At 36.8% G+C, this 50,697-nt stretch carries 54 protein-coding genes; 28 read left to right on the forward strand and 26 right to left on the reverse strand.

The genetic code is table 11. From position 1 onward, the window contains the following. Nucleotides 1-945 precede the first annotated feature (945 nt). From H1P_RS04925 to H1P_RS04940, 4 genes are all read left to right on the forward strand, one after another. Entirely contained in the window at nucleotides 946-1,473 is a 528-nt protein-coding gene (locus tag H1P_RS04925; RefSeq protein ID WP_144864733.1) for a peroxiredoxin, read from the forward strand. Between the two features lie 174 nt (nucleotides 1,474-1,647). After that, nucleotides 1,648-2,412, forward strand: coding sequence for a ZIP family metal transporter (locus H1P_RS04930; protein WP_144864734.1), 765 nt, complete (start codon nucleotides 1,648-1,650; stop codon nucleotides 2,410-2,412). 102 nt (nucleotides 2,413-2,514) lie between these two features. Beyond that, a complete protein-coding gene (dps, locus tag H1P_RS04935) occupies nucleotides 2,515-3,018 on the forward strand; it encodes a DNA starvation/stationary phase protection protein Dps (RefSeq protein ID WP_144864736.1) in 504 nt (167 codons plus the stop codon). Between the two features lie 72 nt (nucleotides 3,019-3,090). Then, the gene (locus tag H1P_RS04940; RefSeq protein WP_186375843.1) at nucleotides 3,091-3,372 is read left to right on the forward strand and encodes a small RNA NsiR4-regulated ssr1528 family protein; all 282 of its coding nucleotides are present in this window, start codon (nucleotides 3,091-3,093) and stop codon (nucleotides 3,370-3,372) included. 61 nt (nucleotides 3,373-3,433) lie between these two features. On the opposite strand, the gene H1P_RS04945 is transcribed toward H1P_RS04940, so the two are convergent. Beyond that, nucleotides 3,434-4,183 carry a PFE-CTERM domain-containing protein gene (locus H1P_RS04945; RefSeq protein WP_144864737.1) on the reverse strand — a complete coding sequence of 250 codons (750 nt, stop codon included), beginning with the start codon at nucleotides 4,181-4,183 and terminating at the stop codon, nucleotides 3,434-3,436. Continuing rightward, complete coding sequence (locus H1P_RS04950) at nucleotides 4,173-4,493, reverse strand: hypothetical protein (RefSeq protein ID WP_144864740.1); 321 nt, start codon at nucleotides 4,491-4,493, stop codon at nucleotides 4,173-4,175. The genes H1P_RS04945 and H1P_RS04950 overlap by 11 nt, the downstream gene beginning before the upstream one ends. Nucleotides 4,494-4,649: 156 nt before the next feature. On the opposite strand from H1P_RS04950, the gene gorA reads away from it, so the two are divergent. Further along, entirely contained in the window at nucleotides 4,650-6,005 is a 1,356-nt protein-coding gene (gorA, locus tag H1P_RS04955) for a glutathione-disulfide reductase (protein WP_144864742.1), read from the forward strand. An 822-nt stretch (nucleotides 6,006-6,827) separates the two neighbouring features. After that, nucleotides 6,828-7,451, forward strand: coding sequence for a Crp/Fnr family transcriptional regulator (locus H1P_RS04960; RefSeq protein WP_144864744.1), 624 nt, complete (start codon nucleotides 6,828-6,830; stop codon nucleotides 7,449-7,451). A gap of 51 nt (nucleotides 7,452-7,502) precedes the next feature. On the opposite strand, the gene H1P_RS04965 is transcribed toward H1P_RS04960, so the two are convergent. From H1P_RS04965 to H1P_RS04975, 3 genes are all read right to left on the reverse strand, one after another. Continuing rightward, nucleotides 7,503-7,742 (reverse strand): ketohydroxyglutarate aldolase, encoded by a 240-nt coding sequence (locus tag H1P_RS04965; protein ID WP_144864746.1) that lies wholly within the window; start codon nucleotides 7,740-7,742, stop codon nucleotides 7,503-7,505. A 198-nt stretch (nucleotides 7,743-7,940) separates the two neighbouring features. Further along, nucleotides 7,941-9,239, reverse strand: coding sequence for a S8 family peptidase (locus H1P_RS04970; RefSeq protein WP_144864748.1), 1,299 nt, complete (start codon nucleotides 9,237-9,239; stop codon nucleotides 7,941-7,943). A 968-nt stretch (nucleotides 9,240-10,207) separates the two neighbouring features. Beyond that, complete coding sequence (locus H1P_RS04975; protein WP_144864750.1) at nucleotides 10,208-10,456, reverse strand: hypothetical protein; 249 nt, start codon at nucleotides 10,454-10,456, stop codon at nucleotides 10,208-10,210. A 518-nt stretch (nucleotides 10,457-10,974) separates the two neighbouring features. Here H1P_RS04975 and H1P_RS04980 point away from each other — a divergent pair. The 4 genes from H1P_RS04980 to lhgO all read left to right on the forward strand — a co-directional run bounded on the left by H1P_RS04980 (nucleotide 10,975) and on the right by lhgO (nucleotide 14,895). Next, the gene (locus tag H1P_RS04980; protein WP_144864752.1) at nucleotides 10,975-11,961 is read left to right on the forward strand and encodes an ABC transporter ATP-binding protein; all 987 of its coding nucleotides are present in this window, start codon (nucleotides 10,975-10,977) and stop codon (nucleotides 11,959-11,961) included. 319 nt (nucleotides 11,962-12,280) lie between these two features. Next, entirely contained in the window at nucleotides 12,281-12,940 is a 660-nt protein-coding gene (locus H1P_RS04985; protein WP_144864754.1) for an HAD family hydrolase, read from the forward strand. Nucleotides 12,941-12,968: 28 nt separating this feature from the next. After that, complete coding sequence (locus tag H1P_RS04990; protein WP_144864756.1) at nucleotides 12,969-13,364, forward strand: DUF3592 domain-containing protein; 396 nt, start codon at nucleotides 12,969-12,971, stop codon at nucleotides 13,362-13,364. Between the two features lie 343 nt (nucleotides 13,365-13,707). Further along, a complete protein-coding gene (gene lhgO / locus H1P_RS04995; protein WP_144864759.1) occupies nucleotides 13,708-14,895 on the forward strand; it encodes an L-2-hydroxyglutarate oxidase in 1,188 nt (395 codons plus the stop codon). A 19-nt stretch (nucleotides 14,896-14,914) separates the two neighbouring features. Here lhgO and H1P_RS05000 read toward each other — a convergent pair whose 3' ends face one another. Beyond that, nucleotides 14,915-15,505, reverse strand: coding sequence for a YqhA family protein (locus H1P_RS05000; protein WP_144864760.1), 591 nt, complete (start codon nucleotides 15,503-15,505; stop codon nucleotides 14,915-14,917). A gap of 440 nt (nucleotides 15,506-15,945) precedes the next feature. Between H1P_RS05000 and H1P_RS05005 the strand changes: the two genes are divergently transcribed. The 4 genes from H1P_RS05005 (at nucleotide 15,946) to H1P_RS05020 (ending at nucleotide 20,871) form a co-directional block, all read left to right on the forward strand. Then, nucleotides 15,946-17,835, forward strand: coding sequence for an ArnT family glycosyltransferase (locus H1P_RS05005; protein WP_222426936.1), 1,890 nt, complete (start codon nucleotides 15,946-15,948; stop codon nucleotides 17,833-17,835). Between the two features lie 240 nt (nucleotides 17,836-18,075). After that, entirely contained in the window at nucleotides 18,076-19,035 is a 960-nt protein-coding gene (locus tag H1P_RS05010) for a glycosyltransferase family 2 protein (protein ID WP_144864765.1), read from the forward strand. Nucleotides 19,036-19,145: 110 nt separating this feature from the next. Beyond that, nucleotides 19,146-19,826, forward strand: a complete 681-nt coding sequence (locus H1P_RS05015) for a TVP38/TMEM64 family protein (protein WP_144864766.1) — start codon at nucleotides 19,146-19,148, stop codon at nucleotides 19,824-19,826. A gap of 145 nt (nucleotides 19,827-19,971) precedes the next feature. After that, a complete protein-coding gene (locus H1P_RS05020; protein WP_144864767.1) occupies nucleotides 19,972-20,871 on the forward strand; it encodes a sugar phosphate nucleotidyltransferase in 900 nt (299 codons plus the stop codon). A gap of 141 nt (nucleotides 20,872-21,012) precedes the next feature. On the opposite strand, the gene H1P_RS05025 is transcribed toward H1P_RS05020, so the two are convergent. Beyond that, nucleotides 21,013-21,423 carry a DUF5367 domain-containing protein gene (locus H1P_RS05025; protein ID WP_144864768.1) on the reverse strand — a complete coding sequence of 137 codons (411 nt, stop codon included), beginning with the start codon at nucleotides 21,421-21,423 and terminating at the stop codon, nucleotides 21,013-21,015. Nucleotides 21,424-21,507: 84 nt separating this feature from the next. Here H1P_RS05025 and H1P_RS05030 point away from each other — a divergent pair, with 84 nt between their 5' ends. Continuing rightward, a complete protein-coding gene (locus tag H1P_RS05030) occupies nucleotides 21,508-22,071 on the forward strand; it encodes a TetR/AcrR family transcriptional regulator (protein ID WP_144864769.1) in 564 nt (187 codons plus the stop codon). A gap of 358 nt (nucleotides 22,072-22,429) precedes the next feature. Here H1P_RS05030 and H1P_RS05035 read toward each other — a convergent pair whose 3' ends face one another. The 5 genes from H1P_RS05035 to H1P_RS05055 all read right to left on the reverse strand — a co-directional run bounded on the left by H1P_RS05035 (nucleotide 22,430) and on the right by H1P_RS05055 (nucleotide 27,740). Further along, the gene (locus H1P_RS05035; RefSeq protein WP_144864770.1) at nucleotides 22,430-22,810 is read right to left on the reverse strand and encodes a hypothetical protein; all 381 of its coding nucleotides are present in this window, start codon (nucleotides 22,808-22,810) and stop codon (nucleotides 22,430-22,432) included. 63 nt (nucleotides 22,811-22,873) lie between these two features. Then, nucleotides 22,874-24,187, reverse strand: coding sequence for a glycosyltransferase (locus H1P_RS05040; protein ID WP_144864771.1), 1,314 nt, complete (start codon nucleotides 24,185-24,187; stop codon nucleotides 22,874-22,876). Nucleotides 24,188-24,355: 168 nt separating this feature from the next. Next, a complete protein-coding gene (locus H1P_RS05045) occupies nucleotides 24,356-25,897 on the reverse strand; it encodes a DUF6798 domain-containing protein (protein WP_144864772.1) in 1,542 nt (513 codons plus the stop codon). An 84-nt stretch (nucleotides 25,898-25,981) separates the two neighbouring features. After that, entirely contained in the window at nucleotides 25,982-26,590 is a 609-nt protein-coding gene (locus H1P_RS05050; RefSeq protein ID WP_144864773.1) for a DUF3352 domain-containing protein, read from the reverse strand. Between the two features lie 469 nt (nucleotides 26,591-27,059). Further along, complete coding sequence (locus tag H1P_RS05055; protein ID WP_144864775.1) at nucleotides 27,060-27,740, reverse strand: hypothetical protein; 681 nt, start codon at nucleotides 27,738-27,740, stop codon at nucleotides 27,060-27,062. 164 nt (nucleotides 27,741-27,904) lie between these two features. Here H1P_RS05055 and H1P_RS05060 point away from each other — a divergent pair, with 164 nt between their 5' ends. Then, nucleotides 27,905-29,068 carry a sensor histidine kinase gene (locus H1P_RS05060; protein WP_222426937.1) on the forward strand — a complete coding sequence of 388 codons (1,164 nt, stop codon included), beginning with the start codon at nucleotides 27,905-27,907 and terminating at the stop codon, nucleotides 29,066-29,068. After that, nucleotides 29,065-29,697 (forward strand): response regulator, encoded by a 633-nt coding sequence (locus tag H1P_RS05065; protein ID WP_144864777.1) that lies wholly within the window; start codon nucleotides 29,065-29,067, stop codon nucleotides 29,695-29,697. The genes H1P_RS05060 and H1P_RS05065 overlap by 4 nt, the downstream gene beginning before the upstream one ends. A 115-nt stretch (nucleotides 29,698-29,812) precedes the next feature. On the opposite strand, the gene H1P_RS05070 is transcribed toward H1P_RS05065, so the two are convergent. The 3 genes from H1P_RS05070 to H1P_RS05080 form a co-directional block, all read right to left on the reverse strand. After that, a complete protein-coding gene (locus H1P_RS05070; protein ID WP_144864779.1) occupies nucleotides 29,813-30,103 on the reverse strand; it encodes an FmdB family zinc ribbon protein in 291 nt (96 codons plus the stop codon). Nucleotides 30,104-30,200: 97 nt separating this feature from the next. After that, nucleotides 30,201-31,388 carry a formamidase gene (gene fmdA, locus H1P_RS05075; protein WP_144864781.1) on the reverse strand — a complete coding sequence of 396 codons (1,188 nt, stop codon included), beginning with the start codon at nucleotides 31,386-31,388 and terminating at the stop codon, nucleotides 30,201-30,203. Nucleotides 31,389-31,736: 348 nt separating this feature from the next. Further along, a complete protein-coding gene (locus tag H1P_RS05080; RefSeq protein WP_144864783.1) occupies nucleotides 31,737-32,186 on the reverse strand; it encodes a recombinase family protein in 450 nt (149 codons plus the stop codon). Nucleotides 32,187-32,647: 461 nt separating this feature from the next. On the opposite strand from H1P_RS05080, the gene H1P_RS05085 reads away from it, so the two are divergent. The 6 genes from H1P_RS05085 (at nucleotide 32,648) to urtE (ending at nucleotide 38,752) form a co-directional block, all read left to right on the forward strand. Next, nucleotides 32,648-33,634, forward strand: coding sequence for an aliphatic amidase (locus H1P_RS05085; RefSeq protein ID WP_144864785.1), 987 nt, complete (start codon nucleotides 32,648-32,650; stop codon nucleotides 33,632-33,634). Between the two features lie 51 nt (nucleotides 33,635-33,685). Next, nucleotides 33,686-35,053, forward strand: coding sequence for an ABC transporter substrate-binding protein (locus H1P_RS05090; RefSeq protein WP_144864787.1), 1,368 nt, complete (start codon nucleotides 33,686-33,688; stop codon nucleotides 35,051-35,053). 68 nt (nucleotides 35,054-35,121) lie between these two features. Further along, nucleotides 35,122-36,087, forward strand: a complete 966-nt coding sequence (gene urtB, locus H1P_RS05095; protein WP_144864789.1) for an urea ABC transporter permease subunit UrtB — start codon at nucleotides 35,122-35,124, stop codon at nucleotides 36,085-36,087. 113 nt (nucleotides 36,088-36,200) lie between these two features. Next, complete coding sequence (gene urtC, locus H1P_RS05100; protein WP_144864791.1) at nucleotides 36,201-37,271, forward strand: urea ABC transporter permease subunit UrtC; 1,071 nt, start codon at nucleotides 36,201-36,203, stop codon at nucleotides 37,269-37,271. Between the two features lie 31 nt (nucleotides 37,272-37,302). Then, nucleotides 37,303-38,070 carry an urea ABC transporter ATP-binding protein UrtD gene (urtD, locus tag H1P_RS05105; protein WP_144864793.1) on the forward strand — a complete coding sequence of 256 codons (768 nt, stop codon included), beginning with the start codon at nucleotides 37,303-37,305 and terminating at the stop codon, nucleotides 38,068-38,070. Further along, the gene (gene urtE / locus H1P_RS05110) at nucleotides 38,051-38,752 is read left to right on the forward strand and encodes an urea ABC transporter ATP-binding subunit UrtE (protein WP_144864826.1); all 702 of its coding nucleotides are present in this window, start codon (nucleotides 38,051-38,053) and stop codon (nucleotides 38,750-38,752) included. Before urtD ends, urtE begins: the two co-directional genes overlap by 20 nt. Before the next feature lie 2 nt (nucleotides 38,753-38,754). Here urtE and H1P_RS05115 read toward each other — a convergent pair whose 3' ends face one another. From H1P_RS05115 to H1P_RS05135, 5 genes are all read right to left on the reverse strand, one after another. Continuing rightward, nucleotides 38,755-38,967: a type II toxin-antitoxin system HicA family toxin gene (locus H1P_RS05115; RefSeq protein WP_144864795.1), complete on the reverse strand. Its 213-nt coding sequence runs from the start codon at nucleotides 38,965-38,967 to the stop codon at nucleotides 38,755-38,757. Further along, nucleotides 38,957-39,178 (reverse strand): type II toxin-antitoxin system HicB family antitoxin, encoded by a 222-nt coding sequence (locus H1P_RS05120; RefSeq protein WP_144864798.1) that lies wholly within the window; start codon nucleotides 39,176-39,178, stop codon nucleotides 38,957-38,959. Before H1P_RS05120 ends, H1P_RS05115 begins: the two co-directional genes overlap by 11 nt. Nucleotides 39,179-39,294: 116 nt before the next feature. Then, nucleotides 39,295-39,804 carry a hypothetical protein gene (locus H1P_RS05125; protein WP_144864800.1) on the reverse strand — a complete coding sequence of 170 codons (510 nt, stop codon included), beginning with the start codon at nucleotides 39,802-39,804 and terminating at the stop codon, nucleotides 39,295-39,297. Between the two features lie 44 nt (nucleotides 39,805-39,848). Further along, a complete protein-coding gene (locus H1P_RS05130; protein WP_144864802.1) occupies nucleotides 39,849-40,907 on the reverse strand; it encodes a restriction endonuclease subunit S domain-containing protein in 1,059 nt (352 codons plus the stop codon). Then, a complete protein-coding gene (locus tag H1P_RS05135; protein ID WP_144864804.1) occupies nucleotides 40,907-42,970 on the reverse strand; it encodes an N-6 DNA methylase in 2,064 nt (687 codons plus the stop codon). The genes H1P_RS05130 and H1P_RS05135 overlap by 1 nt, the downstream gene beginning before the upstream one ends. A 257-nt stretch (nucleotides 42,971-43,227) precedes the next feature. Here H1P_RS05135 and H1P_RS05140 point away from each other — a divergent pair, with 257 nt between their 5' ends. Then, entirely contained in the window at nucleotides 43,228-43,482 is a 255-nt protein-coding gene (locus H1P_RS05140; protein ID WP_144864806.1) for a type II toxin-antitoxin system Phd/YefM family antitoxin, read from the forward strand. Beyond that, nucleotides 43,475-43,744, forward strand: a complete 270-nt coding sequence (locus H1P_RS05145; RefSeq protein WP_222426938.1) for a type II toxin-antitoxin system RelE family toxin — start codon at nucleotides 43,475-43,477, stop codon at nucleotides 43,742-43,744. The genes H1P_RS05140 and H1P_RS05145 overlap by 8 nt, the downstream gene beginning before the upstream one ends. Before the next feature lie 109 nt (nucleotides 43,745-43,853). Here the strand turns inward: H1P_RS05145 and H1P_RS05150 are convergent, their stop codons facing one another. Next, nucleotides 43,854-44,105 (reverse strand): Txe/YoeB family addiction module toxin, encoded by a 252-nt coding sequence (locus tag H1P_RS05150; RefSeq protein ID WP_144864809.1) that lies wholly within the window; start codon nucleotides 44,103-44,105, stop codon nucleotides 43,854-43,856. A gap of 387 nt (nucleotides 44,106-44,492) precedes the next feature. On the opposite strand from H1P_RS05150, the gene H1P_RS05160 reads away from it, so the two are divergent. After that, nucleotides 44,493-44,654 carry a YqaE/Pmp3 family membrane protein gene (locus H1P_RS05160; RefSeq protein ID WP_144864811.1) on the forward strand — a complete coding sequence of 54 codons (162 nt, stop codon included), beginning with the start codon at nucleotides 44,493-44,495 and terminating at the stop codon, nucleotides 44,652-44,654. Between the two features lie 74 nt (nucleotides 44,655-44,728). Here H1P_RS05160 and H1P_RS37230 read toward each other — a convergent pair whose 3' ends face one another. From H1P_RS37230 to H1P_RS05190, 5 genes are all read right to left on the reverse strand, one after another. After that, on the reverse strand, nucleotides 44,729-45,655 hold the full coding sequence (locus tag H1P_RS37230) for an inositol monophosphatase family protein (RefSeq protein WP_222426939.1): 927 nt from the start codon (nucleotides 45,653-45,655) through the stop codon (nucleotides 44,729-44,731). A 330-nt stretch (nucleotides 45,656-45,985) separates the two neighbouring features. Continuing rightward, nucleotides 45,986-46,495 (reverse strand): GNAT family N-acetyltransferase, encoded by a 510-nt coding sequence (locus H1P_RS05175; RefSeq protein ID WP_425461523.1) that lies wholly within the window; start codon nucleotides 46,493-46,495, stop codon nucleotides 45,986-45,988. A 224-nt stretch (nucleotides 46,496-46,719) separates the two neighbouring features. Next, nucleotides 46,720-46,926 carry a hypothetical protein gene (locus H1P_RS05180; protein WP_144864815.1) on the reverse strand — a complete coding sequence of 69 codons (207 nt, stop codon included), beginning with the start codon at nucleotides 46,924-46,926 and terminating at the stop codon, nucleotides 46,720-46,722. Nucleotides 46,927-46,962: 36 nt separating this feature from the next. Further along, nucleotides 46,963-47,355 carry a nuclear transport factor 2 family protein gene (locus H1P_RS05185; protein WP_144864817.1) on the reverse strand — a complete coding sequence of 131 codons (393 nt, stop codon included), beginning with the start codon at nucleotides 47,353-47,355 and terminating at the stop codon, nucleotides 46,963-46,965. Between the two features lie 67 nt (nucleotides 47,356-47,422). After that, nucleotides 47,423-47,647 carry a hypothetical protein gene (locus H1P_RS05190; RefSeq protein WP_186375844.1) on the reverse strand — a complete coding sequence of 75 codons (225 nt, stop codon included), beginning with the start codon at nucleotides 47,645-47,647 and terminating at the stop codon, nucleotides 47,423-47,425. Between the two features lie 409 nt (nucleotides 47,648-48,056). On the opposite strand from H1P_RS05190, the gene sir reads away from it, so the two are divergent. After that, on the forward strand, nucleotides 48,057-49,832 hold the full coding sequence (gene sir / locus H1P_RS05195) for a sulfite reductase, ferredoxin dependent (protein ID WP_144864819.1): 1,776 nt from the start codon (nucleotides 48,057-48,059) through the stop codon (nucleotides 49,830-49,832). Continuing rightward, nucleotides 49,829-50,155, forward strand: coding sequence for a DsrE family protein (locus tag H1P_RS05200; RefSeq protein WP_144864821.1), 327 nt, complete (start codon nucleotides 49,829-49,831; stop codon nucleotides 50,153-50,155). Before sir ends, H1P_RS05200 begins: the two co-directional genes overlap by 4 nt. Nucleotides 50,156-50,697 lie beyond the last annotated feature (542 nt).

Below are 50,697 nucleotides of genomic sequence, written 5' to 3' on the forward strand. Positions count from 1 at the left end.
CCATCGACATCCAGTAATCAAAATGTACAGCAATGTATTTCAAACATACCTAAAGGGTGTGGTCGGCATTCCTCGCGATCAGGCGGAGCCTGGCACTGCGTGATCGCTTTTCGGAATTTTTCTTTTTAGGAAAAATATCTTGAAATAGCTTCCACTCTAGGTCATTTAATCCCTCAAATTTGCCTGGCATCTTCAGTCGTTTAGTTACAACCTTCTTATTTTATCTATTATTAGTGGGATAGGTTCATACTCCTCTTGCTGAAGCAACACTACGCTAGAGAATTCTAGGATACTGGCGCAGCTTGCGAGTCGAAACCCGTCTTACGGCTGCTCTCCTACTGGAAAATGCCCTCACCAGTTGAGAAAAAACTCAAACAACCAGGATTGGTTTTCTTTCTTCAAGTCTTCTAGAGCTTAGTTGAATCCTGCATTTTACCGCTAGCGATTCGCATTTATTCCAATCAAACTAGAAAGAAGATATCTTTGCGGTACGTTTGCGGTTTTACCGATTCAACTTCTGAATCAAACCCTCTACCTCAAGTATGTTGAAAGACTTCTGGTAATATACAACAACCAAAACTCTCGCTATATAAAGATTTCATGTCCAATTTGTATCAAAAATATATTAGGGGCTGTCTCTTCGGGAAACCCAAACGGGGCTTTCAAGGTTCTGAATTTATTTCAGAACACAGCCCCTTGAGTTTAATAGGCTCTTCGCGTTTCTACACTGGAATTTATTGGGAGTTTTAACCAACATATTTGCTATAAGTGGTCAAGGTTTGAAACTTATTCGGCAAGCCTTACTACCTTAAACAAGCAATCAAAAGGCTTATCCAAGAAAGTACTATTTTTTTGCTTGACAAGTCGTAGTCGTTATGAGTATGATTTATTTAGGCAAACTCGAAATGAGTACAACTTACACGGAGCAACAAGTAGTAGATAGTTATGAAAGATAAAGTACCTAGCGTAGTTTTTAAAACCAGAGTCCGCGATGAATCCGTAGGAGATCCTAATCCCTTTCGTTGGCAAGATCTCACTACAGAAGAAATTTTTGGAGGTAAAAAAATAGTTGTATTTGCTCTTCCTGGTGCATTTACTCCCACTTGTTCTTCTACCCACTTACCTCGTTACGAAGAACTATACAACGAAATTAAAGCTCAAGGAGTGGATGAGGTTATTTGTCTTTCGGTTAATGATGCTTTTGTGATGTTCCAATGGGGTAAGGCGCAAGGTGCAAAAAATGTCTTTTTACTTCCCGACGGTAGTGGTGAATTTACGCGCAAAATGGGAATGTTGGTTAACAAGGATAATTTAGGCTTTGGAATGCGCTCCTGGCGTTATTCTATGGTGGTAGATGACATGAAAATCGAGAAAATGTTTATCGAGCCTGATTTTGGTGATAACTGTCCTACTGACCCCTTTGAAGTTTCTGATGCCGATACAATGTTGGCTTATTTAAAAGGATCGAAATAACTTTAGGGGCTGGTGGCTGGTAATTAGGATATTCTGGGACTTACGCACGACGAATATTTTTATACTTTGTATAGCACACCCTACCCTAACTATGGTGTTTCTGCGTAAGTCCTGTATCCAGAATTGTGTCTATTTTCCCCATCATTAATTCCTAATTACCGAATAAAAACAATTATGGGAACGATTTACTTAGGATTTGTAGCTAGTTTGATTGCTGGTTTAGGCACTTCTGTTGGTGCATTACCGATTTTGTTTGCACAAAAACTCGATCGCAATTGGCAAGGATTACTTTTAGGAATTGGTGGCGGAATCATGCTAGCAGCTACAACCTTTTCTCTAATCATACCTGGTCAACAATCAGCGATTGCTTTAGGTTATTCTGACCAATCAGCAGCCTTAATTATCAGTCTAGGAATTATATTAGGTGCAGCTTTGCTATGGCTAATACACAATAACTTTCCCCATGAACACTTTAATCAAGGGCCAGAAGGTAAAATAACAGAAAACTTTCAGCGTATTTGGTTATTTGTCCTAGCGATTACTCTGCATAACTTTCCCGAAGGATTAGCTGTTGGTGTGGGTTTTGGCAATGGAGAAGGTTTACCTCTAGCTCTTGGTATTGGTTTACAAAATATGCCAGAGGGATTAGTAGTAGCCTTGGCTTTGAGAGAATTAAATTACTCTGTTGCTTATGCTTTCGGTATCTCTTCACTTACAGGTTTAGTTGAACCCATTGGTGGAATTGCAGGAGCAAGTATAGTTAGTGTAGGTCAAATAGTGCTTCCTTGGGCAATGGCAGCAGCAGCAGGGGCAATGTTATTTGTAATTGTAGATGAAATCATTCCTGAGATAGACCGAGAAAGTATAACTCAAGAAGGAACATTAGGCATTATGACAGGATTTGTCACTATGATGTTTTTAGATATGGCTTATGGCTAATTGTTCAATGATTAATTACGGGTTAAGTAATTAGCCATGAATGAAGCAAACGTTAAATAGTTAAAAAAGAAACAACCCTAAAATATCAAGAGGAACAAAATTATGGTTTCTACGATTTCTAAACAAAAAATGTATGCTACTCGTATTGATATTGCTCAAAATGTACGAGAAAAAGTAATTGACCTTTTAAATCAATCTCTCGCTGCAACTTTAGACCTCAAAACCCAAACCAAACAAGCACATTGGAACGTTAAGGGTACTGATTTCTATCAGCTACATCAGTTGTTTGATGAAATGGCTGGTGAATTAGAAGAATATGTGGATATGGTTGCCGAAAGAGTGACTGCTTTAGGTGGTACAGCTTTAGGCACAGCCCGCCTTGCAGCAGCAGAGTCTATCTTACCTGAATACGATTTAGATGCAGTAGGGGGTATGGAACACGTTACAGCTTTAGCCGATCGCTATGCTGCTTATGGTAAACACCTCAGAGAAGCGATTGATAGTACTGATGAGTTAGGAGATGCCGATACAGCAGATTTATATACTGAAATTTCCCGTACTATTGATAAACGTCTCTGGTTCTTAGAAGCTCATTTGGTTAAATAAAGATTTAATTGTAAGGTGGGCATTGCACTAAAGTACTTCCTTTGGTCGCTCACCCTTACATCAATAACGAACATGACAGATACTAAAGGCGCAGATTCAGTAGATAAAGCGATCGCTAAAGGACTGGATTTAGATGGTTCACCCATTCCCACTAATAAACTGGATTTATATAACAAGGTAATGGGTTTTGAAGCAGGTAGACAAAGAAGCGGTGTCACCAATACAATGCGTTCTCGTATAGTGCGGATCGGTGCTAAACACATTGCTCAAGATGAACTCAACCAAATGTTAATCGATGCAGAGTTTCCACCATTGAAAGATAAGGAAATTGCTTTTTATTACGGCGGAAAATAAGACAAATGAGGGATGATTTACAAATTGTCCCTCAGAAAATAGGAAAACTCGAGAACTATATTTATTTTGGTAGTTTTCTGCTTTTTAAATGCTTAATCCCTAGTAATCCTCCACCAGATAGTAACAAGCCCAAGCCAGGGGAAAACTCAAAAGGTACAGATGTTGTTGCTGGTTGAACATCAAAAGAGCCACCAAAGACAACTGCGTGTCCACTTGTATCATTGGTAGCACTGCTGGTAGGAAGTCCATTGAAAAAATATAAAGCTATCGATTGTACTTCTTCTGTCGCACCAAAATCATAATAGGCTCTGTTTTCTGCTATGTTTGCATTATTCCGATTAGTGTCTATTTGATCGTAAACATAGTTAATAGTTTGACCGTTACCAGTACCATCATCAAACTCAATTGTATCTCTTGCCAAATTAGTACTAGTTTCAAAAGAAAAATTAGGATCGATTCCTGTGCCAGGAGTTCCTACAGTAGAAGAACTGAAGGCTTCGATAGTTACAGAATCTATGTATGTTTCTGATGCACCCGTTGCTTCGTCGTCATCGATGTCATCAATAAAAAATCTAGTAGTCGAGTCAATTATGATGGGAGTAGAGAAACTAAAAGTTAATACTTGATAATTAGCTAGCGTTCCACCACTCAGCACCCGTTTGCCATCGATGACAGCTAAAGTGTCAATATTCCCATCATCACTGAGGTTAGTATCCTCAATTTTCAATCTTTTGGTAGTGATAGGACCGCGATCATCAAAATTAAAGTTTTGAGTATTGGTTTCAGCACTACCTACAAGATTATGTTGCACTACTTGAACTTTGTGGCGCGCCAGTAAAAGTAATCTGTAACCCTGTGGTACTATCGGTAGCCGTCCCTGTAGTACTTCCAGCTTGCCAGCCATCTTGTATACCACTGCCATGATCCCAATCGTTCATAATTCCACTGGGATTAATGCCATCATTGGTAAGTTCACTATCAGAAGAAAAGCTAAAAGTGATTTGAGCAGCTTGAGCAGCTTGAGTAATTAGTGAACTTAAAATAGTTGCGTTTACAATAACAGGTAAGCCCACTGAAGCAAAAATAAGATTTTTAATATCCTGAAAAGATGGATGTTTCATAGTTTGGGAATAGATTGACAATTATACGTAATTTATCCACACCATGCTAACTGTCGCCAAATGAAAAAAAAATCAGGGATTTCAAGGATTTTAGAGTTTACTTCAAAGCAGTTTATTGATTAGTCTAGTTATTTTTATTTACGGAGATACACGAACATGAGTTACGATTTTGATTTATTTGTCATTGGTGCGGGTTCTGGTGGTATTGCTACTGCTAGAAGAGCAGCCGAATATGGGGCAAAAGTAGGTATTGCCGAATTTGATCGCTTAGGCGGTACTTGTGTTAATCGTGGTTGTGTACCCAAAAAACTAATGGTGTACGCTTCCCATTTTCCCAAAGATTTTCAAGCTGCATCGGGTTACGGTTGGACAGTAGGAGAAAGCAAATTTAACTGGAAAACCATGATTACGGCGGTTAATAATGAAGTAGATCGCCTCAATAGTATTTACCAAAGGATGTTAGATAAATCTGAGGTGACAGTTTATGAGGGTTACGGTAAATTTATTGACTCCCATACCATTGCTATTGGTGATGAAAAGGTAACGGCGGAAAAAATTTTAATTGCTGTAGGTGGTAAACCTGTCAAACCTGATGATATCCCTGGTATTGAACACGCTATTACTTCTCGTGAAATCTTCCATCTGCAAGAACAACCGAAACAGATTGTAATTATTGGTGGTGGTTACATTGGTGTAGAATTTGCTTGTATTCTCAATGGATTAGGTTCAGAAGTCACCTTAGTTATTCGTAGCGATAAAGTTTTGCGAGGATTTGAAGAAGATATTCGGATGGAGATCCAAGAAGCGATGCAAGGTAACGGTATTCGCATTCTGACTAACAAACCAAACATTGCTATCGAAAAGACTAATACGGGTTTACAACTCAAAATTGCAGGTCGAGAAGAGGAAGAAGAAATTCTCGTTGCTGATGCCGTTAGTCTGGCTGCAACAGGAAGAAGTCCCCGCATCGAGAATTTAGGCTTAGAAAATACTAACGTAGAAGTGGTTAATGGTGCTGTTGCGATTGATAAATATAACCAAACTACGGAAGAGCATATTTATGCGGTAGGAGATTGTACTGCTAAAGTTGAACTCACTCCTGTAGCCATTAAAGAAGGTAGAGCTTTTGCTGATACCCATTTTGGCGGACAATCAAAGCAAATGGCTTACGATAATATTCCCACTGCTGTCTTTACTACTCCTGAAGCTGCAACCGTCGGTTTAACAGAAGCCGAAGCCAGAGAAAAATATGGGAATGCAGTCAAAATTTATCGCAGTAAATTCCGCCCCATGTATTACACTTTGCCTGATATGCAAGTTAAAACCCTGATGAAATTAGTTGTTGATGGTAACACTAATAAAGTAGTGGGGGCGCACATGGTTGGAGATAGTGCAGCCGAAATTATCCAAGGTATAGCGATCGCTGTTAAAATGGGAGCAACTAAAGCTGATTTTGATGCCACAGTCGCAGTTCATCCTAGTTCGGCTGAAGAATTTGTCACCATGCGATAGTTTTTAAAAGTGTATTTAGCCTGTGGAGAAAGGAGAAAAGAAACTGTGGGAAAAAAGCTTTCGACGACTTCTTTTCTCTTTTTTTTAGCTAAAGTTCAGGTCTGAAATATAAAGTTAATTGAAAAGGAGCGTGTAAAGCAGATGTGTTGCTGTCGTCGCTCGTCAATAACTTTCTTGTCCTAATCTAATTTTGTCTCGCCGTAGCATATCTGACGCACTATGACAGACTAGACAAATTATAACTTATTGAGATTAATTAGCAAAATATTTTCAATATTTTTAGAGTCCAAATCTAAAAAACACTGTATATTTTTGTACTAATATAGATATATATAAAGATTACAATGCTTTGCAAAGGTTAATTATCATGATTTTTTAAGTAGTACATAAATTATCAATTAGTAGTATTAAATAACTATATATTAAATTAATTGCAAATCTTTGGCATTTGACAAAAAGAAATGATATATTATTCTTATTGATTAGGATATCGAGTTTCCTTGAGTTATGTTTCTTGGATTAGCTAGAAATCCAACTTTTTGTTGCTGTTGGATACAAAATTTGACTCTAAAAATAGAAGACGATAAGTGATTTATCCAGTAACTAGAAGTAACTGATATTATCCTTCTCAATGTTCTGTATTACTTAGCCTTTACTGGTGCTAATTTAACCTACGCACCAGTTTAGTTTATTATTTTATTTTTTAAACAAAGTTATTAACTATCATAAAATATACAGCTTATTTTAAATTTAATAAATAATTATTCAAAGAATTATCCTCAACTACTTAACAGAATAAAAAATCGTTCTGGAAATGAAACTATGTTCGCAAGCACAAGAGACAAAAACTTGATTTTTCCCTACAGAAAAGAGCATAAAGACGTTTATTCTAGGTCGCTAATAATCACTTTTAGTAAAGGGCAGTTTATTCCTCAAACTGCTGAGAAGCTCTGGTTGCTTAAAAAAGGTGCTGTCAAGACTTTAAGTGGTAGCGAAGCAGGTAAGACTAATATTTTAGGATACTGGGGAGAAGGAGATGTTATTGGCTCATCTTTATCCAAGGTTAATACCTATGAAGCCCAATGTTTAAATACAGTAGAAGCTATTTCTGTTTCTTTAGAGCAAGGTAGATTTTTATTTAAAGAAATTAGTCATTGTATTCAACAAACTGATGAATTACTGCGTATTATTAGAACAGAAAAAATGTACTCAAGATTGTCTTCATTGCTAATTTGGTTCGCCAGTAAATTTGGTTCTCAAGTATTACAAGGTACTTTGATTAATATTCGCCTGACTCATCAAGAATTAGCGGAGATTATAGGTGCAACACGAGTAACTGTTACCAGATTACTTAACCAATTAGAACAAGAAGAGATGATTACTCGTCCTCGCAGATTTGCGATCGTAATTAAAAATTTTGGCTTGCTGGAATCAAAAAGACAGTAAACAGTATCATTATTTATTTTATTTAATATCTCAAATCAGCAAAGTCTAAAATTATTGAACATTGGAATCGGGAGGAGCTAGCTGATAACCTTGTTGAGATTCAATGTTTTTTACTCCTTCAACTTGATAAAGACTATTTAGCCGATCGGGCTGAATTGAACCACAAATAACCCCAATACTAGATAAAGTTTGTTCTATATTCATTCCAGATGATTGCAACTGTTGGGAAATTTGCTGCATTTGAGTTAAATGAGCGTCGTCAACGGAAACCGATATTTTAACTTCAGACATCTCAGTACTTTGAATTAAAAGTAAGTTTTGGCTCGATACGTTTTTTGATAAGCAGATAGGAATAGCTAAACATAATACCGCTATTATTATGATGCTTAATAGCTTCCAGTAATTAGCATTCAACTTGTATTCACTCTAATAAACAATTAACTTATGTTTAACTTTTTTCGCTCTATCTACTCATCATTTTAACAAGATTTAAATAGGAGCTTGCACTAAACCAATTCCTACATCAATTGAAGATAAAGGTAATCTTTGAGCATCTCGCATCAATAAAGCCCAAAGTTCCAGTCCTCTTTTGCCAGTTGCTTCGGCATACAAAGCAGCAATTCCTGCTACATGAGGAGTTGCCATACTTGTACCACTAATGGAGTTATATCTTAATGCTCCTGGTGGTTGAACTGCATTTAAATCTGTTGTCCAAGTTGAATAAATTTCAGGAAGGGGAGCTTGTCCTGCATTACCTCCTGGTGCTGCAATATCAATTGCTCCACCATCAGGATTAATTGAACCATTGGAGTACCAAGAAACACCTAACTGATTATCTAGAGCAGCTACAGCCATAATTGAAGGACAATTAGCAGGACGACCTACAGGATTGACAACACCAGGTCTATTACTTTCGTTTCCAGCAGCAGCAATAATTAAAGTACCCTGACTGAGAGCGCGTTGGGCAATATCTTCATAGATTTGAGAAAAAGGAGTACCTGGAGAAGCAGACGCACCTAAAGACATCGAAATAATTTGACAACCATTGGTAACAGCCCAATCAATGCCAGCTAAAATACCTTCATCCGCACCAGAACCTTGATTACTCAAAACCTTACCTACAAAAATTTCTGCGTTATGAGCAATGCCATAGCGCATAGGCGAAGACGGATCTGGTGGATTTAATGCTCCACAAGCAGTTCCAATACAGTGAGTACCGTGACCTTGTAAGTCTTGAACTTCTTCTCCTGTGATAAAAGATTGGCTAGTAATAGAGCGACCAGCAAAGTCAGGATGGTTCAAGTCTAAACCTGTGTCGAGTACCGCGACCTTAATACCCGTACCACTATAATTACTATCGACAACGTTTGTGGCTTGTAGTCCCCAGGTGGCTACACCATCAGTAAAGATAGAAGGGGTAACTTTTTCTCCTAATGCGACATTACCATTGCCTAAGTTGTCTGCTAAATTAGTTACACCATCTTTATAACCTTGGAGATAATTAACAATCTCGCCACTAACTGAACTCCCAATTGCATACATAATCTGTTCTGGTTCAGCAGCTATTATCGGTGCATCTCCAGCTACAGCAGTATTAAGAGACTGTAAACGGTCTGGGTCTAAAGAAACTACGACAACACCTAAATTACTATACACAGACATATCGGTATCTCTAACGCCAGTGAAGTCTGTCAATGCTGACATTCCCGAACGAACATCACTTTCGGGTAACAGAACTAGATAACGACCTGTTGTTTGTATTGGTCTTATTGGTAAGTTATTAGTCATGATTAAGTTTCAACTGAATTTTGCTTTTATAGAGGTAACAGTTTTGAAAGCACTATCTCTCCATATTTGATATGGGTACTTCAATACCTGTTTTCTGCAAATCTAGAATTTCCTTGATATTTCTTCAGGTTTCTCGCTCTTATCTTCTTTATCTATGGTATTTTTGAAGGTAATCTGCTTTTTGGAGAGAAAATGCGATCGCATTTAAAATAATTTCCCAATAATGATGCTACTTTGTTGGTTGAAAAAAAATATTGCTCAATCCGCTCCACAAAGAGAATAAATTCAATCTTCTAGTAAATCACCAAAAGCTTTTCCTAACTCCATACCGTTATCTGGTTCACATTCTTGGGGTTTTTACTCACAGCCACAAATCGAGCAGATACATTTCATGGCTTTTTAACTCTTAAGTATTTTTTATCTTAGAAAAGATAATTTGTAGAGAATATTAAAATTAAATAAGATTAAATTGCCAAGGCTCGCACGCAGGGTAGCTCGTCAAACCCTCAAAATAGCTACCTCTAAGGAAAACTTAATTGAGATTGAACTTTGAAAAATTATTGCTGTTTATCAACTTCAGTTTGATAACATTTTATTAAATATTATTCTGAATTGTATCGCTAATTGATAATAAAAAAATATATGGGCTGCTCAAGACTTCTTTAGTGTCCTAACTCAAAATCAACCAATTTTGTTCTCTATCGAACTCACGTTTACCAATTGATATTTTAATTTGAGTATGAAAAACCCTATGTGTCTGTAAACTAATATACCAAATCTCTGGCTAAATTAAATTAGTCACTAAAATTTCGTCTTAATTTTCTCTTAACCTTTACCCTTTACCATAAGCCCAAGCAAGGTCGATCGAGATCATGCAGTAAGTCTATATAAAGTTAAATGTAGAGTTGATTTATCGCTTCTAATTGTGATTCTAAGTTTGGCGACTAATTCTCTACACAACACCTCATCTAGAAAAATTGCTTGTAAATGCTTTCTCTGCTCATGAGTTCTTCCTCAAAAAACAGTTTTTTTGTACCTCTTTGATCCTTAATCCATTCTTGAAAAGCAGCAATTTCTAAAGATAGTTCATATTCCCAGTCAATAAGTTCGGTATTTTCTCTACTCAGCAACTTAATAACTGCTTTTTTTATTTGTTCGGCTGGTAAATTTTGAAGATTACTGGCTAATTGATCCTTGTTTTCGGTTGATATTTCCATTGGTATTTATTTTAAATAATCTTTAAAATTATTAGCACTACTACTAACTTTACTGACTTTACTAACTTTTTACCATTAAGTTTTGAAAAATTCCAGATTATTTAACATTCCACATCATCAAACAATGGTGATAAATTATACTAAGTAACAGGAACAAATCATTCAATTTCTAAAGTTTAAAAGCACAGGCTTGAAAAACAGTCAACATGGGAGTCCCCATTCGCCGTCCCGTCAAGCGGGATCGTATCAGGGCAGGATAATAATGATAAATGGAATATGCGTTGTCTTACAGAAGAGCATCAAGAAGCATTCCCTTGCACCCAAAACGATGGGCATAAACCCCCAAATGCGATGGGGATAAACACCCAATATGGAGGGTGTAAATGCTTTACGGCGACTGGGATATTCCCTCATTTCCTCCCGTCATTCTGAGGATAGACAAAATAAATTGCGATCGCTATAGCTGGCTAAGGTATGATTATCATAGTATGTCCAAGACTGTTTACCAATAATTCCTAGTGTCTATTATTGCTGTCGAAAATCTCAGTAAAATTTATCCTGTAGCCATCAAGCAACCAGGTTTAAAAGGAACATTAAACCATTTCTTTCGCCGTACCTATCGGGAAATTAAAGCTGTAAGTGATGTTTCCTTTCACATTCAACCAGGAGAAATGGTGGGTTTTTTGGGAGCGAATGGTGCAGGAAAAACCACCACCCTGAAAATGTTAACAGGGTTAATTTATCCTTCTAATGGTCGAGTAAAAGTAGCAGATTACACTCCTTTTAAACGTCAGCATAAGTTTTTGCAAAAAATTAGTCTAGTAATGGGGCAAAAACAGCAACTACTTTGGGATTTACCTGCTTTAGACTCGTTAAGAATTAATGCAGCTATTTACAATATCCCTGAAAAAATCTTTCAGCAACGCCTTCATGAGTTAAGCGAGATGTTATCACTACAAAGTAAGCTAACTCAACCAGTAAGGAAACTCTCTTTAGGGGAAAGGATGAAAGCAGAATTGTTAGCTGCATTATTGCATCATCCCCAGGTACTGTTTTTGGATGAGCCTACTTTGGGTTTGGATGTCAATGCTCAAGTAGCAGTCAGGAAATTTTTAGAGCAGTATAATCAACGCTACGATGCTACTATCCTACTAACCAGCCACTATATGGCTGATATTACCGCATTGTGCGATCGCGTGCTACTAATTCATCAAGGGAGTTTAATTTATGATGGTAGTCTTGATGGTTTGTTGGAGCGTTTTGCACCCTGTAGACAAGTAACAGTGGAATTATCTCAAGCAGTGCCTAAAAGCGAATTAGTTAACTATGGAGATATAGAAGCAATAGAAGGACAACAAGTTAAGTTTTTTGTTTCTAGAGAGAATTTAACCACTACCATCTCTCGTATTCTCGCTCAATTACCCGTTAGCGATCTAAGTGTTAATGACCCACCTATAGAGGAAGTTATAGGTCGTTTATTCGCTACTGGTCAAGTGGATAATTAGGGATGCCAGGAATAGCTTGTAAGAGTCTAATTTTTATCTTGAACTAGTTTTATCGATTTTTCTACTGAGACTGCTATTGGTGTTTTTGAACTTAGAGTTGCCAATAATCGCGATCGCCATTAAACTTTAATAACGGATTTTAGCTAATGTGGATCTCGGTTTTGCGAAACTTCCAACTTACGCCCTCAAAATCCACTAAAACATTGAGCTAATAGCTAAGCGCGAAGCAGGTTTAATCTCATCTAAATAACTTCTTAATTTTAATTAACCCAATCGCCTCTAATATTTTCCAAGGAGGGTTATTGATAAAATTATTGTTATGTTATACCAAGCACTTGCAACAGATTATGATGGCACTATAGCAACAGAAGGACAAGTTGATGAAACTACTATAACAGCCCTAAAACGCTGGCAGAAAACAGGACGTAAGCTGATTTTAGTCACTGGAAGACGACTCGATAATCTCTACACTGTCTTTCCACAAGCTAAATCTTTTGACTGTATTGTGGCAGAAAATGGAGCGTTACTTTCTTTCCCATCCACGGGAGAAACAACTTTGCTGGGTGAATCTCCTTCTGAGTCTCTGATTAAAGCTTTGCAACAGCGACAGGTTGAACCCCTCTCAGTCGGACAGGGAATTATCTCTACTCGAATTCCTCACGATACAACTGTATTAGAAGTTATCAAAGAATTAGGCTTGGCTTGGCTCATTAGCTATAACAAAGGAGCAGTGATGCTTTTACCAGAAGGGGTTGATAAAGACTCTGGATTGAGAATAGCTCTAGAGCGAATGAACCTATCACCCGATGAAGTGGTAGCAGTGGGAGATGGAGAAAACGATCTTCCTCTGTTAAACTTGTGCGGTTTATCCGTATCAGTGAAGAATGCTTTACCAGTTCTCAAAGATTGTAGTGACTGGGTAATGACCAAAAATAGAGGAGAAGGAGTTGTGGAATTGATAGATAAACTTTTTCAATAACTGATTTCAACAGAATGCTTAAACCGTAATGCAGATTGTATTTTTACTGTTAGGATTGCTAGCAATATTTCATGGGATATCGACCTTAGAGCAAAAAAGACGACAGCGCAAAAAGCTTACCTCAATAACCACTGGAATCGTAGTTGATAATGTGTATAAAAATCCTTACCATCATGACGAACCTTCTTATTACAGAGTAGTAGAGTTTTTTACTAATTCGCCAGAGAGGTTAGTTCGCATCGAATGTCTCGATTTTGGTCGAAATCAACCCCATAAGTTAGAACAAAAGGTAAAAGTTTGTTACTCTCCTTACAATCCTGAAAATGCTGAACTCGTGCATAATTATTGGTGGTTTCCAGGTGTCTTTGTAATATGTGTGGGGTGCGGGTTTGTGATTTTTACTCTTTTTGCTCCCATTTGGTAACAGAATAATTGAGAAAATTGCTATCTATAGCAAGCTGTTGAGCAAGATTTAGCATTGAAAAACTTGCCAGAATCGATAGAAGGCTGATTTTTAGCGATTGCCAGTTTAACCAAAAATGAATATTTATCATTTGACGGACTTACCGAACGTGCGAGTGTTGACAATCAAGACAATCGCTACAAATATTAGAAAAAAATTATTAGTTATTAATTGTTTATTGTTAATATATAAAAATCAGAGTAGGCATTGCTTATATACATTTTCGTAAATGATGTGTTTATCTGTAAGCAAAAATAAATTTATTTTATTAAAACCACTAACCACTAACCACTAACCAAGAAAAATGTACGATTTTACTATCATTGGTGGAGGAATTGTTGGCTTATCAACAGCAATGGCTTTAGGTCAAAAATATCCCGACAAAAAAATATTATTATTAGAAAAAGAAGCATCGTGGGCTGCTCATCAAACAGGAAATAATAGTGGTGTTATCCATTCAGGAATTTACTATAAACCTGGTAGCTATAAAGCAAAATTTTGTCGTGAAGGAAACAACGCCTTAGTTGAATTTTGTCAACAACACAATATAAATTACGAAATCTGCGGTAAAGTAATTGTCGCTACAGAACAAGAAGAATTACCCCGCTTAGAAAATATCTACAAAAGAGGTGTGGCGAATAATATTGACATCTCCATGTTAAGTAAAGAAGAAGCCAAAGAAGTTGAACCTCACGTTAATTCTTTAGCTGCAATTTTAGTAAAATCAACAGGCATTGTAGACTATAAACAAGTAGCTGAAAAATACGCTGAACTTGCAATTAAACAAGGCGCAGACTTATTTAATAATTGTCGAGTAACCGATATTAAAGAAACCTCAGAAGGCTACGTTTTAATAACCAATAAAGAAGAATATCAAACGCGCTTTTTAATCAACTGTGCGGGGCTTTTCAGCGATCGCGTAGCCCAATTGGTAGGAGTAAAACCACCAGCAAAAATAGTGCCTTTTAGAGGAGAATATTACGAATTAACGCCAGAAAAACGCTATTTAGCCAGCAACACCTTAATCTATCCCGTTCCCAATCCCAATTTCCCCTTCTTAGGGGTACACTTTACTAAAATGATAGATGGTAGCGTTCACGCAGGACCCAATGCAGTGCTAAGTTTTAAGCGAGAGGGCTACTATAAAACTGATTTTAACCTCAAAGACTTCCTCGACACCATGACCTATCCTGGTTTTTGGAAACTCAGTGTAAAACATGGTGTGGATGGCATACAAGAAATGGCTCGATCTTGGAGTAAATCCTTATTTGTAGCTAGTTTACAACGTCTAATTCCTGAAGTAAGTGCTAAAGATGTAGTCCCTACCCATGCAGGAGTTAGGGCGCAAGCATTAGGCAATAATGGCAAGCTAGTAGATGATTTTTTGATTATCGATCGCCCCCAAGCAATGCACGTCTGTAACGCACCTTCTCCTGCTGCTACTTCTTCTATCGCCATCGGGAAAGCGATCGCTAACAGAGTTACGGTTTAACTTTTTCAGCAAACCCTAATTATTTATCGTCTTGATTAGGAGATTGCTGATTATCATTTTCTAAAAGATGACTATCCTTAGAAGGATGAAGATGACTTAAGTTTAAAAGATACTGACTAATGGAAATTAACAAGATTGCCGAAGATATATAAACTACATCGCTTACTTGTTGAATTTCTAAATTAAGCATCCGCTTAAAAAGGCTAACAATTAAAGCTACAACAATTACATTAACTAATTTACTTTTTAGCTCTTCGAGGGATTCGCTCTGTAAAATATTAGAATCATCTTCATGTCTAATATCAATTTCTGAAATAAATAATTCATAAATACCAAAGGCAAAAATCAATAAAACAATACCTATTAAATAATAATCTATACCACCAATAATGTAACCTACTATCTTGATAGTGGCTTCTCCTTCAGGGTCTTGAACATCAAAAGGATAAGTTAATCCTGCCCAAATATCTACAGTTCCAATAATAATAAAGCGTAAAGCACTCAGTAAGCTAAAGATAACTGGAGCTATAATAAAAAAACGAAAATTCCAGATTAATGCTTCAAAAATATACTCAATTTTTTTGGTTATTTTTGATGTTTTATTAGCCATTAATTAATGTATTAATAGGGTTCTTATAAGAATCTATGGATATATTAAATTGATTTTTTGGTTAACTCTGTAAAGTCAATTAAAGTAAGTTGTCGAAAACTCTTATCCAGTAAGAATTTTATCAATTCATTAAAAGTTGAGATCGCTCTCAAAAATTCTAGTCCCGTCTGCCTTTCAAAAATCAGATGGGTTTGCTCTGTATTTTAATTTTAAATTAATATATTCGATTTTGCTGACGATTTTGGGAAGACTATAGCTAAGTCACAGATTATCTCTGACTGCCCGAACCTAGACCAATCGTGGAAATTTAAACTCAAAAAGCCAATAGCTACTAGTTAATCAATAAATAATCAAATATGTTATCTACTCTACCTTTATTATCCCTAATATTGTTAAGTATAATTTTTGGGCAGAGAGAGCGGTGTTGGCGAAAAGCAATCGTGTCTGCTTTTGTTGTTGTTGGTGTTTTTATAGTTACAACTACTGAAATACTAAGTTTAGTTTCTTTGTTTAACTTTGTGGCGATATTATTAGCTTGGAGCTTATTTAATCTTGGCTTATTAGTCACTATTGTGCGCCAAAAATATCATCGAGAAACAATAGCTGACTTGACTAAAGCAATTTATTTGTTACCGCAGCAGCTTTCTTGGTTTTTAGCCTCACTATTATTAGGAATAATTATTGTCATTGCTCTTATTGGGGTAATTGCTGTAGTCGCCCCTCCTAACACTTGGGATTCAATGACTTATCACATGAGTCGAGTAATGCATTGGATACAAAATGGAAGTGTGGCTCATTATCCCACCTATAATTTACCTCAACTATTTCATCCACCTTTTGCTGAATTTAGTATTACTCACTTGCAGATTTTAAGTAAAAGCGATCGCTTTGCTAATTTAATTCAGTGGTTTAGTGCGATTGGCAGTGCGATTGGAGTTTCTTTAATAGCAAAAGAGTTAAATGCTGACCAAAGAGGGCAGGTTTTTACTGTTGTATTTGCTGCTACTATTCCTATGGGAATTTTGCAAGCTTCTAGTACCCAAAATGATTATGTAGTTACATTTTGGCTAGTTTGTTTGGCTTATTATGTATTGCTATCTTTTAAAACTCAAGAAAAACGCTATATTTTTTGGTTTATTGGTGCTAGTCTGGGTCTGGGTATTTTAACTAAATCATCAGCATATTTATATGGTTTTCCTTTCATGGTGTGGTTTAGTTTGATACAGCTTTGGCGTTATCGTTGGCGATGGCACGCCTGGCAAACAATTGGTTTTACTACAGCCATTGCGATTATCTTGAATGTAGGTCATTATTGGCGTAATTTCGAGTTATTTAATTCTTTTTTAGGAACGCCAAAAAACTTTGCAGTTGCATATAAAATTGAAGTAATTAGTTTCCCGACTTTTCTATCTAATGTCATCCGCAATATGGGATTACATTTGGATATTATCCGTACTTTAAGATTAGAACAATTTATTACTCCCATTACAGGAATTGCCAATAAACTCATTTTATTGTTCCACGATCTCATCGGGGTAGATATGTTCGATCCTCGTACTACAGCGCAATCTTATAGTGGAATACCAGGAATTTCTTTTGATGAAAATGTAGCTGGAAATCCCTTGCACTTATTTATAATTTTCTCGGTAATTTTTTACTTTTTGCTGAGAAAAAAACTGAGGAGAGATCGCCATTTACTAACTTATCAATTAGTAACTATTGCTTGTTTTTTTATGCTCTGTCTCATGTTGAAAATTCAAGCATATCAAAGTCGTCATCATTTAGCGATATTTATATTTTTTGCTCCTGTAGTGGGAATTATTTTAAGCCATATTCCCTTACAAAAACTGGCAAATACAATCGCCATATTATTAATTGTTACTTCTTTACCTTGGGTATTACAAAATAAATTTCGCCCTATTGCTGCTGAAGCCAATATTTTTAATCTCAGTCGCATCGAACAATATTTTATCAATCGCCCTCAACTACAAAAACCTTACGTCCAAGCTGCTCAAACCATCTTGACTACTGAATGCAAAAATATTGGCTTGTCTTTGGGAGAAGGAACTTCAGTTGGGAATGAATATTGGGAATATCCTTTTTGGGTATTACTTAAGAAAAGTCAACCACAAATACACATCGAAAACGTCAATGCTCAAAATATATCTTTGTCTAAAGCCGAAAAATATCCTCACAATAACTTCGCCCCTTGTGCAATTATTGCCGTTCGTAACCTCAAAGTTCCACAAATTGAGTCAATGATATTTAAAAATCGTTTATTTACAACAACAATGTCTTCACCTCCAGTGAAAGTTTTAATACCAAAGTAGAATCATCCCGATTTAATTGTTAGATAATAAGGAGCGATTTTTAGATTTATTGGATTCGCTTGGCAACTATTTAAGCCCTATACTTTGGAGGTTATAATATCATTTTAATCACAACATTTGAAGTCACTTTTAGTATGATTTAGGCAAAATTTTTTTTCAACAAACCTTGCTCTCCAAAATTGATTGACTTCAGTTAAATAGTGAAATGACGTAATAATTCTGAATTGTTAATGACTATTTATGACTTCTAAGCTAAATACAATTGAACTCTCAGTAGTTATTCCTCTTTACAATGAGGAAGAAAACATTGACTACTTGTTTGAAAGACTGATTACGGTTCTAGATAGACTTCAAACCACTTATGAAATTATCTGTATCAATGATGGTAGTAAAGATAAAACTTTAAAATATTTAATCGATTATCACCAAAAAAATTCTACCATCAAAGTTATTAATCTTTCTCGTAATTTTGGTAAAGAAATAGCTCTCTCTGCGGGAATTGATTATACAATGGGAGCAGCAATTATTCCCATAGATGCTGATTTACAAGACCCTCCAGAATTAATTGGCGAATTAGTTGAGAAATGGCGAGAAGGTTACGATGTAGTTTATGCTACAAGGCGATCGCGTAAAGGGGAAACTTGGTTAAAGAGATTAACTGCAAAGGCTTTTTATCAAACCATTGGTAAAATGAGTTGCGTCCCCATCCCTTCTAATACTGGTGATTTTCGTTTATTAGATCGGCGAGTAGTTGAAGCTATTAAAAAACTACCCGAACGAACTCGTTTTATGAAGGGATTGTTTGCTTGGGTGGGATACAAACAAACATCAGTAATGTTCGATCGCGAACCGCGTTTTCAAGGGAATACTACCTGGAACTATTGGAAATTGTGGAATTTTGCTTTAGATGGAATTATTTCCTTTAGTTTTTTACCTCTCAAGGTTTGGAGCTATATTGGTGTATCTATTTCTTTTGCATCTCTTTTGTATGCTTCTTTTCTAATTATTCGTACCCTAATTTTTGGAATTGATGTTCCTGGTTATGCTTCTTTGATGGTAGCAATTTTATTTTTAGGGGGTATCCAGTTAATTACTTTAGGGATTATTGGTGAATATTTGGGTCGTGTCTACGAAGAAGTTAAAAGAAGACCTCTTTACTTTGTACGCGAACAATATGGTTTTGATATCGATAAAGTATAATTTGTCAATTAATCAAAAAAATCAGCTATATAGAAAATGCCATATCATATCCTATTTAATAAATCCAAAATAATCCATATTAAATTTCTTTATTTATTTGGAGTAATATTTTGTCAAAGCTAAAAGGTAGCGTTCTTGTACTAACAATTATTTGCATTCTAGCCACGGGATTGGGAATGTTTCTTCTGGGCGGAATTGACAGAGAACAATTGCAAATGTGGTTAGAAAACATGGGAATTTGGGCACCCATTATCTATATACTGCTATATACCATTGGAACATTGTTAATATTACCCTCAACCCCTCTGAATCTAACTGGAGGGGCAATTTTTGGTATTTGGTGGGGTACATTCTGGACAACAGCAGCAGCATTAATCGCTGCTATAGTTGCTTTCGCTTTTACCCGTACGGTAGGAAGAGAGCTAATCTCTAAAAAATTTGCAGGGCGTTGGGAAGCGATTGATGCAGAAATCCGTTTAGGTGGTTTGTTCTATATGTTTGCTATTCGCTTGTTACCGATTATTCCCTATGGTTTAGTTAACTTTGCTGCGGGTTTAACATCAATCAAATTGAAAGATTATTTTCTTGGTACTCTGATGGGTACACTACCAGGAGTTCTACCTTTTGTAATGATGGGTGCGGGAATTAACGAACTATCTCAGGGAAATATATTACCTTTAATGTGTGCTTTTGCTTTAACAGGAATGTTAGTAGGTGGTGCTACTTGGTATCGTCGTCGCCGTCAAAATCCTCAAGATGCTTTGGAAAAAGTCGAACGAGAAGAAAATTAAGTAGCATTATTTACAATAATATTCGATCGCTATTTGATTCCTAATTCTCCCGCTCAATTAACTGCTCCCAAACTACACCGTTTACTAATTCATTTCGTTGGTGAATGCGAGACGTTCATATCAAAATAATAGGCAAATATTAATAATGACAGATTTAACTACTTCTTCTCCATCCAAGGTAAAAAAAGCCCTAATTCCTGCTGCTGGTTTTGGTACAAGAATGTTTCCTGCAACTAAGGTAGTTAAAAAAGAACTGTTACCCATTATCGATCGCGATGGTCGAGCCAAACCAATTATTTTAAAAATCGTCGAAGAAGCTGTTTCTGCTGGCATAGAAGAAATAGGGATTGTGGTGCAAAAAGATGATGTCGAAGTTTTTCAAGCGTTTTTCCAAGCTCCCCCCAAAGCCGAACTCCTTGCTAAACTATCCTCTGAAAATCAAGAATATAGCCAATATTTGCAGGAATTAGGTCAAAGAATCACTTTTTTAGTTCAAGAGCAACAAGAGGGTTTTGGTCATGCGGTTTTTTGCGCTAAAACTTGGGTAAATAACGAACCCTTTTTACTACTTTTAGGAGATCATGTTTATCATAGTAAAGAAAAACTATCCTGTACGGGACAGGTATTAGCAGCCTTTGAACAAACTAATAGCAGTGTAATCGGCTTGACTATAATGTCTGGAGACATTATTCATAAAGCAGGATGCATTACAGGGGTTTGGCAACAACCTAATTCAATCTTAGAGGTTACTAAACTGTACGAAAAACCCGATTTAGAATACGCTAAAGCTAATCTCCATGTTCTGGGAATGCCCGAATCAGACTTTCTAGGAATCTTTGGAATGTATGCCCTTAAACCAGAAATTTTTGCTCATTTAGCAGACGAAATTGACAATAATCTGCGCTACAAAGGAGAGTTTCAGCTAACTACTTGTTTAGATCGTTTACGAGAAGCCCAAGGAATTATGGGTTATTTAGTAAAGGGACAATATTTTGATGTGGGAATGCCCCAATTTTATCGTCAGACTATGTATGATTTTTCTTGAGTGTTTTGGAAATAGGCGATCGCTCTTATCTTAGTGCCATCCGATTTAACCAGCTAACAGCTATAAGCTTAAAGCTTATAGCCAGGTTCAACACTCGCGCGACGGCGAAGCCGAGTCCTTTAGGGCGTTGCTTTGCCTCAGTTACCTCGGCAGGGGGGTATAGTTTTCATTGGCTCTTGTAGAAATTAGCCAGGCAAAGCCAATTAATAATCCATAGCCACCAAATAAAAAAGCTCCATATCGCCCTGCTGTTTCAGGCTGCATATTACTCATAATCTGAGAAAAGCTTGAGAGAATCGGAATCTCACCTAGCATTCCAGGTAAAGCAAGACAAATCGCACCCTGTAACCAATCTTTTGCTTCAATATGTTGCCATTTCATAAGTCCTAAAGATACAGCCGAAAATACAATCCCTGTAGCAATTACGTTGAGCCAATACGCAAAAGAAGAACCTTCAAAGAAGTACGAGCCAACTAGACGATAAACTATCGTTGCGATCGCCCAAATGAATACTCCAAGTAAAAAAAAGCTAATTTGGTTTTTTGTGTTCATGATAATTTATCTCTCAAATAATGTTACTGTAATGGTTATTACGTTAATTATTAATGTAATAGCTGTTACGTTAAATGTCAACCCATGAATCGACCCATTGAGCCTAAGAAGAAACAAGAGCTTTTAGAAAAATGTCTAGCAATTGCAGTTGAAGCAGGATCGCTAAACTTTAGTCTTAATGCGATCGCCCAAAAAAGCGGAACTAGCGGACGAATGCTCGTCTATCACTTTGGCTCGAAACACGAATTAGAACGGCAAATAGTTAGTCTTTTAGAGACTCGCTTACGAGAAAAATTATGGTCATTTCAAGGCTTGTCACCAGATAAAGTAGATTGTCCAACAAAACTCTTACTTGAAATTTGGAAACATTTAACTTTGCCAGAGATGCATGGCTTACTGAAACTAACAATGGAGCTAAACCAACGTGCTATGCAAGGTGACTCAGAAATACAATTGCTTTTAGAGCGTGAGAGCCAAAAATGGGTAAATTTTCTCTTCGATCTTACAAATGATAAGACTACTGCTCTATCTTTACTTCATTTATTTCAAGGCGCGATTTTAGACTTTTTAACCACAGGAAATGCACAACGCGGACAACAAACCATTGAGGCTTTTGCCGAAACTCTCAAGCAAAATAAAGCGATCTAACTTAAGCTGGATTAGACATTCGCCTTGCCTGTGAATTAAATAAATAAGGTTGGCTTGGAATCAACTTTTGATGTGTTATATATTACCTTTTATCCTTGATTAGATACACTTAAATCGACTCGCTCGGATTCTAATTGTTTAAACTTTCGTTCTTGCTCGAATTCTTGACTACTACAATAATTCCTATCTCTAAATATTTAGGACTTCAGATTTACCAGTGCCAAATATAGCAATACGATAAAGGGATAGGACGCGAAAATATTGTAGTTTAATGAAATGTCCTAATCTTTATTTGTACGGCTATATATTCAAACTGCTCGAAAATCGCTTGTTTCTGTTCTTTCATTGGATATATGAACTAGAAATAACTCACATATCCTAAGTAGATGCCAATGATGATGAATCCGACGCTCGACAATCTGATTGCCCTTTGACCAGTCTTGGGCGATTTGAGCGTCAATTCAGGTATGACAATCAATGCAGCACCTTTCAACATCGCGCTAAAGCCGATAAGTGTTATGATTACTTCCGCAAGACTTCCCCAGAGGAAATGTTGAATCAGGATAGACAGACCGACCAGAAAATGTACAGCCCCAGAAAGATTGAGAGTCACTGGATCCGTACTCGCGTTTTCCTGCACCATCTTCTCGTAAAAGTCAGTCGAAATCAGGAAACCCAGCCCAGTGACCAAAAAATATGCTGAGGCAAGTTTAGCAAAGAATAGGGTTGTCTCTTTCATAAAGCTCTTCCAACGCTAATTGCTTTTTCGTTTAGCTGGACTTTTTTGACTTTTTTTCCTGTATTAAGTCTCTGATAACTTTTGAGCGCGTTGCTCTGGGATACTTTCTATAATAGCGATCGCATTGGCAATTCCTTCTTCTTGGCGTATTTTTTCCCCCAAAGTTGCTGCGTTTTGTCGAATTACTCGATCTGTTGTTACTTCTCGTGTTACTTCTCGAATAGCTTCAGCCAGTTTCTTAGCTGTCAATTTCTTTTGTGGAATAGGTTTACTACCTACACCCAGAGCATAAACCCGTTCGCCCCAATAATGCTGGTCAACCAGAAAAGGACATACGATTGTAGGTCTGCCTGCCCGTAACCCTGCTGCTGTTGTTCCCGCGCCACCATGATGTACTACAGCCGATACGCGAGGAAATAGCCAACTATGGGGAATCTTATCGATCTTGAAAATGGTTTCCGTTAGATTGCGGAGATCCAACCCACCCCAACCAGTAGCAATGATTCCGCGTACCTTGGCTTTCTGTAGCGCATCAATAACAATATTCGCCATTCGTTGCGGATTACGCCCTGCCATGCTACCAAATCCAACATAAACGGGCTTTTCCCCTGCTTCAAGAAAATCCATCAATTCAACTGGAGCTTGCCAATCATTTTCTCGATCTAAAAACCAATAACCAGTGACATGGGCTGTATTGAGCCAATCCCTTGGGCGTGGTGAGACAAGTTCACTATAGCCATGCAGAATTGGAATTAATTTTCCATTTGCCATTTGGATCGGACTGGTCGATTTAGGTAGTTTAATAATTCCTAGTAGCTCCTGGCGGAATTCGTTTATTACGTCATCGTAAGTATGGTAGCCCTTATGCAAAAGTGTATAAGAAATTTTGTTGTACCAGCGTCCTAGTTTCAAATTGGGAAACCCAATGGCGACAGATTCAGCAGTTGGAACGATCATAGGTATCGGAATAGCCATTATTGCGGGAATGCCTAGTTTTTCGGCAATATGCGAACCAGCCATTGCTTTGGGGTGGAAAATTATGATATCAGGATTTGCTGCTTGGGCTGCATTCCAAGCATCTTTGAACATTTCTCGATTGAGTGCTTTGGCTTCTTTTAGTAATGTCAGCATCGTTTTAATCGAGCCCAAGAGATTGCCCCCGCTTTCGATCGCTTCTCTACCTACTTCTGAATCAAAGAGTTTCATCAAACCATCGTTCATATACCCATAATTCAAACCATGTTTAGTGATGAATGATTCAAAATTGGAACAGGTACAGATCGTTACTGAATGTCCCGCTCCCTTTAAGCCTTTACCCAATGCCACATAAGGTTGGACATCCCCCCGTGAACCTACTGTGATTATAAATATATTCATACTAAGTCTTAAACGAACCTTTTAATTTCTTACCTTATCAAAAAGCCAGGCTAATTCCTGTAACTAGATTGTGTTCTTTCTAATTCCTATTTCTAAATATTTAGAACTTCATATTTACCACTGCCAAACATATTCAAACTGCTAGACAATATGAGCGGAGTATTTTCTTTATTGAATTGTATAAATTACATATTTACGATCGCGATACAAAGTTGTTAAAAAGCTGCATGAAAATTGATTTTCTATTTCAGCAACTACATGAGTAAGCTCGTAATCTGTATCTAACTGTTGCAATAATTGACAGCGATTGCGCTTTGGTTCATACACTTGGTTGGATCGTATTACCCTGTTATGCCATTCAATCACCTCGGTATCTTTATAGGGATGAGATTTTTTATTCACAAAAATAGGAACTCCTGTATACAGTCTAAATTTTTGTAGCTGTTGAGAATTAGGAGGAATTAAATAAGTATATTCCGCTTGTTTATTTGTCTTGACAAAATTCAGCATTGGAGTACTTTCTCCTCTATATTGAAAGAGGGCAATTTGCTTATCAAAACCCTGAACTGTCAGAGCGGATATAATAACTAAACTAATCCCTACTAATACATGGTTAATAGTAGATTGCTTCCCTACTAATTTAGTAATAAAAGATACGAACGCAGCGATAATAAGGGCGGTTGATATTGGTACTAAAAAGACAGATAAACGCCAAGGAGCGATAAAACCAATAAAATCATTATCTAAAATTACTTGCAAGATTGTTAGATAAAAAGCCGTTATAAAAGGAATTAGCAAGATCCTAAATAATGAAGTATTTCTAATTAAATATAATCCAGCAATTGTCACTAAAGATTGTAGATGAGAAATACCTGTTGCTAACCAAACTTCTGGAATAGAATGATGAGAAATTCTAAAATTGACAATAATATCTATTGCTTGTTTTTTAATTGCGGGAGTAGTTGCTGGAAAAGTAAAATACATATAACTAAAAATCGGCAGCACCAGAAGCAAAGAAAGAAAACCAATAGCGATCGCTTTTTGAGAGTCTTTGGGAAAAACAAAGAGAACATAAGATAAGGTAAAGACTGCCACACTAAAAATATAAGCAGGATGAAAAGTTGCTGCAAATGCACTTGCCAAAACTGCCCAATAATATCTTTTATATAGAGCTAGCCAAATTGACAACAGGATAAATACACCAAATGTACAGGGTTGAAGAACAGCTCCTAAAATGTATTGCTGAGCTACTCCACTATGAAGATGCCAAGCAGTATCAAAAGTACCAAATTCTAAATTAACAGTGTGAATACTCAGAAAAAATGCCAGATAAAGTAAAATTTTTGTCAGAGAATCTTCAAGTCGATAAACATAATTTACGATTCCAAATAGACTTGTAACATATAACCCCATGATTAACCCATAATAAAGATAAAAAGCATATTCATGATGAATATATTTATAGGTAAACTTCACTAAAAATGTGAAGGGGGGCAAAGGGTCTATTGTATTAGCTGTCCAGTCTTGATTTAGAAAACCCAAACCAGCTTGAGCTAAACCATAAAGAAATTTAGTGTTTTGATTGCCATCGGCATTTTCGGGCGAATTGTAGATAGGTTCTTGTGTATAAGCCAGGCTAAAAACAGTAGCAAAAAGTAGAAATCTCAGAAGTAATAACTTTTTGTTCGAGAAAATAGCAATCATTTTCATCTTGCAAAAGTTATAAATATTGATAAATTTTAATTTGAATAAAGATGATTTTTGTAAACGCATTTATTTATTTTTATTGATAAGTTAATTGACGATTTGCCAAGTATCAATAGCTGATTCTAAAATTTGGGTCTGAGGAGATACAAGTAGCTGATTTTTTAAAATTGCTAAAAACAAAACGTTATGCTCGTCATCAGTGATTTTTACAATGGGAATATTTTTATAATTATTGCTTTCAAGTTGTTGATTATACTGACGTTCAAGCTTGTTAGCAAAATTCAACAACTTGATTTTATTTTTAATGCCCACAATTAATAAATAATTTTCTCGATCGCTCTCGGATTCAAAATTATTTTTGGGCAAAAAAGCTAACATTACATTTCCGATCCAAGGGCGAATATCTTGCTGATAATTAATTTCTTTTAAAACTGCCATTCGACTCATAAAAGTATTGAGTTCGTATTTCAAGAAATTTCGCGCTTCGGATGGTACTAATTTTTTAATCTGTTGCCAATCTTGAGAAGTTGTAGAAATATACAATGTAACTAAAGCTTCTTGAGGTATGAATTGAAACCCTTCTCTAGGAGTTAATTCTTTTCCTACAAGAAACCGAAAATGAAAATCTGTAATAACAATTGCACTACTAATTAGAATTAGGCAAAGATAACTTATTTTGATTTTTTTCTCGCTCATTTAATTATTTGGTAATAATTTTGGGATTGGCTCACGTTAAATCACCAAGATAAAATGTTCAAAATCCAGAGTTAATCGTGGCTATTTCAACTGCACTAATCTATTATTGTAGTATTGTAGGAGCTACGCCTGATTCTGATAGGCTCAATTGCTTTCGAGTCAGGGATTTTAAGGCTCGTATGTGCCGAAAATACGATCCCACCAATTGATTGTTTTTATGATGAACGTAGTGAACGGGTATTTTCATCCAGAATAAGTAATGAGTAATGAGTAATAAGAAATAAGTATTGATTTTCCACTCTTAACTGTAGGAATCAATTGAATACCACTTTTACCAATCGAATTTAGTATGACAACGCGATCGTAATCTGTTGGAATAAGCGATCGCGCAGTATTTCAATTTGCGAGATCGCATTGATTGCAGTAGCGTTTATGATGACTTGCAATTAAGGTTTTGCCTCGAAGTGTTTTAATTAGGGATAGTAATAGAGGTTGATGTTTCGGTTTCTACATCAGTAGGTACTCTAAAAGTCACAGATCGCCCTAATTCGCCTTCTTGATACTTGACTGTCAATAGTCCAGAATAAATATCTGTTCCTTCTGGCAAAGTTAAACTATCAACTCCTGTAACTGTGCAACTATCTGCTTGACAGTCATCGGGTTGGAAAGAAACTTCGGTTACTTGATGATCTTTCCAGTTATAATCGTTCAACTCGACAAATGGTAAAGGAACGGGAACAAAATTCAAAGCACCATTCAACATCCCTGAAACCAAATTATTTTTTACCCTTGTTGTATGTAGGATTTTAATATTATTGTCCTGTTTTTCCATCCGAATCCATTCGTCATTTTCACCAGAACGTTCGAGTCGCATCCTCAGAACTTGGAGTGGTTCTTCTAGACAGTAAGAATTTTGGGGAAATTTGGTACAGAGACTCGATCGCTCGATTTCTAATGTTGTCTGTTCTGGTTCTCCTGAAGAATAATTGTAATCACGACAGCGAGAATTTTGAGGGAATTTACTACATAAACTATCCAGACTTACTTCTTCGGTAGCACTAGCAGCTTGAGAAACTGCGATTTCATTTACCAAAAAAGTCGTAGCTACAGCTAATGTCAGCTTAGTAATATTTGTGATTATGGGTTTCATTGCTAATAATCTCTAACAGAAGTAATCTTGATATCTCAAACAGTACTTCTATCAATTTTGTTTTCCAATTTCCTTGAGTCATAAAAAAACATGACCAGAGTCATGTTCTCAAAACGCTCTATTTGTCTTAATGTATTGGTAATTTGTATGATTCAAACGCACCGATGTGTATCAATCCAGTGGCGAATTCATTTTCCTCGATCTTCGGGAAATTGCGTTATGTAGAATGGCTGTTTCTTGCGGTTCATATGGTAATGGGAATCAGCAGTGGCAATAATAATTTGGCGTTAAGCTTGGCTTTTTACGGAATTTTTGTAGCTTTAAGCTGGATATTACCTCTAGATCGCCCTCTGATACTGAGACAAGCCTATGTGTTATTAGCAATTATATTAATGGTCTGTGCCAATTTCATGGGTGTCAATTTAGATTTAGTACTTTATCTTTATCTTGCCAAAAGCTTTTTTTTAATTGGTAGCAAAAGAACTTATTTAACTGCTGCAATCGCAGGAATAGTTTGGATTGTCATTGATTGTATCTCTGAAATTCAAGAATTAGAGGGAACTGTAGATTTTAAACCGCCTTTTGGTTTTGTTTCTTATAATTTAAGTACGATTTTTATTCACTCCTTGGGAATTTATCTTGCAGTCAGCGTTTTTGTAATTTCATTTAGCTCGGTAGTTAGTGCCGAATACAAAAGCCGTAAAAAAGCAGAAGCATTAGCCGAACAAGTAGAAATTTTGGCAGCAGATTTGGAAAGGACTCGTATTGCTCGCGATATTCACGATTCTTTAGGGCATACTCTGACTAATTTAGATATTCAATTAGCAGTAGCTCAGAAATTACGCGATCGCGATCCGCAGAAGGCTTTTCAGGCTCTAGATACTGCCAAAATACTTTCTAGCCAGTGTATCGAAGATGTCAGCCATGCGGTAAAAACCATGCGGGATTCTAATTTCGATCTCGATCGCGCCTTGAGTAATCTCATAGAACAAATTAGGAGCGATCGAGCTTTACACATTCATTGGGAGATCGACTTACCTCAGTTACCAATTGCCACTAGTCATCAAATTTATTGCGTAGTTAAAGAAGGATTGATTAACATCCAAAAACACGCCCACGCTTCTTCCGTTTACTTTGAGAGCAAATTCACTTCCCAAGAGATTATTTTACAATTAGAAGATGATGGCATTGGTTTCGATTTGACTGCATCGAATTTTGGTTCGGGTTTAAAGGGAATGACAGAGCGAGTGCAAGGTTTAGGCGGTAAATTAAACATTGGTAGCTCACCAAACCAAGGAACGCAAATTTTAGTGGTAATTCCCCGATGATTAGCTTATTACTGGTAGATGACCAAGAAATCTTTCGTCAAGGTTTGGCTACTTTACTCGCCACAGAAGAGGATTTAGAAGTAATTGGACAGGCTAGCAATGGTCGAGAGGCGATCGCTTTAACCGAACAACTACAACCCGATGTAATTTTAATGGACGTGCGGATGCCTATTTGCGATGGCGTAAGTGCCACCCGCGAGATTCACCAACGTTATCCTTGGATGCGAATTCTCATTTTGACTACCTTTGAAGATGACGAATATGTCTGGCAATCTTTACAAGCTGGAGCAATGGGCTATATTCTCAAGCGTAAGTCTTCCGAACAAATGGCGATCGCTATTCGCGCTGTCGCTCAAGGTTATTCTCAATTGAGTTCGGCGATCGCACCAAAAGTTTTTGCCAATCTTAAATCAGCCCATCCTACCTCAACCGATGCTCTAAACCAACTTAGTTCGCGAGAATTAGAAGTATTAAGACTGATAGGACAAGGAAAAAATAATCAAGAAATCGCCCAAACCTTGCATCTAAGCATTGGTACAGTTAAAAACTACGTTACCCAAATTTTGAGTAAATTGTCACTGCGCGATCGTGTTGCTGCTGCTTTGTTAGCACAACATTTGCCAGTTTGAAGATTGTGAGCGATCTATTGAGGAATAGATCGGAATTTGGCAGAAATGTTTAGTAAATCAATGGTATTTCAACAGCTTGGGCGCACCACTATTATTTATTATTATTGGTTAATAGTTAATATCTTGTTGGTGCATGAGAAATCATCCAAGGTCTATTAGTATTAACTTTTTGGTATCTAGGTTTAGTTAACTCTTTGGGTTTTTGTTTGACTAATCGGGGTTCGGCAGAATTTTTTGGAGAAATTGCCGACAAACTACCAGAATTGAGATTAATATTGGGTGCAGAAAAAATTTTCACTGCTACAACATCACATTCGGGACAATGCATAGGTGCATTATAATCAGAAAGCGATCGCAATGCTTCAAATTCGCCACAATTATGGCAAAGATATTCGTATAGAGGCATTATTTTAGTTATCAGTTATTAGTTATCAGGTAAGGGCGAATGGTATTCGCCCTCTGTTTAATTAATGATGATGCTCACTCTACAGGTTGTTTTTGCTTTACACTGGCAAAATACTTTTATCAAAAATTGCCGTCGGTAAAGCCAGAGTACAACAAGCATTGGGAATATCCACAATTCCGCTAATTCTACCTTCTACGGGGGCGCAACTTAACAGCAAATAAGCTTGTTCTCCTGTAAAGCCAAATTTCTTGAGGTATTCAATGGCATTTAAACAAGCCCGACGATAAGATACATGAGCATCAAGGTAATATTGTTCGCCACTAAATTCATCGACGGAAATTCCTTCAAAAATTAAATATTCTGAATAATGGGGTTCAACAGGGCCTGGTTTGAAGATGGGGTTAACCATGCTGTATTTTTCCACACCACCTTTGATAATGTCTACACTAAGATCGATGTAACCAGACATTTCAATTGCGCCACAAAAAGAAATCTCCCCATCTCCTTGAGAAAAGTGAATATCTCCCATTGATAAGTTGGCCCCGTCTACATATACAGGGAAATAAATTCGCGAACCTTTGGAGAGATTTTTGATATCACAGTTTCCACCGTGTTCTCTAGGGGGTACAGTACGGGCTGCTTCGGCTGCTACACGGTCAAATTCTGCACCAGTTAGTTTACCTAATACGGCTTGTTCTGGATTGGGTAAGGCTGCTAAGGAGGGAATTTCGGGTTTCCAAGGGGGACCACCTTTTTCGACTAAGGCTCTTTCTCGTTTATTCCAGGTTTGTAATAATTCCATTGAAGGGGCGCAACCAATTAAGCCAGGATGGGTAATACCTGCAAAACGAACCCCTGGAATATGGCGCGAACTGGTATAGATACCTTCTAAATCCCAGCAAGCTTTGGCTGCTTCAGGAAAATGATCGGTTAAAAAACCACCACCATTCTCTCTAGCAAAGATTCCTGTAAAACCCCACTCATCCCCTGGTAAAGCACCAATATCTAGTAAATCAACCACTAGAATATCTCCTGGTTCAGCACCTTCAACTCTAATAGGGCCACTAAGAACGTGAACGATATTTAAGTCAACGTCTTTGATATCATTAGGGTTGTCGTCATTTTTGATTTGCCCGTCTGTCCAGTCTTTACATTCGATCCGAAAAATATCTCCTGGTTTAACAGATACTACCGCAGGAATATCAGGGTGCCAACGATTATGACCTGGTATGTCTTGTTCAGACATTGGTTTAGTCAAGTCTACTTTAAAAAGAGTTTCTGGCATAAGTCTATCAGTGATGAGTGATTAGCTATTTATTAGAAAGAGATAATAGGTTATAACTAAACATTTATTAGTATTTACGTTCTAAATCTCTAGGTCTGACAACAATAAAATTTTGTGTTGAGAAATACTTTGTTGTATTGATATTTCAGATATTTCAGATCGGGTTTATGTGAGACAAAACCAAGATATTTTCGTAAATTTAGCTTCTAAGAAGTTAATTTGCTTCAAAATACTAATTTTCTTGATTTATCTAAGAATATTGCTGGACATTTGGCAGAATAAAAGTAACAGATGCTACATTTCACCTAAAAAGTTGTCAGAACTTAACAGTTATTAACTTTTACTGGATTAAGACGATAAGCAAAAATTAACAATTTCTAATTTTTTACCAGTTTTTTCTAATAATATTTTGATGTAATTAATCCCATTAGCAGCTAATTTATCACAATCTTCCACTATCAATATATTGTAATTGTCATCTCTTAAAACTTGATTTAAAAGGTTTCGTCGATCGCTAAAACCGCTAGCAATTTCTTGATGTACTTTATATATCTGATATTTTTTTGCGATCACATATTTTTCTAATTTAATTGCTTGTTTTTCTAACTGTTGCTTTTCTGCTATAGTGTCTACTCTAGCGTAAATACAGGCTATCTTTTCTCGAGCATAATTTTGCTCTTCTGTAATAATAATAGTTCCCGTTGGTAATTGATATCCTGAAATTTGACCAGCTTTCCACCAACGATGAGCCGTTTTATAACTTACTCCTATTTTTTTTGCATAGCTAGAAAGTTTCATTCAAATATAAAAAAATGCAATTTACAGGTAAATACTCAACATATTTAAGTACTTAAATAGAAAGGTAAGTAACTAGACAATAAATTAATGCACAAACAATAGATATGACTGACTTTAAAGCTGTAATTTTAAATACTAAATATCTTGGTCTGGGTATATTTGGGTATATTTGGGTATATTTTTATCTAAAATTCAAAAGTTAGTATATTATCAAAATAAAAAATTTTCGATCGAAAAATTTAAATCTAGGAAGACTTAAGTCAATGACTAATTTTAAAGCTAACGATAATTTTTTTATTTTTTTGTATAAAAACTTACAAATATAATTAAAAGTAAAGTTTAATCTACAGAAAATATCAAATTAGTAAGCTAAGTTTCTAGTAGTACAAAAGACTATAACTAAGCTTCATTTTCAGTTTTATTAAGTTATCAAAAGCTTTAGAATCGAGGAATTTATAGTCATGCCTGTAGGAACTATCTCATCTTCACCTGACACTGTAGGGGTTGCCGTTGTTAATTATCCTGTTCCCATTCTAGAAACGAAAGAACAAGTTGTTAGTAATTGTACTCAGATTGCTAATTATATTGAAGGAGTAAAAAGAGGTTATCCTGGTTTAGATTTAATCATTTTTCCTGAATACAGCACTCAAGGCTTGCATCCTCAGTATTGGGAGGATTTAACTACGACAGTACCAGGAGAAGAAACGGCTATTTTTGCCGAAGCCTGTCGTAAAAATGAAGTTTGGGGCGTATTTTCGATTACTGGCGAAGCCAATCCTAATGGAAAGCCTTTTAACTCTTTTATCCTGATTAATGACCAAGGCGAAATCGTTCTTAACTATCATAAAATTTTTCCTTGGGTTCCCGTTGAACCCTGGTGTCCAGGTAATGAAACTAAAGTAGTCACAGGGCCTAAAGGCTTAAAAATTGGCGGTGTTATCTGTTATGACGGCAATATGCCCGAAATAGTTAGAGACACAGTCATGAAAGGTGCAGAATTAGTAATTCGTATTCAAGGCTATATGAACCCATCAAAAGAACAGCAAAGAGCGATTGCAAAGGTTCGTGCTTGGGAAAATACTTGTTATTTTGCAGTAGCTAATATGGCAGGAAGAGATTTAGTCTATTCTTACTTTGGTCAGTCTTGCATCATTGACTTTGATGGACGAGTCATTGCGGAATGTGGGGAAACACCTAACGAAGTACAATATGGCTTATTATCAATCTCTGCAATTCGTGATGCCAGAAAACATTGGACAGCAGAAAATCATCTTTACAATTTAGTCCATCGTGGCTATACTGCTGTTCCCGATCAAGGAGTCGCCGATTGTCCTTTTGACTTCTATAAAAATTGGGTCAACAACCCTGAGAAAGTTCGCTTAGATGTCGAAGATTTAACAGGAAAATATCCCATTCCCGACAAAGCACCTGCTTCCAAAACTGTTTAACAACAAACAAAATAACTATTCTATTGTCTGCCAAAAAGCAATCTTATTCCAATGAACAACAAGTATCAACCTCCCCTATCTAGTCTCGGTCGTCGTAAATTTCTCAAATATAGCTCTCTCGCAGTTGGAACAGGAATCTTAGCAGCTTGTTCTGGTGGTGCTTCTAGTACAGGAGATGAAGATTTAGGAGAAAACCCGATTAAAATTGGTATCATGTATTCCACTACAGGAACGATCGCAATTGTCGAAAAATCCTTACAAGATGCCACTTTCTTAGCTTTAGAACAGATTAATACTAATACTGGTCCCTGGGAAGGTAACGGCGAAGGTATTGAAGGACGGAAAATCCAGAAAGTAGTTGTTAATCCTGACTCTAACTGGGACTTGTATAACCAAATGTCGAAACGTCTGATAGATGAAGACCAAGTTGTTTGTGTCTTGGGCTGTTACACTTCTGCAAGTCGTAAGTCAGTTTTACCAGTATTTGAAGAAAAAGACTCGATTCTTTATTATCCAGTCTATTACGAAGGTAACGAATGTAGCTCTAATGTCTTTTATACTGGTGCAGCACCCAATCAACAAATTACTGATTCAATTCCTTATTGTTACGAAAATTTTGGGGCAAAAGGATTCTTTATCGGTTCAGACTACATCTATCCCAAAGAAAGTAATCGCATTGCCAAAGCCGAGTTAGAAAAAATTGGCGGTAAAGTTGTCGGCGATGAATATGCAGCTTTAGGAACAACAGAATTTATCACCATTATCAATAAGATTAAGCAAGCTAAACCAGATTTTGTATTAAGTAACCTAGTGGGTGATAGTATTCCCGCTTTTTATCGCCAGTTTAAAGATGCAGGTATCACTGCCGAGCAAATACCGATTATGGCTTACCCCACTACAGAAGAAGAAATCTTAGCAATGGGAACAGAATATGCTGAAGGTCACTATACTAGCTTTAATTACTTCCAAACTGTCGATACTCCAGAAAATAAAGCTTTTGTAGCACAATTTAAAGAGAAATTTGGTAAAAATCGCGTTACCAATGGTGTTATGGAAGCTGCTTATTTACAGACTTTCTTTATGGCGCAAGCAATGCGAGATGCGATTAAAGCGGGTGAAGAGATCGATACTAAAAGTATTCGCGAATATACTCGCGGTCAGAAATTCCAAGCACCTCAAGGTTTAGTGAAAATGGATCCTGATAACTATCACACCTATTTATATTCTCGTATTGGTAGATGGGGTGCTGATGGTCAAGCAGAAATTGTTTTTGCTACCCCTGCTGCGGTTAAGCCAATCGCCTGGAGTCAGACTTTATATCCTGGTCGCGTTTGTAATCGTCCTGTTCCTGATGATCGCAGTAACCCAATTAAAGAGACTGGTAAAGATTTACAAGTTAAGTATTTGGAGAAAACTTAAATCAGCAACATCATAATTGGCAATTAGTTCTCTTCAGCAATATCCTTTAACCTTTTCTCTATTAAAAAATGTACGCATATTTATTTCCTGTTTTTTATTTAGCCCAAGAAGCTGTTACAGAAGAAACCACAGAAGCTTTCAGTATTGTGGCTTTAGGCAATCAATTACTTAACGGTATTAGTATCGTGGGTATTTTGTTACTGACTGGGTTGGGTCTGGCAATTACTTTTGGGGTAATGCGAATTATTAATCTGGCGCATGGTGAGTTTATCATGTTAGGGGCTTATGTCACCTTTTTGATGCAATCTACTTTTGGACTAGATTTATTACTGACTATACCTTTTTCGTTTCTGATTACTGCTGCAATTGGGGCGTTAGTCGAAATTAGCATTATTCGGCGATTGTATGGTCGTCCATTAGAAACCTTGCTGGCTACTTGGGGTTTAAGTATTGTCTTGCAAGGGGTAATTAAGCTCATTTTTACCGCCCAACTAAAATATGTGAAAGCACCACCCTATATATCAGGTAACTTAACTTTACTACGAGATGCTCAAGGTTCAGCAGCGATCGCTATTTCTTATTATCGGCTATTTATTGTCTTCGTTGCGATCGCACTTTTGGCTTTAACAGGTTATCTTCTCTACAATACCGATCTGGGTCGTCAAGTAAGAGCAGTTACCCAAAACCGAGAGATGTCAAAGTGTTTAGGGATTAATACAAGTTTGGTAGATATGGTAACTTTTGCCTATGGTTGCGGTTTAGCAGGAATCGCAGGATCGGTTATTTCTTCCCTTAAAAGCGTCTCCCCTCCAATGGGACAAGATTATTTAGTTGATGCTTGGATGACAGTAGTTACAGGAGGTGTGGATAAATTAATCGGTGTCTTAGCTGGTGCATTTCTCATTGGCGAATTTAATGCAGGTATTGCTTATCTGTTGAACGATCCTACCGCTAGAGTAATCGTCCTTGCTGCGGTAATTGTTCTCATTCGTTACAAACCAGAAGGCTTATTTACAATTCAAAAACGATCTTAGGTTAGTGGTTATTGGTTAGTAGTTGATTGCTCGTAGCTCGTGGTTTGTTGTTATTTCTTATTTGTTTTCCCCATCCACCTCATCCCTTATCCCTTATCCCTCATCCCTTAAAAATGTCTCAATCAACAATTGGTATTGCCAAGCGATCGCAATTACCTACTAAATTAATGACTATTTCAGGAATTATCTTCATAATAATGGCAATTTTGCCGTTATTCTTAGGTAGTTTCCAAGTATCTTTACTTTCTAAACTATTACTGTTTGGTGCTTTAGCTGTTTCTCTTGACCTAGTTTGGGGTTTCACAGGTATTCTCAGTTTTGCCCACGGTGTATTCTTTACCCTTGGTGGTTATGCAATGGCGTATTACCTCAAGTTAAATTTAGCTGCTGAAGGCAATACCTATGGTGTGGATTTACCCGATTTTATGGTTTGGAATGGCTTAACTGAATTACCTTGGTTTATTGCACCTTTAAAATATTTCCCCTTAGCTGCCATTGCAATGGTAGCAGTACCTGCAATTTTTGCCTATTTGATAGGTTGGTTTATTTTTCGCTCTAAAGTTAGTGGTGTTTATATTACTATTATTACCCTGGCAATTTCTTCTGCTTTAACCACTTTTTTTATTAGTCAACAAGCCTATACAGGAGGAACAAACGGCATTACTGATGTTTCCCGACTTAGTATTTTTGGTATAGATATTCCTCTCAATGGTTTGTACTGGATGATTTTGCTTTTTACTACTTTTGTTTTAGTTGGTAGTTATTGGCTGACTCAATCTAATTTTGGTTTGATCTTGCGATCGATTAAAGAGAATGAAAATCGCATTTCTTATCTAGGTTATGATGTTGCGAGCTTCAAGATTTTTATTTGGACATTATCAGCAGGAATCGCGGGGATTACTGGAGGATTATTTGTTCCTTTAAATCGTTTTATTTCTCCTGTTTATTTAGCCGTTGCTTTTGGAACACAAGTAGTAATTTGGGTAGCTATTGGTGGTAGAGGTACATTAATAGGCCCTGTTATTGCAGCTATTTTATTAGGTCAAATTCAAAATTATGCCGAAAGAGTTACCCAAGATTGGCAATTAGTTGTCGGAATTTTATTGTTAATTGTAGTCTTATTTATCCCCGATGGTTTAGTCGGTTCTGTAAGCAAATTTTTTGATAAAGCAAAAAAACAATAAACTATTATTAATTATTAATTATTAATTACCCATGAAACCGATATTATCAGTCAAAGATTTACAAGTTGTCTTTTCTGGCTTTAAAGCTTTAAAAGGAGTTACTCTAGAAGTAGGCGATCGCGAAATTGTTACTATTATAGGCCCTAATGGTGCTGGAAAAAGTACCCTCTTAGATGCCATAGTAAGCAAGTCTCCCGTAGCAGCAGGAAAAGTTTATTTTCAAGGTAAAAATATTACTAATAAAAATCCTTATGAAATTGCCAGAATGGGTATTGGTCGTAAGTTTCAAAATCCCAATGTTTATAATGAATTAACAGTTTTTGAAAACTTGCTTTTATCCCTAAAAGGAGACCATGGTATTTTTGACTCAATTACAGCAAAATTAACTAAAAAGAAGCGAGATAAAATTATAGATGTTTTAGAGATTATTGGATTATTAAACTATGCAGCAACTCCAGTAGCTTCTCTTTCTCACGGTCAAAAACAATGGGTAGAAATTGGGATGGTAATCGCTCAAGACCCCACCTTAGTTTTACTCGACGAACCCACAGCAGGAATGACCCCAGAAGAAACCCACGCTACAGGAGAAATTATTAAATCTTTAGCACAAAATCATTCTGTTGTGGCGATCGAACATGATATGGAATTCGTCAAACAAATTGCCGAAAGAATTATCGTCTTGCACCAAGGAGAAAAATTAGCGGAAGGTTCGGTACAAGAAATACAAAATAATCCCCAAGTAATTGAAGTTTATTTAGGAAGAGAGAAAATTGATGTCGATGTCGCTGCTCGAACTTAATAATGTGACTGCTGGTTACGGACAAACTCCTGTATTATTTAATGTTGATATGACAATAAATAAAGGGGATATGGTCTGTCTTTTAGGACGTAATGGTGTAGGAAAAACTACTTTATTAAGAAGCATTATTGGCTTGAATAAAATATCTCAAGGTAGCCTAGTTTTTCAAGATAAAAATATTACTAAATTTCCTACTTATAAGCGATCGCGTTATGGAATTGCTTACATACCTCAAGGTAGAGAAATTATTCCCTATCTTTCTGTTTTAGACAACTTGAAACTAGGCTTTTCTGCTAGCGGTAAAAGTAGTAAAAGAATCCCTTCTGAAATCTTTGAATTCTTCCCCATGCTAAAAGAACATTTACCCAGACAAGGAGGATTATTAAGTGGCGGACAACAGCAACAACTAGCCATTGCTAGAGGGTTAATGTGCAATCCTAAAATCATGTTACTTGACGAACCTACCGAAGGAATTCAACCTTCTATTGTGCAAGAAATTGAAGATACCCTGAAAAGAATTAACCGCGAAAAAGGAATTACTGTAATTGTTGTAGAACAGAAAATTGATTTCGCCAGGCAATTGGCACAAAAATTTTTTATCATGGACAAAGGCTCTATTGTGGCTCAGGGTCAAACTTCTGAGTTAACAGATTCTTTAGTGCATCGGTATTTGACTGTTTGATTTTATCTAAGTTCGTTAAATTCTTCTTCTGTAATTTCCATTTGCTTGAGTATTTCCTGAAATAACCAACTACCAATTTCAGCCTTACCATGAATAGGAATAGTAGTTGCTCTCCCGTCGGGATGTTTCCAGCGTGCATGGCTGCCTTTTTGTCTAGCTTTCTTAAAACCAAGCTTTTTAGCAACCTTCTCGAATTCTCTCGCTTTAGCTGGCATTAGCAACAACCAACTCAACATCTTGAGGAAGAGAACGCCCCATTTCTTGATATTCTTCTAATATCATGGCAAAAACGTTGTCTAATTCTGCTCTTGCTGACTCGGAAGTTTCCCCCCAAGCATGACATCCTTCAATTGCGGGAACATAAGCAACAAAAGTATTATTATCGTCGGGACGAATAACAATCGTGTAATCTGGTAAAGATTTCATCACTCAAATAAAAATTATATTTTTAATTATAAAAGACTTTACTTGATTTATTTGCGATCGCTTTTTTTTATTTATAAACTACAGACGTTGCAATAAATTATTTTCTTGATTAATAACTACGATAAACATTCATCAATGATACTTTTTAACAAATTAATTTCACTATTGTATTTGTTTAAGTCCTTAATATGATTTTTATTTTGCTTTCTTAAATTAGATATGCGATCAATTTTATCTTGGATTTTTTGGATTTCGACTTCAAAATATCCTTGTATTTTTACAATAAAGGTTTCAGCATCCTCGTTTAAAAAGCACAAGTCATATGCAAAGCTATTAGGCATAACATTAATATTTCCCCTAGTGTTAGCGATCTGATAAAAATGATTATTGACAATACTTGTTTTGTAGGATCTAGCTCTTAACTTCATCAAAATAATTTGTGCTTTTACGACCGAATTGGCTTGTATTGCTTGTGTGAAATTTCGACCAAATAAGAATTTCATCATTTTGTATAAGTCTAAAAAAGCCTGTAAGCATTTTTCTTGATTAACCGTTAAACCTGATTGCTCGTGATTATGAAAAAAATTGTTGCGATTATCTCTACGAGCATTAATACGATCTAACAATTTATATAAGTAAGTGTGATTGGGTTTTCTATTCTTAACTTCTTCTATACAGTTACTTCACTAACAGTTGCAAATTTATCATCTCGATCAAAAAGCTGAACTTTTCCTATTGAACCAAAACCAATAGAGGAAATACATACATCATATTTTTTTAAATAAAATAGTGATTGACCTGAATCGGCGTACTTTAAACTATTCAAGCTATCCAAATCTGTCAAGTCACCCGACCTAATAATAGGTATTCCTACTTCTGAATATGTAGCACTTCTTCCTTTAGTAACTTTTCCTAATTCCTCTAAACTTTTTACTTCATAATTAGAAAGTAAATGGTCTACAATTATTTGATACTTAGGTTGAAAATATTCAGCATCAATGCGTTTAGCTTCGATTGTTTCATCAAAATTAGCTACATAACTTGTTTGAGGAGAAAGATCGAGATTATCTAATCCTAGTTCTTGTAATAATAGTTGTTCTGCTTCCGCAGACAAAGCTTCTGACTCTCGGCGTTTATCGTATGCTAGTTTAGTTAGTTTTCCTATTTCATTAAATTTATCGCCTGTAGGAACAACAATTTTTTTAATTTTATCGATAAAAAGCGCAGGTTGAACATTTCCAGTTGCTTCTCTAACTGTTTGGAAAAGCCCAAATTTACAATTTAAAAAGGTAGCTAGATAATAAGGACTTACTTCTTTTGTATTTTTAATACGAATAATACCTAAATTTCTATCTAAGTTCGCTGGTAGTAATCCATCACTAACAACTGCTGCTTTTCCTACAGTACCTATTGTTGTCAATAAAACATCTCCAACACAAGCTTGTGTTCTTGGATTTAATTGATGTTGTTGTTCACTTATTAAACTAGCATTTGATATATTAATATAATTTTCTCCAAGACATTTTGCTAATAAGTAAGAAATTCCGTTTTCTTCAACAAAATCTGGTGAGCCATGTATTCCATCGGTTACATACGCAAAATCGTTAATAAAGACAGTATCAATTTTAGATAAATGATTAGCAAGTTCGAGATATTCAGGCTGATAATATTCAGGATCGAATCTTTTTCCAGGGGTATCTTGATAATCGATAATACTCCAAACTGCCACTAGTTTAAATCCTCCTGCCAAAAAGAGAAATTTTGTTGCTGGGCAAATTCTTGAAAAGCTTCGGCGATAGTAGGATAATCGGTAATATAAGGTAATATAGCCTCGTATTGTTGTCTATGTCGATCGCATTTTGCCTTATCTTTCTGATCTCTTTCTAAAAGACGATTTAATTGAGATTCCAAAACTAACTTAAAGTCATACAAATCTTGATCGACAATTTTGTGACCAAACAAATCTAGTAAAACCTGTCCGTCTTTTCCTTTAAGATAAATATATTCTCCTGAGTTATCTTTACCTGGATGCTGACTGGTAGCAAAGAAAATCGGATAGTTAGCTATATGAGCATCATCTAGCCACTTTTGAACGAATAAAACACTGGTTTTTGTTCCTGTATGGGGCTTGAAAGTATTAACATGAAGCCCAACTACTGCCAGAATGCGACATTTTTCCGCAATAAAATTACGAATACGCTCGTCGCTAATGTTGTTAAATCTTCCTTGAGGTAACACAATTGCCATGCGCCCTCCTGGTTTGAGAAACTCTAGATTACGTTCGATAAATAGAATATCTCGCCCCATTTTATTAAGACGTTTACCATCCTCTTTTTGAGTAAGATCGTATTGATAGAGAATACGCGAGTCTTTAATATCTCCTGCAAAGGGTGGATTAGTAATAATTACATCAAAGTCGAAGTTACGATAATTTTTCTGATTCCAATCGTTTTTTTTATCGTCATCAAAATGAGATAAACGCGATCTCAAACCAATTCGTGCTTCTTCATCCCAAGTACGAGGATCGAGAGTATTTACCCGATAAACATTAGTTCTACCATCACCAGCAATGAGGTTAATTGCTTTAGCTATCTTAACGCTACGGGCATCAAAATCTAAGCCGAAAACCTTTTCCGCAGCATAGTTTGTTTGCCATTGTTCGGGTTTTTGCGAAGTCAACTCGCCACCCCAAACATGAAAAATACTGTGCATGGTACAACCACAACTACCAGCAGCAGTATCAATTATGTACTCCTCCCATTTGGGATTGAGCATCTTTACCGCCATATCAATCACATGACGCACGGTAAAATATTGTCCTTTTGAACCTTTCGCCACCTGGGTAACAAGATATTCAAAGGCTTCATCAATAATCTGTAAATTGGAATTAAATAATTTAATATCCTGTAAAAAAGAAACGCATACGGCTAAGTGAGGCGGAGTAAGGTTAATCTTGTCCCCTTGTAAAAAAACCTCCTGCCATTTTTTCACCGCTTCCTTAAATAAACTATTAATACGCTCAAATATTTCTGGATAACTTCCTGTTGCGCGAAATTGAATTAATTTTTTCCGTCTAGGATCGTTTTCAGCAGCCCATTCATCATAAAGCTTGGCGTAAATTAACTTAAATACTTCTTCAAAAGCATCAACTCCCGCATTCGCCAGAACCAAATTTTCCAAATCGAGAATAATGTCTCGTAAACCCAAACGCTCATTAACCAATTTGTTTCTTGATTCTAATTGCTCGATAGTTACCCTTTCATCAATTACCTGACTCAGAGTTTGATCGACACGGGGTAAATATTCAATTTTGCGATAAATATTAGGATCTTCCCGATGTAGAATTAAAACCTCATTGCCATTAGTCCAAACTGCGATCGGCGCACCCTCAGCATTACAATAAGATTTAAGCTGCTCGATACCATCCTTGCGCTTGGGCTTTTTAACCTCAACAATAATATAAGCTGTATCTGGATTATCGCGATCGCAAATAACAATATCAGCCTTCTTTTTTGCTACAGTAGAACCAAAATAAACCGCTTTTTCTACTGAAATACGCTCGACAGGATAGCCGTAAGTATGAATTAAGCGATAAAGATACAGTTGTCTAACAATTTCTTCTGGTTTAGCAGGGCGATCTTTACCATCAACAAAATCTTTTAAATATGGCTTATTCTTTTTATCAAACAGTTCAATTGCTGCAATTTCTTCTGATTCAAAAACTTCTAACGCATAATTAGTGGATTTTAGAATATCAGCGATAGTGTAGATGCGATCCGTTGCATTTGTCATAAACCCCGAAAAAACAATCTATTTTAAGAGCTAATTCAACTCAATATAGGTTAAAAGATGCCTAGATATTCGTCAATCTATTTATTACAGCTACTTTGAAAAATTCATAAAACTTTTAAATCAAGAAAAGCGATCGCTCTCAACCTAAAACCTCTAAATTCCCTAAAAGCGATCGCATTAATAACCAATTTATAGATGGAAAAAATTGGCTTTTGGAGACAGCATATAATTAACAAAGCAAAAAACAAAAAACTCTCATGACATATCACGTAACAGCAGACTATGCCAGTAAAAACTTTAATGAAATTATTCAACGAGCCAAGATTGAAGCTGAAGGAGTAACCATTGTTAAAGACAATCAAAGCTTTGTACTAATCGATCGAGAAGAATTAGAAGCCTTAATTGAAACTGCTGAATTGCTTCAAATACCTGACATATTGACAGATGTATCTCAAGCCAGAAAAGAATATCAACAGCAAGAAACTCTAGCAATGGAGGATGTATTTGGCTGAAGACACTACAAATTATCAAATTCGATTTGCCAAAAAAGCTCAGAAAGACATTGCCGAATTAACAGGACAACAAAAAGCAAAGCTTAAGCAAATTTTAGAGCAAGTTATTGCTGTCAATCCTCATAGTGGTAAAGCTCTGAAGGGCAAATTAAAAGGTTTGAATTCTTATAGATTGAATCGCAAAGATCGAATTTTGTATGAGATTTACGAAAAAGATAAGACTGTTTTAATTATTAGGGCTAGAACCCACTACGGAGAATAATTGATAGAAATATAGACAACCTTTTTTAGCGTTTATGCCATAGATTATAGGCGATCGCTATCAACCTAAAACCGCTAAATTCAAGAAATGCGATCGCATTTTATGCGACCTAATGCGACCAAACAGAAACTACCTTAATAGTTTTATTTTCTTCATCAATTGAATATACTAAACGATGCTTAATATTAATACGTCGAGAATAGTAGCCTTGTAAATTACCTGAAAGTTTTTCGTAGGGTGGTTGATATGAATTTTGTTTGAGAATCTCAATTAGTTGATTAACATTAGAAGTTAAATTGGCAGATCGCAATTTTTTAACATCTTTAAGAGCATTCTTGCTGAATTTAATCGTCCAAGCCATTCAACTCATCCATGAATTCTGCTTCAGATACCCATTCATCATCTGTTTCAGCCTGTCTAATAAGTACCTAGACAAAATTAATTGTGCAATTATTATCTTGCTATACCAGGCTTAGAGCTTTAAATAATATACAAACAATTCTGTCCGATTACTTAGATTCTACAAATCCTGGAATAGATTGCAAATATTATGAGATTTTACTGTTCTTCTGGAGATCAAGAATCCCAAGTTTTCAATCTGCTTTCTCGTCGCGATCGAGTTGGTGACTGACAAAGACATCATTGGCTGGTTTACTCACGGTTGTTATTATGTTCCACTAAATTAAAAACCGCTATTGACCTTCCGCCACCACTTAAAATAAAAATATCATTATGAAGGAAACGCTATATGAATGACTTAATTCGGATCGTCATTGCTATTGTACTGCCACCATTAGGAGTATTTTTGCAGGTGGGTTTGGGTAAAGACTTTTGGATTAATATTCTGTTAACTTTGCTCGGTTACATCCCTGGATTAGTTCATGCTATCTGGATCATTGCTAAGAAATGAGAGAAGCCGAAGAGCGATCTCCTTATAACGTCCTGTTTAGCAATCGCACTTTGATTTTTTCTCCGATCGGCTGTTCAGCTAGTCTGTAAATAAAGCTGATATACTTCCTGAGCGACTTGTTTACTGGCACTGGCAACATAGCGAAAATTATAGGTGCGTAGGTTTTCAATTCCTCCCAGCACTTGAAACAAATCCGAGCATTCAGTAAAGTCAACACCTGTGGCATCAATGAGAGAGCCACCTTTTTGCTTGAGAAAAGCGATCGCCCCACAGACATCCCAGAAAGAACCTTTACCCATCAAGGCAAAGTCAAGTCGTGGACGTTGACTGGGCATACAAGCAGAGGGGTCGTGGGCTGAATGCGATTCAGCACGGAGGTCTGAAGTTGCGGAATCCGATTCCGCAACCGCCTCCTCCCCTAGAGAACCCCGTCCACCCTTCGAGGGCGGTGTCAGCCCCTCACGATTTTGAGAATCACAGCACCATAAAAGCGTCGGTACAGCAGCCCCCAATTGACGACGCTTGAGAATTAGTCCTTGAAATTGTAAGTTTTCAAAAGTACTATCGATGCCATAAAACTGGGCTGCTGCTAGTTTTTCTAAAGGTTGAACTAAAGGAACAACATCTTTACTAAAAAAGGTTTCTTCAGTGTAGGGCAAAGAAATTATACCTTCTTCCACGACACCATCCCTAACGAAGCCAATGGAAATAGCCCACAGGGGTATTCCTGCCTTAAAATTGGCAGTACCATCCAAAGGATCGACTAAAAACCAAGTTCCATCTTGGGAGAGTTTATCCTCTCCTTCTTCCTCTGCCACAATTCCCGATGCAGGAAAGTGTTGTTCAATAGCAGTCAAAATCATCTGCTGCGATCGCCGATCTACTTCAGAAACAAAGTCAAATTTATCCGCTTTGGTCTCAAATACTATATTTCTATCAGTAAATGCCAGCTTTTGATATTGGGCTACTTCTGTAACTATTGGTATCAGAATTTCAATCATAATAAACGTAGTTTGGAAACTCCGTCGCGTGATTCGCGGAGAGGAAAAACAGTAGAACGGCTTTAGCCGTTAGTGAAATATTCGATCGTGGATGAGTTATTTGCTGAATCTTTTGCAGTAGAGTTTGTTCTTGTTCAGCAAAGAAAGGTTGGGTTTATAGAGATGCCGTAAAAATCCTTTTTTTATTTTCTTGGCTATTCTTGACTCAATGCTTGATGATTTGGAACCTTCAACGTTGTTTGCAGCTAAAATTAAATTAGCAATGAGATACCATCATTCACTTCAAGTCGTGGAAAGTTTACTAAGAACGTATCTTTTTTCGTCAATACCTCAAGCTATGAGAGATTGTTTCCGATCGATCTGAAGAATATGGCCAGTTGCGGAAAAACTTTCATTTCCAGCAAGTTTTCCTGTCTTGGTTTCTACAATTTTAAACCCCTCGCTTTGATAAAGATTTAGTGCTGCATCATTGCCACTCAGCACAGAAACATATACGATACTGTTACAATTCGCGATCGGGCAAGCCTGGCACTGTGCGATCGCTTGTCTCAATAATCTCCGTCCAATTCCCTGTCGATAACGATCGGGTAAAACGTATAACCAAGTTATCCAGGTCATTTCGCTGTCTATGGCAACAAATCCCACCACAAGATCGTTGTCCTCAGCTACCCAAACCTCTCCTTCAAACAACTCTTCATTTTCCGCTGTTTCTGCTAATGAGAGAAAAGCCTCTACACCTACTGATGCACTTAACTCATCTAGTCTAGCGCGATCGTGAATAGTAGCGATCGCATCCCAGTCTCTTGGTTGATATTTTCTTATCTGTATCATAACTGACATCTAACACAATATCGTAGTGTTGAATCTAATTTTGTCTAATTACTGAATATTTGCTAAATCTACAACTGCAACATTTTTTGAAGCTAAAAGCTCCTTGGCTTTGTGTTAGCGACCGCACTTCGAGAAAATCATACCTCAATTCAGCAACGCCAAAAATAGTAAATAGTCAAAAACTAAACACACCTTTTCAAAGCTTCACCTCATCTCTTTACGATGAATTCTTTTTAACTATTTTTAATAATGTTGTAACCTGTGACTACTTTTTGACCATCAGGGTAAATTGTCCAAATCCACTCTACTGATTCATCTTCAGCCACTTCAACACTGATTACTGTTGAGGGAATGTTGATTGTATTAGTGGATAAGGATAAAGTTGATGGAGGTGTCGTAAAAATCCTTTTTTTATTTTCTTGGCTATAAGTAACAATCATAATTCTTGGCTATTGTTGCTAAATCATCTTTCTATCTTAATCAGTTTTCTGTAACTCTTGCTTATAGATAGATGGGATATCCCACGCCTCTGCAATGTAGCCGTTAACGATGCGCCACACGACTACTGCATCGAGTTTGATCGCCTGGTTTTCAAATGTCATCCGATCTTTAACGTGGGTAACAACTAATTCATCTCCGATAGCGGTGATGGAGATCGGTTCAACCTGAAATGTGCCACCAGTTAGCACTTTCAGTCTTTCAAAAAATTCTTGAAGACCTTTCAAGCCATTATAATCACCTTGGACATCTGGTAATTTGGGATTAAAGAAATGCCAAACGAAGTCTTCCGCGAAAAGATTAGTAGATTCAGTTATGTTACTAGGATCTAGTTGTTTCACAAGAATAACGTTAGGGTGTTCTTTAATCATAATTGCGTTTCTCCTTATTTAAGTTTGTCGAAAATCAAGGGCATTAATCGTAATTTAGGTTCGACTACTAACGTCTATAAGCTTTAGCTGAAGCTCTAATCCAGATCGAGGCAGCAATAGTGAAGGGGATGAGGATAAAAAGCAAACCAGAAATTAAAGCATATTCTCTAATGATTGAAAAAGAAGCCATCGCTGCTATGCCTAATCCACAGTAAATCAGACCAATAATGGGAAGACCAAAAACCAGAAAGATTAATTGTGTATTGGAGTTAGTCACAATTTCGTTTTGCATTTTAATCGCCAATAGTATGAACCTCGATCGCATTTCCGTTGAATTAATTCTAGAATCTGAATCAATGCTAGTAAACTGACGATAAAACTAGAAATTATACCTGGCAAAATCAATAGGTGTTGCTATTAGCGCGCTCAAAATTATTTAAATGTCATTATCTTGCCTAGCTAAATCAATAGGTATTCTTCTGGTATTGCTGCTGTACTTTGCTTGATTTTTTTGAGTTAAACCTTTCTCCGTCTAGATTGTAGGCAATATCCTAGACTTGAGGAATTGTCTTGAGAATATTCTTCAAAATACTCATAAAATTAGGAGTTACCTCAACTCCTTCAGTACCGATAAGCTTGAACAGAATTCATTTTTAATAATCTTAAAATTGTATTCTAGCTGCCGTTTATTGGTAAAGAAGATGGAGAACTCTCCAAAGTCCACCAAAAGAAAACCTTCAAAAATAGAAAAAATTAAAGCCAATAGTAATTTTTTACGGGAACCTTTGGCAACAGAGCTTTTACAAGATACAACCCACTTTAGCGAAGCTGCTCTACAAATTCTGAAATTTCACGGTTCTTACCAACAAGATAATCGAGATAACCGCGTCAAAGGGCAAGAGAAAGACTATCAAATGATGTTGCGGACTCGTACCCCAGGGGGATTTGTTCCACCCCAGTTTTATCTAGCTCTAGATCGCTTATCAGAAGTATATGGCAATCAAACCCTTAGAGTTACTAGCCGTCAAGCATTTCAAATGCACGGCATCCTCAAGCAAGATTTAAAAACAGTCATCGCTGATATTGTCCGCAGCATGGGTTCGACCTTGGGTGCTTGTGGCGATCTTAATCGTAATGTTATGGCTCCACCTGCGCCGTTTAAGAATCGTCCAGAATATGACTATGCCTGGGAATATGCCAATAAAGTTGCTAATCTGTTTACCCCCCAAACTGGTGCTTACTATGAAATTTGGCTTGATGGTGACAAGATAATTAGTGGTTCAGAATCTCCCGAACAAAAAGCAGCGCGACAGCAAGACCTTAATGCAGCAATATTTACTGACAGTGTAGAACCTCTTTACGGCTTGAACTATCTACCCAGAAAGTTTAAGTGTTGTGTAACTGTTCCAGGAGATAATTCAGTTGATGTTTACACCCACGATATAAGTTTGGTAGTCATTACCAATCAAGATGGCGAGTTAGAAGGATTTAATGTCTTGACTGGTGGGGGGATGGGTCGCACTCACAATAAAGAAGAAACCTTTGCTCGTTTGTCCGATCCTCTTGGCTATGTAGAAAAAGATGATATTTACAAGCTACTAAAAGCAATTGGTGCGATTCAAAGAGATTATGGCGATCGCTCTAATCGTCTTCAGGCTCGAATGAAATACCTGATTCATGATTGGGGAATTGAGAAATTTAAAGTCAAAGTCGAGTCCTATTTTGGCAAAGCTTTGCAACCATTTCAAGAACTACCACCATGGAAGTATCAAGACTTTTTAGGTTGGCACGAACAAGGAGACGGGAAGCTGTTTCTCGGTATTCTAATCGAAAATGGACGGGTTCAAGATAAAGGTAGCCTGAAGCTAAAAACTGCCTTAAGAAAAATTGTCGAACAGTTCAATTTACCATTGTGCTTAACTCCCAATCACAATCTGATCTTTTACGAAATCGAGCGATCGCAAAAACTCGCTATTACTGAGATTCTTGAAGCTCATGGAGTTGCCATTAATCCCGAACAACTGGATAGCTTAACTCGCTATGGAATGGCTTGTCCAGCATTTCCCACCTGTGGTTTAGCAATTACCGAATCAGAAAGAGCATTACCAGAAGTTTTAAAGCGAATTAACTCATTACTAGAAAAGCTAGACATGGCTAACGAACAGTTGGTAATTCGTATGACAGGCTGTCCTAATGGTTGCGTCCGTCCTTATTTAGCCGAATTAGGCTTTGTGGGTAGTGCGCCAGGAACTTATCAAGTATGGCTTGGGGGAACGACTGATGGGACTAAACTAGCTCAACCTTACCTGCAAAAACTAAAAATTGAAAATTTAGAAGCTTTTTTAGAACCGATATTGCTTTATTTCCAGGCTAATCGAGAATTAGATGAAAGCTTTGGTGTCTTTTGTAATCGAATTGGGTTCGATCGGTTGTCAGAAATTTGTGGAACTTTTTTTAGTGACAAAGAAAATAAATGACTCATTATTTAATTTTGGAATCAAGAGATCCTTATGATTCTGCTGACTGGATAAAGATGCAGGAAATAGTAGTAGAACTCAAGAAAAATGGCAATAATGTAACTCTCTTTCTACTACAAAATGGCGTATTGCCCATTCGTAAAGGAACTTCTTTTGAAAAGCATTTTGACAATCTTAAATCATTAGAAATCAATATTTTTGCCGACTTTTTTGCCTTACAAGAGCGAGGAATTAAGGAGATTGCTAAAAGCGTTGAAAAAAGCAATCTCGATCGCCTGATTCAACTTTGTTTGATACCTAATACCAAGACGATTTGGCACTGATATGTAATATAAAACCCAACCATAAAGGAGCTTCGCTCCTAGCTATAAGCTATAAGCTATAAGCTATAAGCGCGATTGCCAATCAAACAGGGTATTAGACCCTAGCCGATTGTAGACAACGCAAAGGCTAGGAAGTCTTGAACTCAGTAGTGTGATTACTGGAAGAGCCGTCAACACTCGCTGTGGAATAGCGCAACAGCCTTGCAGGAGGGTTTCCTGACCCAGAGGACTGTTGTAAGACAGCGCGCTTTTCCGTGACCGCATCGGGAAGCATTCCCAAGTCCGCGACTGCGTGGGTTTCCCGCGCAGTTTAAGTCGGACGCTTGCACCCAATGCGACGGGTATAAACACCCCAATGCGATGGGTGTAAACGCCTTACGGCGAAGCGGTCAGAGAGACCCCGCCTTGAAAAGACGGGGCTTCCTCTGACTTCGTGAGTTAGTGCGGTCTTGGGCGGGGCAGAAGAGTTCTGCCGTGAAACGACAGAATCAGCCCCTTGGGTTTCCCTCAATGAGCAACTAACGAACCCTTTAGGGGGTCTG

Source organism: Hyella patelloides LEGE 07179 (assembly GCF_900659865.1).
Lineage (GTDB): Bacteria > Cyanobacteriota > Cyanobacteriia > Cyanobacteriales > Xenococcaceae > Hyella > Hyella patelloides.

Coding starts and splice junctions, on each gene's coding strand:
- H1P_RS04925 (WP_144864733.1), top strand. CDS start 946: ATGAAAGATAAAGTACCTAGCGTAGTTTTTAAAACCAGAGTCCGCGAT.
- H1P_RS04930 (WP_144864734.1), top strand. CDS start 1,648: ATGGGAACGATTTACTTAGGATTTGTAGCTAGTTTGATTGCTGGTTTA.
- dps (WP_144864736.1), top strand. CDS start 2,515: ATGGTTTCTACGATTTCTAAACAAAAAATGTATGCTACTCGTATTGAT.
- H1P_RS04940 (WP_186375843.1), top strand. CDS start 3,091: ATGACAGATACTAAAGGCGCAGATTCAGTAGATAAAGCGATCGCTAAA.
- H1P_RS04950 (WP_144864740.1), bottom strand. CDS start 4,493: ATGAAACATCCATCTTTTCAGGATATTAAAAATCTTATTTTTGCTTCA.
- gorA (WP_144864742.1), top strand. CDS start 4,650: ATGAGTTACGATTTTGATTTATTTGTCATTGGTGCGGGTTCTGGTGGT.
- H1P_RS04960 (WP_144864744.1), top strand. CDS start 6,828: ATGTTCGCAAGCACAAGAGACAAAAACTTGATTTTTCCCTACAGAAAA.
- H1P_RS04965 (WP_144864746.1), bottom strand. CDS start 7,742: ATGTCTGAAGTTAAAATATCGGTTTCCGTTGACGACGCTCATTTAACT.
- H1P_RS04970 (WP_144864748.1), bottom strand. CDS start 9,239: ATGACTAATAACTTACCAATAAGACCAATACAAACAACAGGTCGTTAT.
- H1P_RS04975 (WP_144864750.1), bottom strand. CDS start 10,456: ATGGAAATATCAACCGAAAACAAGGATCAATTAGCCAGTAATCTTCAA.
- H1P_RS04985 (WP_144864754.1), top strand. CDS start 12,281: ATGTTATACCAAGCACTTGCAACAGATTATGATGGCACTATAGCAACA.
- H1P_RS04990 (WP_144864756.1), top strand. CDS start 12,969: ATGCAGATTGTATTTTTACTGTTAGGATTGCTAGCAATATTTCATGGG.
- lhgO (WP_144864759.1), top strand. CDS start 13,708: ATGTACGATTTTACTATCATTGGTGGAGGAATTGTTGGCTTATCAACA.
- H1P_RS05000 (WP_144864760.1), bottom strand. CDS start 15,505: ATGGCTAATAAAACATCAAAAATAACCAAAAAAATTGAGTATATTTTT.
- H1P_RS05010 (WP_144864765.1), top strand. CDS start 18,076: ATGACTTCTAAGCTAAATACAATTGAACTCTCAGTAGTTATTCCTCTT.
- H1P_RS05020 (WP_144864767.1), top strand. CDS start 19,972: ATGACAGATTTAACTACTTCTTCTCCATCCAAGGTAAAAAAAGCCCTA.
- H1P_RS05025 (WP_144864768.1), bottom strand. CDS start 21,423: ATGAACACAAAAAACCAAATTAGCTTTTTTTTACTTGGAGTATTCATT.
- H1P_RS05030 (WP_144864769.1), top strand. CDS start 21,508: ATGAATCGACCCATTGAGCCTAAGAAGAAACAAGAGCTTTTAGAAAAA.
- H1P_RS05035 (WP_144864770.1), bottom strand. CDS start 22,810: ATGAAAGAGACAACCCTATTCTTTGCTAAACTTGCCTCAGCATATTTT.
- H1P_RS05040 (WP_144864771.1), bottom strand. CDS start 24,187: ATGAATATATTTATAATCACAGTAGGTTCACGGGGGGATGTCCAACCT.
- H1P_RS05045 (WP_144864772.1), bottom strand. CDS start 25,897: ATGAAAATGATTGCTATTTTCTCGAACAAAAAGTTATTACTTCTGAGA.
- H1P_RS05050 (WP_144864773.1), bottom strand. CDS start 26,590: ATGAGCGAGAAAAAAATCAAAATAAGTTATCTTTGCCTAATTCTAATT.
- H1P_RS05055 (WP_144864775.1), bottom strand. CDS start 27,740: ATGAAACCCATAATCACAAATATTACTAAGCTGACATTAGCTGTAGCT.
- H1P_RS05060 (WP_222426937.1), top strand. CDS start 27,905: ATGTGTATCAATCCAGTGGCGAATTCATTTTCCTCGATCTTCGGGAAA.
- H1P_RS05065 (WP_144864777.1), top strand. CDS start 29,065: ATGATTAGCTTATTACTGGTAGATGACCAAGAAATCTTTCGTCAAGGT.
- H1P_RS05070 (WP_144864779.1), bottom strand. CDS start 30,103: ATGCCTCTATACGAATATCTTTGCCATAATTGTGGCGAATTTGAAGCA.
- fmdA (WP_144864781.1), bottom strand. CDS start 31,388: ATGCCAGAAACTCTTTTTAAAGTAGACTTGACTAAACCAATGTCTGAA.
- H1P_RS05080 (WP_144864783.1), bottom strand. CDS start 32,186: ATGAAACTTTCTAGCTATGCAAAAAAAATAGGAGTAAGTTATAAAACG.
- H1P_RS05085 (WP_144864785.1), top strand. CDS start 32,648: ATGCCTGTAGGAACTATCTCATCTTCACCTGACACTGTAGGGGTTGCC.
- H1P_RS05090 (WP_144864787.1), top strand. CDS start 33,686: ATGAACAACAAGTATCAACCTCCCCTATCTAGTCTCGGTCGTCGTAAA.
- urtB (WP_144864789.1), top strand. CDS start 35,122: ATGTACGCATATTTATTTCCTGTTTTTTATTTAGCCCAAGAAGCTGTT.
- urtC (WP_144864791.1), top strand. CDS start 36,201: ATGTCTCAATCAACAATTGGTATTGCCAAGCGATCGCAATTACCTACT.
- urtD (WP_144864793.1), top strand. CDS start 37,303: ATGAAACCGATATTATCAGTCAAAGATTTACAAGTTGTCTTTTCTGGC.
- urtE (WP_144864826.1), top strand. CDS start 38,051: ATGTCGCTGCTCGAACTTAATAATGTGACTGCTGGTTACGGACAAACT.
- H1P_RS05115 (WP_144864795.1), bottom strand. CDS start 38,967: ATGCCAGCTAAAGCGAGAGAATTCGAGAAGGTTGCTAAAAAGCTTGGT.
- H1P_RS05120 (WP_144864798.1), bottom strand. CDS start 39,178: ATGAAATCTTTACCAGATTACACGATTGTTATTCGTCCCGACGATAAT.
- H1P_RS05135 (WP_144864804.1), bottom strand. CDS start 42,970: ATGACAAATGCAACGGATCGCATCTACACTATCGCTGATATTCTAAAA.
- H1P_RS05140 (WP_144864806.1), top strand. CDS start 43,228: ATGACATATCACGTAACAGCAGACTATGCCAGTAAAAACTTTAATGAA.
- H1P_RS05150 (WP_144864809.1), bottom strand. CDS start 44,105: ATGGCTTGGACGATTAAATTCAGCAAGAATGCTCTTAAAGATGTTAAA.
- H1P_RS05160 (WP_144864811.1), top strand. CDS start 44,493: ATGAATGACTTAATTCGGATCGTCATTGCTATTGTACTGCCACCATTA.
- H1P_RS37230 (WP_222426939.1), bottom strand. CDS start 45,655: ATGATTGAAATTCTGATACCAATAGTTACAGAAGTAGCCCAATATCAA.
- H1P_RS05175 (WP_425461523.1), bottom strand. CDS start 46,495: ATGTCAGTTATGATACAGATAAGAAAATATCAACCAAGAGACTGGGAT.
- H1P_RS05180 (WP_144864815.1), bottom strand. CDS start 46,926: ATGATTGTTACTTATAGCCAAGAAAATAAAAAAAGGATTTTTACGACA.
- H1P_RS05185 (WP_144864817.1), bottom strand. CDS start 47,355: ATGATTAAAGAACACCCTAACGTTATTCTTGTGAAACAACTAGATCCT.
- H1P_RS05190 (WP_186375844.1), bottom strand. CDS start 47,647: ATGCAAAACGAAATTGTGACTAACTCCAATACACAATTAATCTTTCTG.
- sir (WP_144864819.1), top strand. CDS start 48,057: ATGGAGAACTCTCCAAAGTCCACCAAAAGAAAACCTTCAAAAATAGAA.
- H1P_RS05200 (WP_144864821.1), top strand. CDS start 49,829: ATGACTCATTATTTAATTTTGGAATCAAGAGATCCTTATGATTCTGCT.